This is a genomic window from Bacteroides sp. ET225, assembly GCF_024733745.1.
GTDB lineage: Bacteria > Bacteroidota > Bacteroidia > Bacteroidales > Bacteroidaceae > Phocaeicola > Phocaeicola excrementipullorum.
Genome location: NZ_JANRHN010000018.1, coordinates 1 through 57,671, shown reverse-complemented (window position 1 = coordinate 57,671; position 57,671 = coordinate 1). Strand labels below are relative to the sequence as shown.

At 48.8% G+C, this 57,671-nt stretch carries 56 protein-coding genes and 3 pseudogenes (1 of these 59 running past the window's edge); 31 read left to right on the top strand and 28 right to left on the bottom strand.

The window, feature by feature from the left end; genetic code table 11:
- From NW212_RS09215 to NW212_RS09150, 14 genes are all read left to right on the top strand, one after another.
- Positions 1-881, top strand: the 3' portion of a protein-coding gene (locus NW212_RS09215; RefSeq protein WP_258338355.1) for an ATP/GTP-binding protein. It extends 175 nt beyond the left edge of the window; the window shows 881 of its 1,056 coding nt (coding positions 176-1,056); the start codon falls outside the window, past its left edge; it ends in the stop codon at positions 879-881.
- On the top strand, positions 878-1,519 hold the full coding sequence (locus NW212_RS09210; RefSeq protein ID WP_258338354.1) for a DUF3226 domain-containing protein: 642 nt from the start codon (positions 878-880) through the stop codon (positions 1,517-1,519). The genes NW212_RS09215 and NW212_RS09210 overlap by 4 nt, the downstream gene beginning before the upstream one ends.
- A 6-nt stretch (positions 1,520-1,525) precedes the next feature.
- Positions 1,526-1,858: a cupin domain-containing protein gene (locus tag NW212_RS09205; RefSeq protein ID WP_258338353.1), complete on the top strand. Its 333-nt coding sequence runs from the start codon at positions 1,526-1,528 to the stop codon at positions 1,856-1,858.
- Positions 1,859-1,874: 16 nt separating this feature from the next.
- Entirely contained in the window at positions 1,875-2,606 is a 732-nt protein-coding gene (locus NW212_RS09200) for a WecB/TagA/CpsF family glycosyltransferase (RefSeq protein ID WP_258338352.1), read from the top strand.
- 99 nt (positions 2,607-2,705) lie between these two features.
- On the top strand, positions 2,706-3,797 hold the full coding sequence (gmd, locus tag NW212_RS09195) for a GDP-mannose 4,6-dehydratase (protein WP_258338351.1): 1,092 nt from the start codon (positions 2,706-2,708) through the stop codon (positions 3,795-3,797).
- 121 nt (positions 3,798-3,918) lie between these two features.
- Positions 3,919-5,016, top strand: coding sequence for a GDP-L-fucose synthase (locus tag NW212_RS09190; protein WP_258338350.1), 1,098 nt, complete (start codon positions 3,919-3,921; stop codon positions 5,014-5,016).
- A gap of 122 nt (positions 5,017-5,138) precedes the next feature.
- Positions 5,139-5,819 (top strand): dTMP kinase, encoded by a 681-nt coding sequence (gene tmk, locus NW212_RS09185; RefSeq protein WP_258338349.1) that lies wholly within the window; start codon positions 5,139-5,141, stop codon positions 5,817-5,819.
- Between the two features lie 170 nt (positions 5,820-5,989).
- Positions 5,990-7,405 (top strand): undecaprenyl-phosphate glucose phosphotransferase, encoded by a 1,416-nt coding sequence (locus NW212_RS09180; protein ID WP_258338348.1) that lies wholly within the window; start codon positions 5,990-5,992, stop codon positions 7,403-7,405.
- A 21-nt stretch (positions 7,406-7,426) separates the two neighbouring features.
- Complete coding sequence (locus NW212_RS09175; protein WP_258338347.1) at positions 7,427-8,044, top strand: hypothetical protein; 618 nt, start codon at positions 7,427-7,429, stop codon at positions 8,042-8,044.
- A gap of 36 nt (positions 8,045-8,080) precedes the next feature.
- Positions 8,081-8,788, top strand: a complete 708-nt coding sequence (locus NW212_RS09170; RefSeq protein ID WP_258338346.1) for a DUF3575 domain-containing protein — start codon at positions 8,081-8,083, stop codon at positions 8,786-8,788.
- A gap of 5 nt (positions 8,789-8,793) precedes the next feature.
- Positions 8,794-9,351 (top strand): DUF3575 domain-containing protein, encoded by a 558-nt coding sequence (locus NW212_RS09165; protein ID WP_258338345.1) that lies wholly within the window; start codon positions 8,794-8,796, stop codon positions 9,349-9,351.
- An 8-nt stretch (positions 9,352-9,359) separates the two neighbouring features.
- Positions 9,360-11,609 carry a hypothetical protein gene (locus tag NW212_RS09160; RefSeq protein ID WP_258338344.1) on the top strand — a complete coding sequence of 750 codons (2,250 nt, stop codon included), beginning with the start codon at positions 9,360-9,362 and terminating at the stop codon, positions 11,607-11,609.
- 20 nt (positions 11,610-11,629) lie between these two features.
- Entirely contained in the window at positions 11,630-13,399 is a 1,770-nt protein-coding gene (locus NW212_RS09155; protein ID WP_258338343.1) for a hypothetical protein, read from the top strand.
- 39 nt (positions 13,400-13,438) lie between these two features.
- Positions 13,439-13,888 (top strand): BT0820 family HAD-type phosphatase, encoded by a 450-nt coding sequence (locus NW212_RS09150; protein ID WP_258338373.1) that lies wholly within the window; start codon positions 13,439-13,441, stop codon positions 13,886-13,888.
- 334 nt (positions 13,889-14,222) lie between these two features.
- On the opposite strand, the gene NW212_RS09145 is transcribed toward NW212_RS09150, so the two are convergent.
- The 6 genes from NW212_RS09145 to NW212_RS09120 all read right to left on the bottom strand — a co-directional run bounded on the left by NW212_RS09145 (position 14,223) and on the right by NW212_RS09120 (position 18,037).
- Entirely contained in the window at positions 14,223-15,215 is a 993-nt protein-coding gene (locus NW212_RS09145; protein ID WP_258338342.1) for a transposase, read from the bottom strand.
- Positions 15,181-15,567 carry a hypothetical protein gene (locus NW212_RS09140; protein ID WP_258338341.1) on the bottom strand — a complete coding sequence of 129 codons (387 nt, stop codon included), beginning with the start codon at positions 15,565-15,567 and terminating at the stop codon, positions 15,181-15,183. Before NW212_RS09140 ends, NW212_RS09145 begins: the two co-directional genes overlap by 35 nt.
- Before the next feature lie 121 nt (positions 15,568-15,688).
- Positions 15,689-16,285, bottom strand: coding sequence for a leucine-rich repeat domain-containing protein (locus tag NW212_RS09135; protein ID WP_258338340.1), 597 nt, complete (start codon positions 16,283-16,285; stop codon positions 15,689-15,691).
- 25 nt (positions 16,286-16,310) lie between these two features.
- Complete coding sequence (locus tag NW212_RS09130) at positions 16,311-16,670, bottom strand: hypothetical protein (RefSeq protein ID WP_258338339.1); 360 nt, start codon at positions 16,668-16,670, stop codon at positions 16,311-16,313.
- 3 nt (positions 16,671-16,673) lie between these two features.
- Positions 16,674-17,381: a DUF3307 domain-containing protein gene (locus NW212_RS09125; protein WP_258338338.1), complete on the bottom strand. Its 708-nt coding sequence runs from the start codon at positions 17,379-17,381 to the stop codon at positions 16,674-16,676.
- Positions 17,378-18,037: an RNA polymerase subunit sigma-70 gene (locus NW212_RS09120; RefSeq protein ID WP_258338337.1), complete on the bottom strand. Its 660-nt coding sequence runs from the start codon at positions 18,035-18,037 to the stop codon at positions 17,378-17,380. The genes NW212_RS09125 and NW212_RS09120 overlap by 4 nt, the downstream gene beginning before the upstream one ends.
- A 313-nt stretch (positions 18,038-18,350) precedes the next feature.
- Here NW212_RS09120 and NW212_RS09115 point away from each other — a divergent pair.
- A pseudogene (locus NW212_RS09115) lies at positions 18,351-18,602 on the top strand (cysteine peptidase family C39 domain-containing protein); the annotation flags it as partial.
- 67 nt (positions 18,603-18,669) lie between these two features.
- Complete coding sequence (locus NW212_RS09110; RefSeq protein ID WP_258338336.1) at positions 18,670-19,140, top strand: hypothetical protein; 471 nt, start codon at positions 18,670-18,672, stop codon at positions 19,138-19,140.
- Positions 19,141-19,259: 119 nt separating this feature from the next.
- Here NW212_RS09110 and NW212_RS09105 read toward each other — a convergent pair.
- The 4 genes and pseudogenes from NW212_RS09105 to NW212_RS09090 all read right to left on the bottom strand — a co-directional run.
- Positions 19,260-19,426: pseudogene (locus NW212_RS09105) on the bottom strand (transposase); the annotation flags it as partial.
- A 389-nt stretch (positions 19,427-19,815) separates the two neighbouring features.
- Positions 19,816-21,000, bottom strand: coding sequence for a class I SAM-dependent rRNA methyltransferase (locus tag NW212_RS09100; protein ID WP_258338335.1), 1,185 nt, complete (start codon positions 20,998-21,000; stop codon positions 19,816-19,818).
- A 13-nt stretch (positions 21,001-21,013) separates the two neighbouring features.
- Positions 21,014-21,613, bottom strand: a complete 600-nt coding sequence (locus NW212_RS09095) for a 3'-5' exonuclease (RefSeq protein ID WP_258338334.1) — start codon at positions 21,611-21,613, stop codon at positions 21,014-21,016.
- Between the two features lie 15 nt (positions 21,614-21,628).
- Entirely contained in the window at positions 21,629-22,246 is a 618-nt protein-coding gene (locus NW212_RS09090) for a DUF5063 domain-containing protein (protein ID WP_258338333.1), read from the bottom strand.
- 101 nt (positions 22,247-22,347) lie between these two features.
- Here NW212_RS09090 and NW212_RS09085 point away from each other — a divergent pair, with 101 nt between their 5' ends.
- The gene (locus NW212_RS09085; protein WP_375337977.1) at positions 22,348-24,867 is read left to right on the top strand and encodes a DNA translocase FtsK 4TM domain-containing protein; all 2,520 of its coding nucleotides are present in this window, start codon (positions 22,348-22,350) and stop codon (positions 24,865-24,867) included.
- A gap of 45 nt (positions 24,868-24,912) precedes the next feature.
- Complete coding sequence (locus NW212_RS09080; RefSeq protein WP_258338332.1) at positions 24,913-25,518, top strand: LolA-like putative outer membrane lipoprotein chaperone; 606 nt, start codon at positions 24,913-24,915, stop codon at positions 25,516-25,518.
- 26 nt (positions 25,519-25,544) lie between these two features.
- Here the strand turns inward: NW212_RS09080 and NW212_RS09075 are convergent, their stop codons facing one another.
- Positions 25,545-26,324, bottom strand: a complete 780-nt coding sequence (locus NW212_RS09075) for a murein L,D-transpeptidase catalytic domain family protein (RefSeq protein ID WP_258338331.1) — start codon at positions 26,322-26,324, stop codon at positions 25,545-25,547.
- Positions 26,325-26,436: 112 nt separating this feature from the next.
- Positions 26,437-27,330 carry an AraC family transcriptional regulator gene (locus NW212_RS09070; protein WP_258338330.1) on the bottom strand — a complete coding sequence of 298 codons (894 nt, stop codon included), beginning with the start codon at positions 27,328-27,330 and terminating at the stop codon, positions 26,437-26,439.
- A 253-nt stretch (positions 27,331-27,583) separates the two neighbouring features.
- Between NW212_RS09070 and NW212_RS09065 the strand changes: the two are divergent.
- From NW212_RS09065 to NW212_RS09040, 6 genes and pseudogenes are all read left to right on the top strand, one after another.
- Positions 27,584-28,225 (top strand): annotated as a pseudogene (locus NW212_RS09065) (alpha/beta hydrolase); the annotation flags it as partial.
- Positions 28,226-28,308: 83 nt separating this feature from the next.
- Positions 28,309-28,860: a cyclophilin-like fold protein gene (locus NW212_RS09060; protein WP_258338329.1), complete on the top strand. Its 552-nt coding sequence runs from the start codon at positions 28,309-28,311 to the stop codon at positions 28,858-28,860.
- A 19-nt stretch (positions 28,861-28,879) separates the two neighbouring features.
- A complete protein-coding gene (locus tag NW212_RS09055; protein ID WP_258338328.1) occupies positions 28,880-29,224 on the top strand; it encodes a hypothetical protein in 345 nt (114 codons plus the stop codon).
- Positions 29,225-29,269: 45 nt separating this feature from the next.
- The gene (locus tag NW212_RS09050; protein WP_258338327.1) at positions 29,270-30,118 is read left to right on the top strand and encodes a DUF3737 family protein; all 849 of its coding nucleotides are present in this window, start codon (positions 29,270-29,272) and stop codon (positions 30,116-30,118) included.
- A 1-nt stretch (position 30,119) separates the two neighbouring features.
- The gene (locus tag NW212_RS09045) at positions 30,120-31,025 is read left to right on the top strand and encodes an EamA family transporter (protein ID WP_258338326.1); all 906 of its coding nucleotides are present in this window, start codon (positions 30,120-30,122) and stop codon (positions 31,023-31,025) included.
- Complete coding sequence (locus NW212_RS09040) at positions 31,026-32,255, top strand: DUF418 domain-containing protein (RefSeq protein ID WP_258338325.1); 1,230 nt, start codon at positions 31,026-31,028, stop codon at positions 32,253-32,255. It begins immediately after the preceding gene.
- A gap of 69 nt (positions 32,256-32,324) precedes the next feature.
- Here NW212_RS09040 and NW212_RS09035 read toward each other — a convergent pair whose 3' ends face one another.
- From NW212_RS09035 to NW212_RS08995, 9 genes are all read right to left on the bottom strand, one after another.
- Positions 32,325-33,347 carry a L,D-transpeptidase gene (locus NW212_RS09035; RefSeq protein ID WP_258338324.1) on the bottom strand — a complete coding sequence of 341 codons (1,023 nt, stop codon included), beginning with the start codon at positions 33,345-33,347 and terminating at the stop codon, positions 32,325-32,327.
- Positions 33,348-33,436: 89 nt separating this feature from the next.
- Positions 33,437-34,048 carry a YigZ family protein gene (locus NW212_RS09030; protein WP_258338323.1) on the bottom strand — a complete coding sequence of 204 codons (612 nt, stop codon included), beginning with the start codon at positions 34,046-34,048 and terminating at the stop codon, positions 33,437-33,439.
- 12 nt (positions 34,049-34,060) lie between these two features.
- The gene (locus NW212_RS09025) at positions 34,061-34,969 is read right to left on the bottom strand and encodes a DMT family transporter (protein ID WP_258338322.1); all 909 of its coding nucleotides are present in this window, start codon (positions 34,967-34,969) and stop codon (positions 34,061-34,063) included.
- Between the two features lie 384 nt (positions 34,970-35,353).
- Positions 35,354-36,601, bottom strand: a complete 1,248-nt coding sequence (locus tag NW212_RS09020; RefSeq protein ID WP_258338321.1) for a DUF1015 domain-containing protein — start codon at positions 36,599-36,601, stop codon at positions 35,354-35,356.
- A gap of 98 nt (positions 36,602-36,699) precedes the next feature.
- The gene (locus NW212_RS09015) at positions 36,700-37,620 is read right to left on the bottom strand and encodes an NAD(P)-dependent oxidoreductase (RefSeq protein WP_258338320.1); all 921 of its coding nucleotides are present in this window, start codon (positions 37,618-37,620) and stop codon (positions 36,700-36,702) included.
- Between the two features lie 104 nt (positions 37,621-37,724).
- The gene (gene serC, locus NW212_RS09010; RefSeq protein WP_258338319.1) at positions 37,725-38,801 is read right to left on the bottom strand and encodes a 3-phosphoserine/phosphohydroxythreonine transaminase; all 1,077 of its coding nucleotides are present in this window, start codon (positions 38,799-38,801) and stop codon (positions 37,725-37,727) included.
- 258 nt (positions 38,802-39,059) lie between these two features.
- Positions 39,060-40,382, bottom strand: coding sequence for a DEAD/DEAH box helicase (locus NW212_RS09005; protein WP_258338318.1), 1,323 nt, complete (start codon positions 40,380-40,382; stop codon positions 39,060-39,062).
- A 135-nt stretch (positions 40,383-40,517) separates the two neighbouring features.
- Positions 40,518-41,870: an MATE family efflux transporter gene (locus NW212_RS09000; protein ID WP_258338317.1), complete on the bottom strand. Its 1,353-nt coding sequence runs from the start codon at positions 41,868-41,870 to the stop codon at positions 40,518-40,520.
- Between the two features lie 306 nt (positions 41,871-42,176).
- Positions 42,177-43,775: a DUF4595 domain-containing protein gene (locus tag NW212_RS08995; protein WP_258338316.1), complete on the bottom strand. Its 1,599-nt coding sequence runs from the start codon at positions 43,773-43,775 to the stop codon at positions 42,177-42,179.
- A 631-nt stretch (positions 43,776-44,406) separates the two neighbouring features.
- Between NW212_RS08995 and NW212_RS08990 the strand changes: the two genes are divergently transcribed.
- Positions 44,407-45,231, top strand: coding sequence for a pyridoxamine kinase (locus NW212_RS08990; RefSeq protein ID WP_375337979.1), 825 nt, complete (start codon positions 44,407-44,409; stop codon positions 45,229-45,231).
- Between the two features lie 139 nt (positions 45,232-45,370).
- Here NW212_RS08990 and NW212_RS08985 read toward each other — a convergent pair whose 3' ends face one another.
- Positions 45,371-45,742, bottom strand: coding sequence for a DUF2023 family protein (locus NW212_RS08985; RefSeq protein WP_258338315.1), 372 nt, complete (start codon positions 45,740-45,742; stop codon positions 45,371-45,373).
- Between the two features lie 15 nt (positions 45,743-45,757).
- Positions 45,758-46,267 (bottom strand): flavodoxin FldA, encoded by a 510-nt coding sequence (gene fldA, locus NW212_RS08980; protein WP_258338314.1) that lies wholly within the window; start codon positions 46,265-46,267, stop codon positions 45,758-45,760.
- A 346-nt stretch (positions 46,268-46,613) separates the two neighbouring features.
- Between fldA and NW212_RS08975 the strand changes: the two genes are divergently transcribed.
- Positions 46,614-47,435 carry a metallophosphoesterase family protein gene (locus tag NW212_RS08975; protein ID WP_375337976.1) on the top strand — a complete coding sequence of 274 codons (822 nt, stop codon included), beginning with the start codon at positions 46,614-46,616 and terminating at the stop codon, positions 47,433-47,435.
- Complete coding sequence (locus NW212_RS08970; protein ID WP_258338313.1) at positions 47,416-48,084, top strand: hypothetical protein; 669 nt, start codon at positions 47,416-47,418, stop codon at positions 48,082-48,084. Before NW212_RS08975 ends, NW212_RS08970 begins: the two co-directional genes overlap by 20 nt.
- Before the next feature lie 34 nt (positions 48,085-48,118).
- Here the strand turns inward: NW212_RS08970 and NW212_RS08965 are convergent, their stop codons facing one another.
- Entirely contained in the window at positions 48,119-49,777 is a 1,659-nt protein-coding gene (locus NW212_RS08965; protein WP_258338312.1) for a S41 family peptidase, read from the bottom strand.
- 303 nt (positions 49,778-50,080) lie between these two features.
- Between NW212_RS08965 and NW212_RS08960 the strand changes: the two genes are divergently transcribed.
- From NW212_RS08960 to NW212_RS08945, 4 genes are all read left to right on the top strand, one after another.
- A complete protein-coding gene (locus tag NW212_RS08960; RefSeq protein ID WP_258338311.1) occupies positions 50,081-50,281 on the top strand; it encodes a helix-turn-helix domain-containing protein in 201 nt (66 codons plus the stop codon).
- Positions 50,282-50,307: 26 nt separating this feature from the next.
- On the top strand, positions 50,308-51,501 hold the full coding sequence (locus NW212_RS08955) for an adenine-specific methyltransferase EcoRI family protein (protein WP_258338310.1): 1,194 nt from the start codon (positions 50,308-50,310) through the stop codon (positions 51,499-51,501).
- 352 nt (positions 51,502-51,853) lie between these two features.
- Positions 51,854-53,026 (top strand): DUF262 domain-containing protein, encoded by a 1,173-nt coding sequence (locus tag NW212_RS08950; protein WP_258338309.1) that lies wholly within the window; start codon positions 51,854-51,856, stop codon positions 53,024-53,026.
- A 37-nt stretch (positions 53,027-53,063) separates the two neighbouring features.
- Positions 53,064-54,017, top strand: coding sequence for a site-specific integrase (locus NW212_RS08945; RefSeq protein WP_258338308.1), 954 nt, complete (start codon positions 53,064-53,066; stop codon positions 54,015-54,017).
- Positions 54,018-54,259: 242 nt separating this feature from the next.
- Here NW212_RS08945 and NW212_RS08940 read toward each other — a convergent pair whose 3' ends face one another.
- From NW212_RS08940 to NW212_RS08925, 4 genes are all read right to left on the bottom strand, one after another.
- The gene (locus NW212_RS08940; RefSeq protein ID WP_258338307.1) at positions 54,260-54,610 is read right to left on the bottom strand and encodes a hypothetical protein; all 351 of its coding nucleotides are present in this window, start codon (positions 54,608-54,610) and stop codon (positions 54,260-54,262) included.
- A gap of 90 nt (positions 54,611-54,700) precedes the next feature.
- Positions 54,701-55,888 carry a primase-helicase family protein gene (locus NW212_RS08935; RefSeq protein WP_258338306.1) on the bottom strand — a complete coding sequence of 396 codons (1,188 nt, stop codon included), beginning with the start codon at positions 55,886-55,888 and terminating at the stop codon, positions 54,701-54,703.
- A 338-nt stretch (positions 55,889-56,226) separates the two neighbouring features.
- Positions 56,227-56,598, bottom strand: coding sequence for a hypothetical protein (locus NW212_RS08930; protein ID WP_258338305.1), 372 nt, complete (start codon positions 56,596-56,598; stop codon positions 56,227-56,229).
- Between the two features lie 10 nt (positions 56,599-56,608).
- Positions 56,609-57,671 (bottom strand): site-specific integrase (locus tag NW212_RS08925; RefSeq protein ID WP_258338304.1); only part of this gene is annotated, 1,063 nt, incomplete at its 5' end.

Sequence of the window (57,671 nt, the reverse complement as noted above, 5' to 3'; positions counted from 1 at the left end):
GCATAAATTATCTCAGAACGGCATTGCTTAATAACAGCATAGACAGTTCCAGGTATCTGTTTCATAATGTGGACTTCAGCAACAAACCTCTCTTAAAAGGATTCATGACAGACGGGAAAACAAGAAAAATAACATTTGCTCCCGTTACATCACGCAATGAAACGGACATGTCATCCAGCAATTCAGCGAACCAGGCCATAATCAGCCAACTGAATTTTGAATTCGGTCAAGAGGAAAATGGAAAAGGTTTTACATATCATTCAAAAATAGTTGTCGCAAACGACGGAAATACCCGGCAGGAAACGGACAATGGATATAGAGAGCTTTTAAATGCGCTGTTCATTCCTGTCGACAAAAACGACGCTAATGCCACGGCCAATTTTTCCACATTGGTAAAACACAACCGAAAGCATTTTGTAACCAATGCTCTGCATGATTTTGACCCTTCAATCGAATCAATAGAGGCATTGCCTGATGGATTATACTTGAAAATCAAAGATGTGAAAGAGCTGCTGCCGATAAGTATGGGAGGAGATGGAGTAAGACGGATGATAAACATCATATCAACTATTGCCTGCGAAGACTATGATATCGTATTCATTGACGAAATAGACAATGGAATGCATTACAGCGCCCACAAATTGATGTGGAGAACTATATTGAAGTTCATTTTGACGCACGACATACAACTGTTCGTTACAACACATAATCTGGATTGCCTGATGGGGCTCAAAAATGCCATGCAGGAAGAAGATAGTTTGCGGAAACTGACACATGTATACAATGTAGCGAAAACAAAAAACAAAGGATTTCAGGTCTATAGCTATGGATATGACGAACTGAAAGAAGCCATTGACAACGAAATTGAAATCAGAAGATGAAAGATACATACCGGATTTTCGTGGAAGGGATTGCAGACAAGCGGTTCATCGAACAACTTTTAGAATCCGTTTTCTCTCAAAATATACCTTCTGACAATATAATAAAGACTGACGGCTATACAAACTTGACCGCCACCAACAAGGAACAAACGTTCATCAATGAAATGCTGCGGACAACGGATGACGGAGGAATCAATCTCGTAATATTCGATGCTGACAGCAATTGTGAAAGACGCAGGACCGAACTGCTGGACTGGAAAAGACGAAGCAAAGTAGATTTTGAGCTTTTTCTGCTTCCGGACAATGCCAACAGCGGAGAATTGGAAGATTTGCTGATGCAAACCATCAATCCCGTAAACCAGCCTGTCATGGAATGTTGGAATAAATACGAGGAGTCATTAAAAGGCGTCAGCCTGCCATGGAAAGGCACTTTGACGCTTCCTGCCAAGAAGACTCGAATCTATGCCTATCTGGAAGCACTGTTGGGTCCATCCAGATCGGAGAAAGAAATGATAAAAGAGGCAAAAAGAGATTACAAGAACGAAAATCACTGGAATTTAAAAGCTCAAGCATTATCTAATCTTATTGATTTCTTAAAGAAGAATCTTTCTTCTATAAATCAAGATATACAAGTTTAGCGGATTATGCTCAAACATCTGAAAGACATACTTCCCCGGCTCACTTCGCACGGGGTAGGCGAAAAGCGGGTGCTGCTGTCGGCCGGCGAAACGGAAACGGCTGTAACGCAGATTGCAGTGACAACACTGCACGCGGGGGAAACGGCAAACGGACACAGCCATGCGACAATGGAGGAGTATTTTTTCTTCCTGCACGGGGAAGCGGCACTGACAATCGACGGGGAACGGACAGCCTGTCACGAGGGGGATTTCGTGCAGATCAGAAAAGGAACGTTCCATACGCTGGAGGCTGTATCGGAAGTGGAAGTGATGACTATAGGAATCGCAACGGAAATGTAATCTAACATCATAAAACATGGACATCAAACTGAATGAGTTACGACTTATCGAATCGAAAAGAGAGCTGGAGGCTATCCCGGAAGGGAAGAAGCTGATAAACACGATCAACGCGCATTCGTATAACACAGCTCTGAAGGACAAGCTTTTCGCGGAAGCGCTGCAACGGGGAGATGCACTGATTCCGGACGGGGCAAGCATCGTGATGGCATGCAGGTGGCTGAAAGCGAAAAGCCAGCCGAAAGAACGCATCGCCGGATGGGACTTGTTTGTCATGGAGATGGAGCGGCTGAACAGGAAGGGGGGAAAATGTTTCTTCATGGGCAGCAGCGAAAAGGTGCTGGGACTGATAAAGGAACGGACAAAAGCGGTGTATCCGAACATTACGGTGGAAACCTATTCCCCACCCTACAAGCCGGAATTCAGCGAAGAGGACAACCGCGCCATCATCGAGGCCATAAACAGGGCGGATCCGGACCTGCTGTGGATAGGCATGACGGCACCGAAGCAGGAGAAATGGACCTACACGCACTGGGACGAGCTGAAAATCCGCTGCCATACGGGAACCATCGGAGCCGTGTTCGACTTCTTCGCCGGCACGGTGGAAAGGGCGCCGGAATGGTGGCAGAAACACAGCCTGGAATGGCTGTACCGGCTGCTGAAAGAGCCGAAACGGATGTGGAAACGATACATCATCGGAAACACGCTGTTTCTGTGGAATGTGGGGAAGCTGATGATGAAAAGGCTATAAACGGCCTAAAAAAACATTGATTATATACATTGATTGGGCTAAAATCAATATATTTGCACAAAATTTGGATTTCAAGTTTTTTACATAACTAATTTACACATGAGAAAAGTTGCATTGATCACCGGAATCACCGGACAGGACGGTTCGTTCCTGGCTGAATTTTTGTTGGGGAAAGGATATGAAGTGCACGGTACAATCCGCCGTTCTTCGGTAGACTATCGTGAACGCATCGCTCATCTGGAAGGCACTCCGCATTTTCATCTGCACTATGCGGACCTGGGGGATTCGATGAGCATTATCCAGGTAGTAAACAAAGTGAAACCGACGGAAATCTACAACCTGGCAGCACAAAGCCACGTGCAGGTGAGCTTCGACTCGCCGGAATTTACAGCCGACGTAGACGCTACAGGCGTGCTGCGTGTGCTGGAGGCTGTGCGCCAGTGCGGACTGACAGATTCATGCCGCATCTACCAGGCTTCCACATCGGAGCTTTACGGCAAGGTGGAAGAAGTTCCGCAGAACGAAAACACACCGTTCCATCCGTACAGCCCGTATGCTGTGGCTAAACTGTACGGCTACTGGATTGTGAAAGAATACCGCGAGGCGTACAACATGTTCTGCTGCTCGGGTATCCTGTTCAACCACGAGTCGGAACGCCGCGGGGAAACCTTCGTGACAAGAAAGATCACGCTGGCTGCCGCACGCATCGCGCAGGGAAAGCAGGACAAGCTTTATCTGGGCAACCTCTCGTCGCTGCGTGACTGGGGATACGCAAAGGATTACGTGGAATGCATGTGGCTGATTCTGCAGCATGACACTCCGGAAGATTTCGTAATCGCTACGGGCGTGCAGCATTCGGTACGCGAGTTCTGCTACCTGGCATTCAAACATGCAGGCATCGAACTGGAGTTCAAGGGCGAAGGACTGGAAGAAAAGGGATACGACAAGGCTACGGGCAAGGTGCTTGTGGAAGTGTCGGAAGACTTCTACCGCCCGACAGACGTGGTGAACCTCTGGGGTGACCCGACCAAGGCGAAAGCCGAACTGGGATGGGATCCGGGAAAGACAAGCTTTGAAGAACTGGTGAAGATCATGGTGGACGCCGACATGGCAAAAGTGGCCATAGAACGTGCAAGCGAGAAAGTGCGCACCAACCTGGCCGAATACCTGGAGAAGGGAATCGTGAAGTAAGTTTTTTTTAAAGGAGTTAGAGAAGTTAGAGAAGTTAAAGGAGTTGGAGAAGGTAAAGAAGCTAACCAAAACCTCGTCAACTTGTCAACTCACAAACTCAAAAACTTAAAAACTTAAATCAATGGATAAATCTACAAAAATATTTGTGGCGGGACACCACGGACTGGTGGGATCTGCCATCTGGAACAACCTGCAGCAACGGGGATATACGAATCTGGTAGGACGGTCGCACAAGGAACTGGACCTGCTGGACCCGGTTGCCGTGAAGAAATTCTTCGATGAAGAACAGCCGGAAGCGGTGGTGCTGGCCGCAGCGCATGTGGGAGGCATCATGGCAAACCTGCAATACCGGGCAGACTTCATCTATCAGAACCTGCAGATCCAGCAGAACGTGATAGGAGAAAGCTTCCGCCACGGAGTGAAGAAGCTGCTCTTTCTGGGAAGCACGTGCATCTATCCGCGCGAGGCTCCGCAGCCGATGAAGGAGGAAGTGCTGCTCACTTCGCCGCTGGAATATACGAACGAGCCGTACGCAATCGCAAAAATAGCGGGACTGAAGATGTGCGAAAGCTTCAACCTGCAGTACGGCACAAACTACATCGCCGTAATGCCGACAAACCTGTACGGGCCGAACGACAATTTCCATCTGGAAAACAGCCACGTGCTGCCGGCAATGATACGCAAGATCCACCTGGCCAAGTGCCTGAACGAAGGCGACTGGGAGGCTGTGCGCAAGGACATCAACCTGCGTCCGGTGGAAGGCGTAAACGGAAGCAACTCGGAACAGGAAATTCTGGACAAGCTGGCCAAATACGGAATCACGCCGGAAGCCGTGACCCTGTGGGGAACCGGAAAGCCGCTGCGCGAGTTCCTGTGGAGCGAAGAAATGGCTGACGCAAGCGTACACGTGCTGCTGAACGTGGACTTCAAGGATACCTACAAGGAAGGCGACAAGGAAATCCGCAACTGCCACATCAACGTGGGCACGGGCAAGGAGCTGTCGATCAAGGAAGTGGCAGAGAAGATCATGAAGGAAATCAACTTCAAGGGCGAACTGCGCTGGGACGCTTCGAAACCGGACGGAACCATGCGGAAGCTGACCGACGTGACGAAGCTGCACAACCTGGGATGGCACCACAAGATTGAAATCGACGAGGGTATCCACCGCCTGTACGAATGGTACCTGAAGGGGATTTGCATCAACCACCAGACCGCGTGACGGCAGGCCGCTGCGTGAAGCGAACAAACGGAGAGGCGGTGCCAAAAAAAGAATGACCTTGCTTTTTGACGGCCATCCGCTGCTTTGACACCCTCTCTTCATCTGCTAACATATCCGAAAGAATGAAAGGTAAATTTATTGTCATAGAAGGACTGGACGGATGCGGAAAGTCCACACAGGTGCGTCTGCTTCAGCAAAAGCTGGAGGCGGACGGAACGGCGCACCGCTTCATCCACTTTCCGATGCTCAACCAGGGCGTATACGGAAATCTGACGGCTGAATTTCTCAGAGGGGAGTTCGGCTCGCTGGAAGAGGTGCACCCCAAACTGGTGGCGCTGCTTTTCGCCAACGACCGCCTGGAACATATAGGCATCATCCGGGAATGGCTGGACAAAGGATACTGCGTGCTGGCCGACCGGTATGTATATTCGAATGTGGCTTTCCAGTGCGCCAAACTGAAGGCGGAGGAGAAGAAAAGGGAACTGAAGGACTGGATTCTGGCATATGAATTCGGACACAACGCCCTGCCTCGCCCCGACCGCACACTTCTTCTTGACATGCCTTTCAGCTTTATCGAACGCTCGCTGACATCGGAACGTGAGGGGAGTGACCGGGACTATCTGAACGGCCGGAAGGACATACACGAAAGTTCGCTGGCTTTTCAAAGAAATGTACTGGAGATGTACCGCAAGCTGCTGGCTGAAGAAAAGGACTTCAGCGCAGTGAGCTGTACGGATGAGGAAGGCAACCTGTCTTCCATTGATGAAATACAACTCCGAATCCGCGAGATTCTGAACCTGTAATTTTAAAAAACGTATTTACCACAGGCTTCCCTGTACAAGCTTTTTGTCACAGGGTTGAAACCTCATGTGGTAAATATTATTAAAAATACGTTTTCGGACTCCGATTTTTAAACATTTTCATTAAAAAAAGCGTTTATTTGCGCCGGTAAACAAAAGAGAGTTTTTTAGATATGCTGGAAAGAAAAAACTATGATTCTTACAACCAGTGGGTAAACCTGTTTGTTGTATGCTGCGAAACTGTTGTTGCAGGAGCGGTTTATTATCTCTACTGCTGTCTGACGGAAAACAATCCCTGGAACAAGACAATGAATGCACCGATGCTGCAGAGCCTGCTGATAATCGTGCTCTGCTATTTCATCGCCGCAATCCAGGTGGGAGTTGTGCTCTACAAGCGAAAAGTTTATGCTTACCAAATCATTACGAAGGTATTCAAGAACATTGTCGGATTCGGAATCCTTGCGGGACTGATTCTGCACATGGGGAAGTTCCTGGATGCATGGTCGCTTTTCTACTTCACTTATCTGATCATCCTTTTCATAATCATGGCGCTGTTCCGGCTCTCGCTCCGCAGGTTCGTCAAGAGCTACAGGCAGCGGGGAGGAAACCTGAGGTATGTGGTGCTCGTGGGAAGCACACAGAACATGCAGGACCTCTACCACGAACTGACGGACCAGGACTATACGGGATACAGGGTGCAGGGTTATTTCGACTTCGAACCGAACGAGGATTTCCCGCGGGACTGCAAATACCTGGGAACTCCGGAAAATGTGATCGACTACCTGAAAGAGAATGAAAACACGCACTACCTGTACTGCAGCCTCCCGTCGAAGAACGGACAGCTGATAAAATCAATCATCGACTACTGCGAAAACCACGTGGTTCACTTCTACAGCGTGCCGAACGTATACAACTACCTGCACCACCGCATGTACTTCAACATGGTAGGCAACGTGCCCTACCTCAGCCTGCGGAGAGATCCGCTGAGCCGCTTCGGAAACAAGGTGCTGAAACGGACGTTCGACATCGTGTTCTCGCTGCTGTTCCTCTGCACGCTCTTCCCCATCATCTTCATCGTCGTGGCAATCGTAACGAAAATAACCATGCCGGGACCGATTTTCTTCAAGCAGAAACGGAACGGGCTCAACGATGAGGAATTCTACTGCTACAAGTTCAGAAGCATGAAGGTGAACGCGCAGGCCGACACGCTGCAGGCCACAAAGAACGACCCGAGAAAGACAAAATGGGGAAACATCATGCGGAAAACGAACATCGACGAGCTGCCGCAGTTCATCAATGTGCTGAAAGGCGACATGAGCGTGGTGGGACCGCGCCCGCACATGCTGAAACACACGGAAGAATATTCGAAACTGATCAACAAATACATGGTGCGCCACTTCGTGAAGCCGGGAATCACGGGATGGAGCCAGGTGACGGGCTACAGGGGCGAAACCAAGGATCTGAAAGACATGGAAGGACGCATACTCGGCGATATCTGGTATATCGAACACTGGAGTTTCGGCCTTGACCTGTTCATCATCTACAGAACGATTGCGAACGCAATCCATGGGGAAAAGAACGCTTACTAATCAAAACTTATACATAAAAAAATGAAAACGACAAGAACTTTCAAGCCAATATGTTTGATACTGCTGCTGCTTTTTGCCGGCTCTGCGGCATTTGCACAGGGAAAATGGGACGCTTTCCCCAAAAATGAGAAATGGTTTCTCATGGGAGGCGTGGGAATACACGGCTATGTGGGCGACTACGACAGCCAGATCAGCTTCGGGGAACGCTTCGGAGCCGGCGGCGAAATTGCCGTAGGAAAATGGATAGCCCCCGCCATCGCAGTGCGGCTGCAGCTCAATGCGCTGCACGCAGTGGGAGGCACAAAGTCCGGAAAGAAAGAATCGTGGAACTACGGCCACGCACATGTTGACGCCATGCTGAACCTCTCGGAGCTGGCTGTCGGGGCGGACGAAGAACGCCTGTACAGCGCCATCCCGTTCATGGGTATAGGTGTGGCCAGAAGAGCGGCACGCCACAATGCGGACGCCGTTCCGACACTGACCATCGGACTGCTCAACAGCTTCCGCATGAACGAGCATCTCTGCCTGAACATTGAAGGCAAAGGGAGCATCGTGGGCGACAAGCTGGACGGACTGGCCGGCGGCAGAAGCGGAGAAGGAACGCTCACGCTGACAGTTGGCATGACATACAATTTCTAATATGCAACATAGACCATAAAATAAAAAGACAAGTTAATGTTTTTTAGGAGAGTTTTTACAGGATTACTGATATTAGTTTGCTGTTTTCAGGTAGCCACAGCACAAGCCGCAAGAGAAAAAAGTCAGAAACAGACGATTCCGTTCAAAGAAAGGTGGGCATTCAGATCAAATGCCGTAAACTGGGTGGGGCTAATGCCGAACATTGGAGTGGAATATGACCTATCCAGTTCTGTATACAACAAGTGGACACTGGGCATATCCGCCACATGGAACGGAAATACAGACGTCAATTTCGACCAGAAAATCCAGCAGAGAATCAACGATTACCGCATTGAGGCGCGGAAGCACATAAAGCCGTCGCTCCAGATCCGCCCCGGACAGAAACGTATGCCGAAATTCTGGCGGACATACTACTGGGGAATCTATGCCGGATACACGAAGTTCAACCTGATGTGGAACAAGGGAGTGGCCGGCGACCTGTTTCAGGCGGGAGTCACCGGCGGATGGGAAGTGCCGCTATACCAATGCAAGCAGGGAGGGCTCGACCTTGATCTGGGACTGAGCATCGGAATGCTTTACGCCGAATACGGCAAATACAGGTTCGCGGACGGAAAGACGGTGCTCACGGAGGAAAAAGGAAGGCACATCCTTCCCTATCCCCTTCCCACGGAAATCAGGGTAGGCATCGTTTACCGCTTCAATTCGATCAAATATAAATATACTAAAACGAAAACTAAATATTAACGGATATGCTAAAGCTATTTAACCAGAGGACAATTCAAAAAGCCGCAATGACAATGCTGCTGGCATGCGCTGTATCTCACATGCACGCACAGCTGATTGCGGCAAAGACAAATGCACTCCTGTGGGGAAACCTGACCCCCAACCTTTCGTTCGAACTGGTCACTTCCGAAAAGACCAGCGTAATGGCGGGTGCATTCTATTCGGTCGACCAGAATCCGCTCGACTGCAGCATCAAGGGTGTTGACATACAGGCGAGGTACTGGATAAGCGGACGGCCGCTTGCACAGAGTTTCATCGCCCTGGGACTGCAGGGCATGAGATACAACGCCACATTCTCCGGGAAACGCCACTTCGGCGACGCCGCAGGACCGGGGCTTGTATACGGATATGCACTGCCGCTCACCAAACGGTTCAACCTGGAATTCAGCGCAGGCATCTCGCTGATGTGGTTCAGAGAACAGAAATACGAGGAAGGGACTCCTGCCCCGGACAACTACAATTCCACCGGCATGAAAGTGATGCCGATGGGACTGGGAATCACATGTACGTACATATTTAAATGAAATGAAGCATGAAAACTTACTTTAAAACAGGAATTCTCCTCATAACGTGCCTGCTGGGGTGCGCGCTTCCGGCTGCAGCCCAGAAGATGACCAAAGTGACAGGTATCGTCTACAACATCGCCGGAAGAAAGAAAATACCGTTTTCCGACATCGCAGTCCAGGTGTATGCGGCCAAGACCGTGGCTGAAGGAAAAGACATAAAGAAGGCGCTCGACTCGGATCCGAACGACCCCGACAGGCTGATCATGTTCCATCTCGACAAGAACGCAAAGACTACGACCGACAACAACGGATACTACGAAATCATGGTACCCGACAACGGCGCCCTGATCTTCAAGGCCGGACTGAGCACGGCTGTATTCAAGGAAGTGGACCACCGCATGAAAATAGACGTGGAAATCAACGACGGACTTCACCTCAGTGAAGTGACCGTGACGGGCATACGCACGGAAATGGCACCCGAACCGCAGGCTCCGATCATGTTCGGCAACCAGTATATACCTTACACCACGTTCAACATTCCGTCGCACACGGGAAACCGCTATTCGAGGCTCATCATCCAGCCGTATGTGGTGGACTGTATGCTGAACGACACGGTGGTGCTCCCGCGTCCGCTGGTGTACGACGGAAAAGAATATGCCGTGACACAGCTCCGCAAAAAGGGATACGACATGAGCCGTGACCCGCTGAACCCGTACATCATCAAGGACCAGTATCTCTCGAGCGACCCGATGACCATCCACTGGCGCGACACCGTTGTGGTGCCGGATGCAACCCACAGCTACAACTGCTACGCGACAATCAGCATCGAGGACTATTCGGCCATCACTTACCGCACATACGAGGTGAACACCTGCAAGGCAAAACGGCCGCTAAAGTTCCTCCAGTACAACATGCTGTACCAGACAATGGACCCGATGGACTACAAGGAGCGTCCGCAAATACAGAAGCGCAACACGTCGGACAAGATCCTGCTGACGTTTGAAATCAATTCGGACAAGCTTGTGCAGAACGAGGAGAACAAAAGAAGCCTTGACATGCTGAGAAACAGGCTGAAGGAAATCGCAGAGTCGCCGGGCGCAATCCTGAAAGAGTTCCACGTTACTGGTACTTCATCGCCGGACGGAAACTACTACTCGAACCTGACTCTGGCGGAAAGACGTATGAAACGCATCGAAAACGAAATAACTTCCATCCTGCCCCGCCAGATTCTGGAACGCGTATACCGCAATCCGCAGGCAACCGTCGCTCCGTGGTCGGACATCGTAACACTGCTTGAACGTGACGGAAAAACGGGCGAAGCGGCTCAGGTGAAGGAAGTGCTCGCCAGATACAAAGACGCGAACCAGCAGGGTATCGCCTTGAAAAAGCTGCCGTTCTACAAATCCGTAATCACAACATATCTCGAAGAACTGCGCAAGGTAAACTACAACTGCATATACGAAATCTACCGCGAGCCGAACGACGAGGAAATCATGGCTCTCTACAAAAAGGAAGGGGCAGACGGAACGTATACGCGCTATGAGTACTGGCGGCTGTTCATGCTGCTGAAAGACAGGGAGCAGCTGAAAGCAATCTACCGCAAGGCTTACGAAACGTCGCTTGCCGAAAGAGGAAAGCCGTGGGCATTGGCGGCAAACAATCTGGCTGTCATGTGCCTGGAAGACGGAATTTCAGACACGGAGATTCTGGATCCGCTGATTGACCGCGCAATCTACACCACCGACTACAAGCGCACAAGCGATGACAACCAGCGCGTTGAAATCATCAACCCGTCGCCGATTGTGAACAACCAGCTGTGCATGTATGTCAACAAGGGCGACTTCACCAACGCAAGCATATTGGCCAAGATGCTTCCGGAGGACGAGAAGTATGACATGCTGAAGGCTTACGCATGGGCCATCGGAGGATATTTCCGCGGAGGAGCTACTCCCGAAGAAAAGGCACGCGCAGAAAAGACATTCAACACCATAAAGAACTCTTCGCCGCAGAATGCCGTAGTGATGTATCTGGCGCTCGAATCGCCGGAAGGAGATGCAGAGGCTCTGAAACAGATTGAACTGCTGCCGCAGGAAGATGCGCTGACCTGGTACTTCAAGGCCGTCATCTCTGCGAGAAAGGGCGACTTGAGCATCAATGACACTGCGTTTATGCTCTCGGAATGCTTCAAGCGTGACAAAAAGTTCATATCCATCGCACAGAACGACGGTGAATTTGACGACGATACCGTAGAGATCGCATTGGATTTGTATAACTAACAAACAAATAAGATTAAACTATGAAACCTAAATATATTATACCCGTCCTATGCGCCTGCATATGTGCCTTACAGCCTGAAGACTCGCACGCACAGGCAGTGAAACTGCGCAAGGACAGTACGGAAAGATATTTCAACGCACTTGACTATACCCTGCAGAAGCGCTATATCCCGCAAGGGAAAAAGGTAGGGAACGACATGCCCGGGAAAAACTTCTCGCTTTCGGCAGGTGCCGGAATCCAGAAGCTGAGAGGAGCCGGAGCAGGACTTCCGCTCTACTACAACGGAAGCATCAGCCTGTCGAAAGACTTCACTCCGTTCAATACTTACCGGGTGACCCTGCTGGGGGGATTCAACGATGAATTCAAACAGGGGGGCATCGAAATCGACCACCTGTTCAACCTGTCTGACTACATCGGAGGATACCGGAGCGGAGCGCACATGAACCTGTATACCGTGCTGGGTATCGGCGGCTATGCCAGCAAACGCGACGGAAAGGACGCAAAGATCTCGGGGTCGCTTCATGCCGGACTTCAAGCCACTTACCACCTGTCGAAGAACTGGGACTGGTTCGTGGAGCCGAAGATGTATCTTTATACCGACGGAATTGACGGATATACCTGCAACAAGCGTTACGACCTGGCCTACGGAGTGGTTACCGGCATCACCTACCGGTTTACGGATCTGCCTGTCAAGCCCAAGTCGGAAGATGCCGGGGATAACCTGTTCATCGAAGCTGGCATAGGCACACAGGCGGACTTCGTCAAGAACGTGCGCGACAACCTGCCCGGACTGCAGATGCTGGGACCGGCCGCCTCGCTCTCTCTGGGAAAATGGTTCATGCCGCTAGGTATCCGCGGAACAATATTCGGAGGATTCCACTATACGTTCAACCCCGAACAGAACAAGAGTGAAGAAGTTTACATGGGCGGACGCATAGAAGCGATGGTCAACCTGAACACGCTGTTCAAGCCCACGCTGACCGATCCGAAACTGGAAGTGAACCTCTCGGCAGGTTACGAACTGGGGGCACTGGGACACCGCAGCGCAATGTACTCGAAGAAGATCCGCATGTTCCACAGCCCGACGGCCGCAGCACAGCTTGTCTATTTCGTCAACGAGCAGATCGGCGTGTTCGGAGAAGCACGCTACAGCCGGAGCCAGTATACGCAGCCGTACAAGAGCGGAATAACCCAGGACCGCCACATGCAGAATTTAGGCGTCATGTTCGGTGTGCAGTACCGCAGAAGAAAGGCGGACTTCGATTCAAGAAGGGGCGTGTTCAAGCCTTATAACTTTGTGTATGCAAGCGTAGGGGGCAATTTCCCGATGCGCACCACCAACATCAAGGGACAAAGCTTCTTCTCGCTGGTGGGCCAGCAGGCTACAATCGGATACGGACGCAAATATACGCCCATATCGGCTGTAAGGGCATATATGGAAGTGGGACGCTATCCGTATACCGGAGGAGGAACGTATCCGTTTTCCATCGCCGCAGACTATATGCTTGACGTGACCAACCTGATAGGCAATTACAACGAAAGCCGGATATTCACGCTGAATGCATTTGCCGGTATCGCCTACACGCACCACGAACTGCTGAAGAACAACTATTTCGGATTTGAGGCCGGACTGCAGGAAAGCTTCCGGATTTCTGACGAATGGAGTATCTTCCTCGAAGAGTGCGCCAGAGGGTATAAGGGAAAAATCACTCCCTCGGCACGTGTGTACACTTCAAAGAAGCTGTCGGGTGTGCTGAGCGGAAGCGTCGGAGTCAGCTACCGCTTCTGAAAACAGAGAGAATACAGTTAAACCGAAATGACAAAAACCATGCTGATAGCTGTTGATTTTGACGGAACTCTCGTGGAACACCGCTACCCGGAAATCGGCCGGGAACTTCCTTTTGCCTTCGAAACACTGAGAATGCTGCAGAAGGAAGGGCACCGGCTGGTGCTGTGGAGCGTCAGGGAAGGCAAACTGCTGGACGAGGCTGTGGCTTTCTGCAGGGAACGCGGGGTGGAATTCTATGCCGTGAATGCAAATTATGAAGAAGAACGGGAGAACCACCAGCACTTCTCAAGGAAACTGAAGGCGGACATTTTTATCGACGACAGAAACCTGGGGGGAATGCTCGACTGGGGCAGCATCTACCGGATCATACACCACAAGATCAAGATCGCTGACCTTATTGCGGACGCTCTTGAAGAAAAGCTGGGAGAAAAGGATTACGAACGTGAAGCGAAAGGAAAGAAAGGTTTCTTCAAGAAGCTGTTCGGCTGACCCTGGCCGACTTTGATGAAAGCCCCGGAACAGGAAACAGATACCATAAGAGGGTGTGTCGGAACACAAATCAACCAGATTCTGTTTTGTAAGCATCCGATAAAGTACACATTGTAGATTTGTAAAAAACAACAAACTCTTCTTATCAACGAATATAAAGTTGACAGGAAGAGTTTGCTGTTCTATTGTATCTCTATTAGACTTCAATTGGATTTTCGTTGGACTTCTTCAACTTCCAGACATCCGGAAGCAGTTCCCGGATGTTTTTACCGGAGTCCTTTTCCTGAGTAAGCATTCGGTAAACCACGTTGCAAATTTTGGGGTCAGTAGCTTTTTAGTGGGGATATGCATATAAGTTCGCAATGCGGAATAAGAAAAACTTCTTGTCAACAACTCCCCTGAGATTCGCTCTAAAGAGTTTGATTTTAGCATTGAATGATTCAGCAAGTGCATTTGAGGAACGGTTGTTGTAGAAGTTGAGTATCTCATCATAATGCTCATAGAAGGTGGCTGCGATGACATTAAAGGAGCGGAATCCCGCTTCTTCGACTTTGTTGTACCAGCGTGCCATGGACAGGCGTGCGGCATCCTTGATTGTGTTTTTGGCAAAGGTCATCCGCAGGGAATGGCACAGTCCGTATGCCGTCTTGATGTCCGGGTATTCCTCAAACAGTATCGCGGCCCTCTGCTTCTGCCTGTCGGTCCATTTGTCGGCGGACTTGAACAGGAGGTAACGCGAGCGTATAAGCAGTTCCTTACGGGTGTCACCATTGGGAAATCTGTACGGGATATACTCCTTGCCCTTTTGTCTGGCTTCCTCCATTTCATCATTAGCCAGCTGTATGGCATCCCAGCGGTGCTTGACGCGCAACTCCTGCACGGCTTCGCAGGCCAGTTTCTGGATATGGAAGCGGTCGATGACGCGGCTGGCTTTGGGGAATGCCGTCCGGACAATCTTGCGCATGGAATCCGACAAGTCAAGCGTGACCTCCCCGACAGCATTGCGACGCTCCTCGTCTATACGCTTTAGGACGGCGATCACATCCTCCGCTTTTGTACCCGCTACGACGGCTATCAAGGATTGCTCACGTGTACGGGCCTCACGGTTGGTCACGAACGTGTACAGCTCACCGCCAGAGAGCGAGGACTCGTCAATAGCCAGACGCGGACCGATATTCTCCGGGAACAGCAGCCACTCGTCCGCATGTTCCAATTGGTCCCACTGACGGAATCCGCTCAGCGTTTCCTTGTACTGCTTCTCGAACGTGTGACCGTCTATGTGATAGAAATCCTCAAGCGTACGGCAGGTCACCGGGGATGTCTCCATACGTCTCTTTTAAAAAAGCCCCGAACTCCTTGGAGTAACGGGTGCCCTTGGCCACGATGTCAAGGTCTATTGGAATGCTGAAACTCTTGCCCGTGCGGGTATCCGTCCAACGCCTGCGACGTACCTTCAAAATTACTTTATGGTCGCGTATCGGGAAGTCCGTCACGCTTACCGCTTCCATAAAGCCTTTGGACTCAAAGTGCACGTCCTTGCTTAGTTCCGGATTCATCCTCTCGTCCAGACTAATATGTATCTCCGTTGAAGTCTGGGATATCCCTACTATGGAGAAGTAATCCAATATCTGTGTAGGCAGTACTATACTGGCCAACATGTTCAAATAATCGTTTTCCATGCCGCAAAGTAAAAGAATTAATCTTTAATCTGAAATATCCCCACTAAAAATCTACTGACCCAAATTTTGTGAATTAGTTCCGAATCGGTGCTATTCGTAGTCGATTCGGAACTAATAGTATCTATTCGGAACAAGTTTGATTGGATTTTGCCCAATTACGTGGTAGAAGTTCTTCCATATTCTTCTCAGTAAGCATTCGAAGAAATGCACCTTTTACACTTTGAGGTTTGGTTGTAAAATAAACTATCTTTAAATATAAAGAATCATCTTGTCTTTTAGCATAGTAAAATCTAAAATCAGTAAAACACCAAATGTATGAAAAATTCTCATCACTATATATAATGATACCACAACGGCTTAAAAAATAGTCTTCTGAAGAAGAATTGCCATTGATAGCTCTGTGGACTGATTCATATTTTATATTTTCATTGAATTTTAGGAATGACAAATTAGGACATTCGGCAAAAGCCTTCCATTCTACTTTTTTTATGCCTTCGCCGACAATTTCTTTTAGATTTCGGCATCCACAAAAAACATATTCAGGTAGAATCTCAACCCCATACAGTAGTATAATCTTCTCAAATTTACCATTTTGAAATGCATGTTCATTTAGCCGTTTTAGTTTCGTTTGTGACAAATCTAAGACAGATATATTTGCATTAGTTAATGAAAACGAATTAATTACAGTCAACTTTTCTCCCAAAATCAATCTATTCATGTGTGGCCATCCCTCAAATGAATGACTATCTATAGATTGTATTTTTTTCCGAAACAAAAGTAACACGAGATAACCGAGGGCAATCTTTAAATATCGGTAATGCAATCTTTTCCCCTATACGCACTTCTTCAAGGAAAGGAAATTTGCAAAAATATGATGGTATTCCATCACTATCCGTAAAATCAAGAATATTGATTTCTTTACATTTACTTATAGCCTCATAAATGTCATTATATGGTTTAGAAATAACCCACATGGAAGTTGCGCAAGGGATAACAGCTTTATTCTTTTCTTTTAGATGTAATATATTCCTTTCAAGATAGTATTCATATCCATTATTTTGTAATAATACTTCTAATTCATTCTTTTCTATAAATTGTTTCATAATTCATATCGTATTAAAAAAGTTTTTCACCATTAATCCACATATAGTTGCAATGCCAAAACTCAACAAAGTCCCAGCTAATACATATTCAGTCTTGGCTGTATCTGTTTCTTTAAAACGAAGTAAAGATTTTGCGGCTATTATGAATCCCACTGCTTCATATTGACCGATTAAAACAAATACCAATGTTAGGATTCTTTCTAAATTTCCGATAAGTGCCCCCGCATTTTTCATGCTTTTGCAAGATTCATCTTCTCCTATTTTATATCGTTCCAATATCAGTTTTATAAGAATGTTGGTAGGTTTCAGGCAACATAATATGGCAAACATAAATGCAGGAATGGATATTTGGTCAAGGAAGTCTATGTCTTGAATTGGCAAATAACATTGTGATGCGTATTGATGCGCAATAAAACACAGAATTATGATGTGGGCAATCTGGTCTATTAAAAATACCCACAGTCCTTTGTGCATAAATGATTTTACCGCATCAATCATCAAATGTGTTACAAATATGAGCAACGCATAAACCCCAAAATCAACTGTTGGAACAAATGCCCATGAAAGCAGTCCTATGATTATGGAATGAACATACAAAAAAAGGCTTTTAAGTCTTGATTCTTCTTTCCTCTTGCAGTATTTATCGCTTTGCAGATAGAAATCTCCAATCACATGAGCCATCAACAGGCTTAATAATAACCAGCTATTCATGCGTTTTCAAAATCTAGTTGTTCAAAGTAATTTAATGCCTCCTCTATACAATACCATTTAGCAGAAGTCGAGTGCTGGTTTATTCCAGACTGCTTTACACCTAATATATCTGCTATTTCTTGCTCGCTTTTAGACAAAAGTTTATAATAAATGACTTCACTCTGCCGCTTTGTAGCATTATTGAGCAAGGCATCGGTCAGCATACCAACAGTCTGTAATGCCGGTTTTAGCTGCATATCAGCAGGTTCAATAAGGAATGTACCATTTTTGTTTGGAGTCCCCATTCCGCTTAATGTCCGTCCCGATAAATAGATCGCCTCTCCATCCATTATGCCGTGTTCCTTATCAACAATACGCATATTACCTATTCCCATAGCTATACGGATTCCGTATGCTTGGAACAGTTTTTTCTTTTTCGGTTCTGCAATAGGAAAAGACTTAATGCAACTCTTAATAATAAGAGCAACTCTGAAGCCGTCCTTAGCTGAAGGCAACAGGCACTCTATGTAATCTCCCTTTATTAACCTGCCCCAAAATCCGGGAAATCTCTTTTCGAGGACAGAAAATAAATCTTCTATCCTTTGCTTCAAAGCAATGGTTTCTTCAATACACAAAGATGTGGACGAAACTATATCGGCAGAAATGGTTGCATACATAGATTGAATCCGTTTAATTACTGTTCAATGCAAAGGTATAAATAATATCTCTACCGACCAAAATATTATAAGTTAATTGACTTATAAAATGGAGAAATAAGTGATTTAGCTTATTACAATACATTATAAGTTCTAAGTCTTATCTTGCCTGACTTATATTTCTGACTTTCCTATTTTGAAAAACATGCCACTTATGTGATAGGACATGTGATAAGAGTAAGATGAAATAGCGATACTAAAATGGTACTAAATCATACATCACTCGTTATAATACAATGATATAATACAAAATATCAATGCTTTATAAAATTACATATATTGTGGCCCAGCATGTTTACAAATGATAGCTGCTTTTTATGGGAAATATTATTCCCTCAATATTTTACGAGAGAAATGTTACATTTCCAAAAATGGAGTTTCTTTATTAGGTATCAGTGAAGCAGCTGAAAAAATAGGATTTCATACCCAAGGTATTAAATTCAATGTGAAACAGTTAATAAATGAATTCTCTTCTCCATGTATTTTACACTGGAATCAGAAACATTTTGTCGTACTCTATAAGATAACCTAAAACTAAAAGGTGAATATTATGATTTGGTAAAAAATCAATTAGAAATCTAAAGAAGAAAAACATGGCTGATAATGTATTAATAACTCCCCCTAGTTGGCTGGTAAGATGGGGTACTAGCATCGTTGCTCTGATTATGATTATTTTGACAATTGGAAGTTTTTATCTACCTTGCTATAAAATAGAAAAAGGAGAAAAAGGAGAAATAGTATTAATTAAGCCTCTTAAAAGTCACACCACAAACCAATTCATATGTGGAATTAGAATCCTTTCAGATACTCACCCTCCGATACAGATAGGACAGAGAATCGAAATTAGAGTAGAAAAAGTACAGACAAGAAGAATAGAACTGACTGGCCGCGTTTGTTCATTAAACAAAACCAACGGTTCACCTTTAATATTCACAGAAATTATTTTAAACCAAAATCAAGCGAATTTACTATATATGGAAATAAAAAAATCTAAAGTTACGATAATAACAGAAAACATTTTTCTTGGAAATATAATCTTAAATTCTTTTAAGAGTTTATTTTAGGAAACATATGAAACCTAAGAAAAATTACTGAGACCGATGCCCACACAAATATGCCAAAAGTAAATCAACGTGAATTCGATATAATTCAAAACATAGTAAGTTGTCCGTCCTTGACAAAAGTCTATGGCGAGTTTCTTCTCAAAGAAACAGTACGCTGCTATGGCGGAAAGCGAATTGCAATGAAGTTGTTGAAGGAGCGGTGCCTGGAGTGTTCAATTTGGGCAATATTCTTCAGCTCGTCATTGACCGTTTCAATTAAAGCGCGTTTTCTCAGCAGGATTTTGTCCGCATCGCCCATCCGATTCGGCTTGTTCCGATGCTTATGGCTCCTGTCTTCAACCATGCATTTTTCCTATACTTTGGCAAATTCCTTGCAAAAGTCATCCGCCATACAATGAAATTCCGTAACTTTAGGCTCTGAGAACATAGTGGTAATCGCTTAAAAGCTACAATTGATCACTATAAATTTAATACACTTATCGCTATGTTCTTGATTTTCTAATGAATAATTTTATTCCTTATATCGAACTCACGTTAAATTCATAAAATAAAATCATCTGAGCAAACCAGAAGAAAAGTCCGGAAAACCCGAATCTGAAAAGCAGAGAGAGGCTGTCTCAAATCTTATTTTGAGTTCAGCCTCTCTCTTTTTTATGTTTCAGTTCAGCGCCTGCCCTACTCTACATACAGCACAAGTCCCTTGAGGTATTCCCCTTCGGGATGATAGATATTTACCGGATGGTCGGGAGCCTGGGTCAGCTGATGAAGAATCCGCACGCTGCGGCCTGTCTGCGCGGCAGCCGTAAACACAGCACTCCGGAAATCCTGCTTGCTCACTACCTGCGAACAGGAGAAAGTGAAAAGAATGCCGCCGGAACGGATCTTCTCGAGTGCCTTGGCATTCAGTTTGGTGTAGCCCCGGAGCGCATTGCGCAGCGCGTCGCGGTGTTTGGCAAACGCAGGGGGATCGAGAATAATGAGATCATACTGATCGCCCATGCGGTCGAGAAACTTGAAGGCATCTTCTGCAAAAGCCTGGTGGCGGCTGTCGCCCGGGAAATTCAGTTCAACGTTCTGGCGGGTAAGGTCGATCGCCTTGGCAGAACTGTCGACCGAATGAACCAGCTTCGCCCCTCCGCGCATGGCATAAAACGAGAAGCCTCCGGTGTAGCAGAACATGTTGAGCACCGAGCGTCCGCGGGAATAGCGTTCAAGCAGGGCGCGGTTGTCCCTCTGGTCGACAAAGAATCCGGTCTTCTGCCCTTTCAGCCAGTCGACATGAAACTTCATTCCGTTTTCCATCGCCACATTCTCCTGGCATCCGCCTTTCAGGAAACCGTTTTCAGTTCCTACCAGATCGGCCTTGTAAGGCAATGTGGTTTCCGACTTATAATAAATGTTCTGTATGACATCTCCCATCACCCGGTCGATGGCCTCTGCCACTTTCATGCGGTCGAGGTGCATGCCTGCCGAATGCGCCTGCATGACAGCCGTATGGCCATAGACATCGACAATGAGTCCGGGAAGGTTGTCGCCTTCACCGTGCACCAGGCGGTAAGTGTCGTTCAGCGGATCGCCTGCCAGTCCCAACGCACGCCGCAAATCATAAGCCGCCTGCAGCCTGCGCACCCAGAACGCCTGGTCGACCGGTTCTTCCTGCCTGAATGTAAGCACGCGGACAGCGATGCTTCCCACCTGGTAATGGCCGCGGGCCACAAACTCTTTCCGTGAAGTATAGACATCTACCACTTCACCTTCTTCCGGCTCCCCCTCTATGCGGGCTATGGCGCCGGAAAACACCCACGGATGGAAACGCTTGAGCGATTCCTCCTTGCCGGGTTTCAAATAAACGATATACATAAACTTGATTTTTCTAGATTTCTTTCTTTCCTTTCAATTCTTCCAGAAACTGAAAGATACGCACACACGCCCAGGCATCGGTAGCCGCATAAGCCTTCTGCCCTTCGGAAAGCACATCCGCCTCCCAGTTTGACAAACGCTGGTTCTTTGAAATCTTTTCGCCGAAAAGCAGGGCGTAAATCTTCTGCAGGCTCTTTTCCTGAATGCCGAAATGAGATACATAATCCTGAAGCTCCACCCAGTTCCCCACGCGCGGGTCCTTCTTGTTACGCCTGCGCAGCATCAGAAAATCATCCTTGAGCGAAAGCCCCACCTTCAGCACGTCATTCTGCAGGAAATCCTCCAGAAAATCCGGCAGTCCGATCACGTTAAGACGGAAAAGGAAGCACACGTCGGCAGTAGAAAGCTGCAGAAGCGCAACCTTGAAGCTTTGGCCCTTGCGGAAAGAAGGGCGCGTTTCGGTATCAACCCCCACCAGCACATGTGTATTCAGGTAATCGACCGCACGTCGGGCGGCATCCTCTGTATCTATTACGAAAATCCTGCCGGGAAAGGTCACCTTAGGCAGTGCGGATATTGTCTGTTTGTCAATTGTTTTCGGAAAATCTGTCATTTTCAAAGCAACTTTTTATTCATCGTCCCCCATCTCAAGCCCCTCATACAACTCTTCTTCTGTAATTTTCTCACCCAAAATATCATTCTCATCCTCTTCTGCCTCTCCGGCTGCCAACTGGCGGTATCTGACATCGTGAAGGGCACGCATGACATTGAGCAGCCTTTGCCCCCAGAATTCGGCAAACTGCTCGCGGCAGACTGCCAGCGCGTCATTCATCGTCCGGTCAAGTCCCAGCTGAAAAACGCAGATGAAATCCTTGAGCGACTGGTAAATGTCGGCCATTCCCTCTGAAACGGTCTGGCGGATAGGCGTGTCGCTGTATACCATATCATCCAGAAAGACATCCAGATAGTCGTCATACTCGGCCAAAAGAGCGCTGACCGACGAACGGACCAGCTCATAATCTCCTTCCGTAACAAATGTTTCAGGATCTGCTTCGTCAAGACGGACACACTCGGGCAGCAAAGAAGCCTTCAGATACAGCAACGGCAACAGTTTGAGCGACGTATCGACAAACGCCTTTCGTTTCTTTTCGGAAACTCGTTCCAGAAATCCGCAGAACTCTGCGGATACAGTCACAAACTCCACCGTATTTCTGTCAAATATAGCTCGCGCATCATTATCTTTCATACTCTCTTTCCAATTGAACTGCAAAGGTACAAAAAAAATTTCTCAGTTCTACTTTTATTCGTACATTTGCACTGCACAAATGAAATAAAGCATATTCAATCATGAAAAAGGCAGATAACAAAACGTCAAAAAATACGGAAAAGACGGGACAGAAGAAAGTGATAATGGCAAAAACAGTCACCGCGCTGAAAAGTGAAACGGCCCATTTCATCATCGGGCTGTTCTGCGTGATATTCGGCGTATACCTCGTGCTGGCCTTCTGCTCGTTCTTCTTTACCGGAGGAAACGACCAGAGCATCCTTGACCACCCGAACCACGGAGAGCTGCTGAGCACGAACAACCACATACAGAACTATGCAGGAGCGAAAGGAGCGCAGGCGGCAGAGTTTCTGATAAACGACTGTTTCGGGATTCCGGCTTTCCTGATCATCGTGTTTCTCGTCATAGCGGGCATGAAACTGATGAAAGCCTACAACTTTAACCTGACGCGCTGGTTTCTGGGATGTATGGTAACCATGATCTGGTGTTCGGTGACGCTGGCATTCATCTTCGGAAAGACGTTCAGCGATTCGTTCATCTATCCGGGCGGGCTCCACGGGTATAACTCCTGCCTCTGGATCCAGTCGCAGATCGGAGCGCCGGGACTGATTCTCCTGCTCATCACCACAGCCGTGCTTTTCAGCATCGCACTGAGCAAGAAGACGATTTTCGTGGTGCGGAAGGCACTGCATCCGTCACTGAAGAAAAACAAGGAGGAAGTGACGCAGAAGGAGGAACGGGCTTTCACGCCATACAATGCACAGCCTGAAATGACCGCGCAGGCGGAAGCGGCAGACGAAAGCGAAGAGGACAGCGATCCGACCCCTGCCATCGAACTGCCTGTCAGCGCAAGTCCTGAAGAGAAGGAACAGCCGCTTGAAATAGAGCCTGCCGCAGAGGAAGACTTCGCGGAAACAGACTATGCAACGGAGGGAAACGCTGAAGGGGACGAAGAGAACGGCGGCGAAGAGGAAGAAGATGCAGACAAAGGCGAAGAAAAGGAACCGGCCTTTGAAGTGAGCAGCGAAACGAAGGAGGAGGACAAGGAGTACCGGGGGAAAATAGACCAGCCCTACAACCCGCGTCTGGATCTGGAATACTACCAGTTCCCTACAATCGACCTGCTGCACAACGATTTCGACGACAATATGCCGACAATCGACATGGAGGAGCAGACGGCCAACAAAGACCGCATCATCAAAGTGCTGAGAAGTTTCGGTATCGAAATCAGCTCGATCAAAGCCAGCGTGGGACCGACCGTAACGCTGTATGAGATCACGCCTGCCGAAGGGGTGAGGATATCCAAGATACGCAACCTGGAGGATGACATCGCACTGAGCCTGTCGGCCTTGGGAATCCGCATCATCGCGCCGATTCCGGGAAAAGGAACCATCGGCATCGAAGTGCCGAACGCCAACCCGCGCATCGTGCACATGCGGTCGATCCTGATGAGCAAGAAATTCCAGGAAACGACTTTCGACCTTCCGGTAGCTTTCGGAAAAACCATCACGAACGAAGTGTTTATGGTGGACCTGGCAAAAGCTCCCCACATGCTGGTGGCAGGTGCTACGGGCCAGGGTAAATCAGTCGGCCTGAACACAATCGTAACCTCGCTGCTCTACAAGAAGCACCCGAGCGAACTGAAATTCGTGATAATCGACCCGAAAAAGGTGGAATTTGCCGTGTACGCGCCTATCGAACGGCACTACCTGGCCAAACTGCCCGACGCGGAAGACGCCATCATCACTGACACATCGAAAGTGGTGCAGACGCTCAACTCGCTGTGTGTGGAAATGGACACGCGATACGGACTGCTGCGCGACGCCGGATGCCGGAATATCAAGGAATACAACAAGAAATTCATCAACAGGCAACTGAATCCGGAAAACGGACATCACTTCCTGCCCTACATCGTGGTCATCATCGATGAGTTCGGCGACCTGATCATGACGGCGGGAAAAGAGGTGGAACTGCCGATCTGCCGTATCGCTCAGCTGGCACGTGCGGTGGGCATCCACGCCATCATCGCTACCCAGCGTCCGACCACAAACATCATCACAGGTACGATCAAGGCGAACTTCCCGGCACGCGTGGCTTTCCGCGTGGCTTCGATGATGGACTCGCGTACCATTCTGGACCGCCCGGGAGCACAGCAGCTGATCGGTAAGGGCGACATGCTGTACCTGCAGGGAAATGACCCGGTGCGCGTGCAGTGTGCGTTCGTCGACACGCCGGAAGTGGAAGACATTGTAGCCTACATCAGCCGGCAGCAGGGCTACCCGACCGCTTTCATGCTTCCTGAAGTGGACGAAAACAGCGGCTCTTCTTCATCCTCCGAGGTAGACATGAACAAGCTTGACCCGCTGTTTGAAGAAGCGGCGCGGCTGCTCATTTACCACCAGCAAGGCTCTACGTCGCTCATCCAACGGAAGTTTTCCATCGGCTACAACCGTGCAGGGCGCATCATGGACCAGCTGGAACATGCGGGCATCGTAGGTCCGACAAACGGAAGCAAAGCGCGCGACGTGCTGTGCGTAGACGAAAACGACCTGCAAATGCGCATGAGCAATCTGAAGAACTGATTGCCGGCCTCCGAAAACAAGAAACAAATTCAATCAGACAAGAACATGCGGAAAAACATTTTACTGGCCGGATTTTTGCTGACATGCCTGGGAGGGTTCGCCCAACATGACGCAAAGGCACGTGCCATACTCGACAAGATGGCAGCGTCCTACCAGCAGGCAGGAGCTGTCAGCATCCGCTTCGGCGGCACCCAGGACGGAACGCTGAAAGTGAAGGGAAACAAGTTTTACCTGAACTGCGGAGGGATAGAAACATGGTTTGACGGAACTACCCAATGGAGCTACGTGAAGCAGAACGACGAAGTGAACGTTTCCGAACCTTCTCCCGAAGAAGTGCAGAGCGTAAACCCTTACGCGCTGGTCAACTCATACAAGCAGGGATTCAACTACCGGTATGCCGGAACAAAATCCCATAAAGGGAAACAGGGAGAGGAAGTGATACTGACGCCCGAAACGGAACAGGACGTAAAGAGCATCACTATCAACGTGTCGTCCGCCTCGCAGCCGCAATACATCTGCATCACGCTGCAGAACGGAGAAAAGCAGGAATTTTATGTGCAGTCGTACCAGACGAAGCAGAATCTGAACGACTCGGCTTTCCGGTTTGACAGGTCAAAGTATCCGGACGCGGAAATCATCGACCTGAGATAAACCCTGGCCGGACGGAAACGCCCCGGTCAGAGCAGGTCAGAAGGACGCAGGATGGAGCTGTTGGCAAGATAGTCGGGATTCTCGGCATAGATATACATCACGCTCCCGCCCTTGATGGCATCGATGACAGGACGGGCAAGTGCGGTTGGAAGCGCAGGACAGCCGAAGCTTCTGCCCAGACGGCCTCCCTTGGCTACGGAAGGATTGGCATAGGAGGCTCCGTGAACCACAATGGCACGCTCGCGCGCACGGTCGTTGATGCCTTTCTCAAGTCCGTCAAGAAGCAGTGAATAGCCGTTTTTTCCCTGATAGGTTGAAGAGGTAAGATAAAATCCGAGGGAACTTTTATAAGAGCCCACCTTGTTCGAGAATGAACGCGCATAGTTTTCCCCGCTGTTCTTTCCGTGCGAAACGACAGAAGAATAAAGCATCCTGCGGTGTTTCATGTCAAACACATACAGACGCTCTTCGGTGGAAGGTTTCGAGAAGTCGATCAGTGTAAGAACCTCGCGTTTCTTCCCCGCGATCTTGTTGTATCCGGCCACCGCCTGACGGAAGGCCTTCCAATTGACTACCCCTTCAAGCTGCATGGAACGGTAAAGACGGACAATCTCATTTTTTTCGGCTTTCGCGTCCGTAACGGAAACCTCTGAGCGCAACACACCCGTACCGACATAGGCACATGGAAGAACAAGCAGCAAAGCGGAAAACAAAATCCTCCGCGCAGCACAGCCCCAACCGGAGCGGCGCTGAAAACAGTTCATCAGATAAGACATGAAACGAAAAATCCGGTAATTCGGGTGCAAAGTTACAAGTTTTTTTTTACATACCGCACTAATTTTCAGAAAGAAATCAATATTTCTCCGCTCCGGATCCGCCGGAATCAGGAACGCCGACAAACGTCTGCAGCCCCAACACTCAATTCATTGCCCGGTATTCTTTCGGCGTATACCCGACTTGCTTCTTAAAGAAGCGCAGAAAATGCTGCGGATGCTGAAAGCCCAGCATATCCGCAATCTGCTTCGTATTCAGGTCCGGATCAAGCAAGGCGTTCTTTGCTATTTCCGTTATCTTGACCTGGATCAGTTCATACGGAGTCTTGCCGGTTTCCGACTTCACCAGATCGCCAAAATAGTTGGGAGAAAGGCAAACTTTTTCGGCAAAATATTTCACGGTGGGCAGTCCCTGCGAACGTGCCGTGCCGGAATCCCAATACTCGTCCAGCAACTGCTCGAAACGGACAAGGATATCGTTGTTCAGCACTTCGCGAGTGACAAACTGGCGTTCATAGAAGCGCATGCAGTAGTTGAGCAGCACCTCAATATTGGAGATTATCAGCGGTTTGGAAAACTTGTCGATGGGATGCTCCAGTTCATGGGCTATCTTGCTCATATAATCCTGCACGATGGAGCGTTCATCTGCTGACAGGTGAAGCGCCTCATTGGACGGATACGAAAAAAAGCTATACTGTTTCATCTTCTGCGCCAATGGGGTGCGGAGCAGGAAATCGGGATGAAACAGCAGCGCGTCAGCTTCAGGCACGGGGCCGTCTTCGATACGGTGAATGCCGACCGTCTGCCCCGGAGCGAAACAGACCACGGTTTCATCGTCGAAGTCGTATTTTGTTTTTCCGTAATTGATGGTACATCCCACCGTCTTTTTCAGAAACAGCGCATAGAATCCGAACGTCATCTTATGCGTCGGCTGGTTTTCCGAACGGTCGAAATGTACAATACTCACCAGCGGATGCCTGGTCTGAAAACCGAAGAAACGATTGTACTGTTCAATGGTATCTGCTTCTATTATTTCCATACAGCTTTTCTATTGTTTGCCGCAAAGGTAGTCTTTTCCATATAAAGTAAAAAATGTGTCCGCCGGATAAACGTAAATGGGGTACTTTTTCCCGTAACAGGGGTACGTTGTTGATACTCAGCAGACGGAATCTGAAACAAATCCGTAAAAGAGGTACTTTTATCCACCATACAGGTATTCGCCGTATGCATGCAAACAACTACTTTTGCAACATGAAACAATACAGGAGCAACCATCAAAAAAGCATAAGCATATGAAGTTAATGACAATCCTCACCGCTGGTCTGCTGGCTTTCAACATGACAGGCTTTGCACAAAACGACCGCACGATGAAGTTTCAGGAAGAGCATTTGAACCTGACAGCCGGATGGGATAAGGTTTTCCCCCAAAGCAACAAAGTAACCCACAGCAAGATTACTTTCCACAACCGATACGGCATCACGCTTGCCGCCGACTTATATATTCCGAAGAATGCGGAAGGCAAGCTCCCGGCGATAGCTGTCAGCGGCCCGTTCGGAGCGGTGAAGGAGCAGGCATCGGGACTTTATGCGCAGACATTGGCCGAACACGGATTCCTGACCATCGCTTTCGACCCTTCATTTACCGGAGAAAGCGGCGGACAGCTACGCAGTGTGGCATCTCCGGACATCAACACGGAAGATTTCAGTGCAGCAGTGGATTATCTGGCCACCCGTGACGATGTGGACGCTGAACGCATCGGCATACTCGGCATCTGCGATTTCGGCGATTTCGCCATCAATGCGGCGGCTATGGACACGCGCGTCAAGGCAACGGTGGCATCCACCATGTATGACATCTGCCGGGGAACTGCCAACGGTTATTTCGATGCCAACAACAACGCCGATGCCCGTTACGAAATGCGCAGGCAGCTGAGCCAACCATACCGACCTGTACGACAATCTGGGAAAGATACCGTTCGGCAAGATTGCGGCATTTTATAACCAATACCTGAAGTGATATGAAACGGCTGATCAACTGCTGGGGACTGGCAACTCTCCTCCTTCTCACGGCAAACGCCCTTACTGCCTGTTCGGACGATGACCCGACGGAAGAAAAGACGGAAACTCCGGCACTGCCATCGGATGAAGGCGAAGGCGGCAATGAAGAAAACACTGATGACAACAACGGTAACAACAACGAACTTATGGAAAGAAACATTACGATCTCAGCAAACGGAACGTCATTTTCCGCCACGCTTGAAGACAACGACGCGGCACGGGCCTTTGCAGCCATGCTTCCCCTTACGCTGGACATGAACGAGATGAACGGCAACGAAAAATACCATTATCTGGACAGCAGTCTGCCTACGGAAAGTTCCCGGCCGGGAACTATCCGGACGGGCGACCTGATGCTCTATGGCTCGTCCTGCGTTGTTCTCTTTTATGAAACCTTTCCGTCCGGTTACAGCTACACACGTCTGGGACAGACAGACAGTCCCGAAGGGCTTGCCGCAGCCTTGGGCAGCGGAAACGTGAGCGTAAGGTTTGCAATAGCTGAAAATCAGAAATGAAAATTAAACAAAAACGAATGTGATTCCTTTTCTCAGGAAGAAACTGGCCACACCTATTCTATTTTTCTCTTTCTTCATCAGCATATCATGCAAAGGCAATGAAGAAACGGAATACGTTAAAACCGGAGCGGAAGGGGATTCTTCTGCCGTGGAATATGCAATCAATATAGCCGGGAGTTCCGGCAACTTGTCTGCAATGGTCTATCATCCGGATTTACGTTCCGGCGAAACCTATCCTATGGTTATCCTGATGCACGGCTTTATGTCTGACAAACAAGACCGGGTAATCAATGCAGTGGCAGCCAGGCTCAGGCAGGCAAATATCGCTTATGTGCGCTTTGATTTCAACGGAAGATGTACGTGACATGAAAACTTGAATTATAAACAACAAACTTGAACGATAAATGATATGCAACTGATTAAAGACAAAGAATTTGGAGGCGAACGTCCGCTGTTCGCCTCGCATGATGTGCACCTGGACAACGTAACCATCCTTGCTGGCGAATCTGCCATCAAGGAATGCAGCAACATCGTAGCGACCAACTGCCGCTTCGAGGGAAACTACCCCTTTTGGCACGTGCACGGGTTTACCATACAGGACTGCTACTTCGCCGTTGGCGGACGCTCCGCACTGTGGTATTCCGACCATCTGACGATGAAGAATACAGTCATAGACGCACCTAAGATGTTTCGGGAAATGAACGACATCGAGATTGAAAATGTCGAAATGAACGATGCGGACGAGGTGTTCTGGAGGTGCGACCGCATCCGTATCAGGAATCTCAGGCTGCATGGGGGCACGTATCCCTTCATGTTCAGCAGCAACATCCGCGTGGACGGCCTGGAAAGCGACAGCAAATACGTCTTTCAATATGCAAAGAACGTGGAAATACACCATGCGAAGATAACGACCAAGGACGCTTTCTGGGAAGTGGAAAACGTGACAATCTATGATTCCGAACTGAACGGAGAATATCTGGGATGGCACTCGAAGAACCTGCGTCTGGTGAACTGCCACATCACAGGAGAACAGCCGCTCTGCTATGCGCACGACCTGATACTGGAGAACTGCACGTTTGATGCCGCCTGCGACCGCGCTTTCGAGTATTCCACACTGGAAGCCGACATATGCGGGACGATTACAAACGTCAAGAATCCCATGTCCGGACATATCGTGGCAGATTCCATCGGTTCCGTCACGATAGACGAAAACATCAAGGCTCCTGCCGATTGTATCATAGAAGAACGGAAGAAATGACATGAAAGCCACAGCCAACTGGTACGCCGTCATCACCGCCTACTTCCTGATTTATGTGGTATGGGGTTCCACCTACTATTTCATAGGCGTGGCGCTGGACGGACTGCCCGCGTTCCTGCTCGGCGCATTGCGGTTCAGCGCGGCAGGAGCAATTCTGCTTGCGCTTTGCCGGATGCGGGGCGAGAATGTCTGGCAGCCTGCACTGATCCGCCGTTCGGCAGTCAGCGGCATCGTCCTGCTCTTTGCCGATATGGCGGTCATCATGCTGGCGCAGCGGTATGTCAGCAGCAGCGTGGTGGCGATTGTAGCCTCTTCCACCGCGATATGGATTATGCTGCTGGATGTGCCGATGTGGAAGCGGAACTTCCGCCGGACGGCAACCGTCGCCGGAGTCCTTCTGGGATTTGCCGGTGTCGGAATGCTTTACATCGAGCAACTGGATACAGAGCGTTCCGCCATTCCCCATAGCGAATACGGCATCCTGATTCTGATGGCCGGCTGCATTTCGTGGTCGCTCGGTTCGCTTTATGCCAAATACCGCTCCTCGGCGGTAGAGGAGGTGAACGGCTTTGCCGGATCGGCATGGCAAATGCTTTTCGCAAGTCTGATGTTCTGGATATGTGCCGTACCTTCGGGTGAATGGCAGGAAGTATCTTTCCGGTCTGTTCCTCTCCCGGCATGGTGGTCGCTGCTCTATCTGATCACATTCGGCTCGCTGCTGGCTTATTCCGCTTATGTATGGCTGCTGAAAGTACGTCCAGCAACAGAAGTGGCTACCCACGCATATGTCAATCCGGTTGTGGCAGTCATCATCGGCGGTCTGGGCGGAGAAGAGATTACGGCAGTCCAACTGTCCGGACTGGCAGTCATATTAGGCAGTGTTTTATTGGTAAACAGAAAACAATAAATGATGAATACAACAAAAGACATTTCCCCTGTAAAAGCGTCAGAACGGTTTGCCATTCTGGATATCCTGCGCGGTTTCGCCCTGCTGGGCATCTGCATGGCCAATTTCCCGGAGTTTTCCCTCTATAATTTTCTTCCGCAGGAAGTGAAATCATCAATGAGTACAGCCGCGGCAGACAACATAACCCGCTGGCTGCTGTATATCTTCGTCGACGGGAAATTCTATACGCTCTTTTCCCTCCTGTTCGGCATAGGCTTTTCCATTATCATCCGCAATGCGGAACGGAAAGGAGCAAACGGCTTCCGCATCTTCTACCGGCGGATGGGTCTGCTGCTTGTCATCGGATTCATGCACCTGATGTTTATCTGGAGCGGCGACATACTGATGCTCTATGCGCTGCTTGGGATGCTGCTGCCTCTTTTCCGCCGCATGTCTGACAAGGGATTGCTCCGATGGGCAGCCTTTTTCCTGCTCCTGCCCGTTCTTATAGATTTTGTTTGCGAGATAACCCACACCAGTCTGGCACTTCCCTTTGTCCGCTTGCAGGAAATGTATTGCGCAAGATATGGCATCAACGCTGACAACTTCGCATATTGGCTGCGCGACGCGGAAGACTATGGCACGGTGTTCCAGTTTCTGGTACAGGGAGCTTTCGTGCGGATGCAGGAGTTTATAGAGGGCAACCGTTACTTCAAGGTGCTGGGCTTATTCCTGACAGGCTTCTTCATCGGACGGAACCGGATATATGCCGATATGGAAGAGAAAAAGGCACTGCTGTCGAAAGTGTTCCGCTACGGTCTGGCAATAGGCCTTCCCTGCTCCTTCCTTTACGTATGGAGCGCAATGGGCCGGCATCCGCTTGGCATCGCCATGCACAGCGTGTTTTATCTTGCCAGCGTCTACCCGCTCGGCTTCGCATACGCTGCCGGATCAGGTCTTTTCTATCTGAGGACAAAGAACGGAACGGCATGGAAGTGGCTCGCACCGACAGGACGGATGGCCTTGACCAATTACATCGGACAGTCCGTTATCGGTATGTTTCTGTTCTATGGCATTGGCATGGGCTTAGGGACTACTTTTGGATTGTTACAGACCGAAATTGTTGTGCTGGCCGTATTTCTTTTTCAAATGGCATTCAGTGCAGGATGGATGTCCGCCTTCAAGTTCGGACCATTGGAATGGGTCTGGCGGATGCTGACCTACGGCAAATGGCTCGGAATCAGAAATTGACATAAGAACAGACCGCAAAAGCAAAGGAAAGCTGACAATATAAATTCAAACAGACGCTTACCGCTCCGGTCATTCAATGACCACCACAAGCGAATTGAATGTCGGAGCCCAGTCATATATAAACTTGGCATGTGAGGTGGCGTTCCGCACGCACATGTGCGAACGGGGAGTCGTTCCGAGCGACCAGCTGTATTCTATCATTGCCGTGCGCGGCACATTTACCGGTACCCCATGAATGTAGGCTCCGTTCGTAAAGCGGCTTGCATAGGGCGCATACCCTCCCGTAGCCTGTGAACCGTCTTTAAGGAAAACCATCTTCGGCTTCTTCTGCTGGATTACGAACATGCCGAGCGGCGTGTCGTGCCCGTAAGGAGGGTTATGCCGTCCCGTTGTGGCAGGATTCATGCTCCGGACAAGCCACTCCCCTTTTGCCTTGCGTTCGAGCGTGGCTATATTCTGATCTCCCCGGTCAACAAAAATGACATGTGAAAAATACGTCGTGTCCGGTAGTTCCCTGACATACCTCTCCGGAGCCAGCCACTCGCTTTCCACCGTCACCGGAACCAGACGGCAATAGCTGCCTGTCTTTCCCTGAAGATAGACGAGCGAGCCGTCGCGCCCATAGCGCACGGGCGTCACCGTATCAGCCGGAAGATAAAGGGGAACCGACTGATAGCGCTCGACGCCCAGCGTATCCGAAACGCGGTCAAATTCATTGCGCACATAGTTCGCAACTACCGGCGCTTCGCCATACATGTTCTTGTAATTCTGCAGAACGGCCCAGTGACGCGGCTCGAGCTGGATATTCTCGACAAAGGCAAGACACTGGCGGATGATATCCCACTTGAACGAACGCACCGTATCCTGATAAGGATAAGTGTCTTCAAGCGTATACTTGTCATAAAGGAACTCTTTGGCAAGGATAATGTCGGAAGCGGAAAGTGTCCTCCGCTCAAAAGGAAGCACAACCTCTATCGTGTCTGAGGCTGCCGGCTCAGCAATGTCCGCAGGAACGACTTCCACCTCCCGATTGTCACAAGCGGTGAAAGAAAGGGCAATCGCCACTACTGTCTGCCAAGCAAAACGCCTCATAACTCGCTAATTAAGGTCTTTTTACAAAGATAGCGTTTCTTTCGGTAAAAGCAAAAGTTTCAGTGAAAAAACATTTAAGAGCCTGTCGTTTAAATTGTCCGGTCAAGTATCCTCGCCGTTTCCACCTTCTCCAGACGGGCACGCAGCTTCTCCATCATCGAGCGGCGGATGCGTAGCGTCATCAGGCAGTCCATGTCGTATGACTGCTCCAGAATCTCAGGCGACTCCTCCTTTACGATGCGCATCACATCGTTCATGAAAGGATATTCAAAAGCCACCGTTACCGTATCGTCAACTGTCTTTTCGATGATTTCCGCCTCGTCCAGAGCCATGGCAGCCGCCGTGCGGTATGCCACTATCAGTCCGCTTGTTCCCAGCTTGATGCCTCCGAAATAGCGCACAACGACAACCAGCACGTCTGTCAGCTCACGCGAATTGATCTGTCCAAGGATGGGTTTTCCTGCCGTTCCGGACGGTTCTCCATTGTCGTTTGCACGAAAGTCTTTCCGCTCGGCACCAAGCATATAGGCATAGCACACGTGGCGCGCATCGTAATATTTCTTCTGCCAGGCTTCAAGATGCGACTTTACCTCTTCAAGGGTACGCACAGGAATGGCAGCCGCGATGAACTTGCTCCGCTTTTCAGTGAACACCGCTTCCGACATGCCGGTGATGGTTTTGTAGGTATCATCCTGCATCATGAACCTGCCGTATTATTTGTGCAACAGGCGGACACGGATTGCCCGCATCAGCGACTTCCCCACGATAATCAGCATCACCGCCGACAGTATCAGAATGATGCCCAGAATAATCCGGGGAGTCAACGCCTCGCCGAATATCGTAACGCCGATCACCAAAGCCGTAATAGGCTCGAGCGCCCCCAAGATAGCGGCAGGGGTTGAGCCGATGTAATGAATGGACTTCGTCATGAATATCAGCGAAATAATCGTAGGGAACAACGCCATCCCGACGGGATTCAGCCAAAGTTCGGCCGAAGGTATGGGCTGGAGTATGAGGCCAAATTTCAGTCTGACGATATAAACGCTCATTCCAAACAGTACGGAATAGAAAGTAAGCTTCAGCGTAGACATCTCGCGCAGCACAGAGCGGTTCACGCCCACAATATAGATGGCATAAGTCAGCGAAGAAATGAACACCAGCAATACGCCCAGCAGACTCAGGGTCTTGCCGCCTTCGCCGCGATAGAGCAGCATGATGCCCGTAAAGGCCAGGGCGATGGAGAACATGGTGACAAACGACACCTTTTCCTTGAAAAAGACCGCCATAATAATGGCCACCAGAACCGGATAGGCGAAAAGGATGGTGGAGGCGATGCCCGCATCCATGTAATTATAGCTCATGAAAAGTGTAAGCGAAGAAAAAGAGAAAAGGATGCCCATGAGGACAAGCGGAGCTACCTCCGCCTTCTTCAGCGCAAACGACTGTTTCTGGACGAGCATCAGCACGAAAAGCATCACCACGGCAATCCCATAGCGGTAGAACAGCACCGAATCAGGGTTCATCCCTGCACTGTAGAGCGGCAGGGCGAAAAGGGGATTCAAGCCGTAGCTGGCTGCGGCTATCGCTCCATAAGCAAAACCTTTGAATGTAGTGTTAGGCATATATTTCCGGCATTTCTTGAAATTCGCCGCAAAAGTAGTGAATATTTCGGTTGGTTGTGCCGGAAATGTCATACATTTTTACAATTTCCGCCAACATAAAAGTTCGTTTTATTTTGCTCAGGCCTATCTGCGAATTGTCTTCAAGGATGCTTCGCTGATTTTATGGAGCGTCTGACGAATAGAGCCGGGAAAACAGGCCGGAAACAAACGCAAAAGAACCTGATAGAATACTGCCCTATCGGGAAATTTAAACGACAGTTTCTAGATCAGCATCGGCGCACTGCCAGGGGGCTGACAATACACGCAGCCCTCCCTTCCCAAAAACATAAAAGCGGAGTCTTTGGGGCAGCACAAGCCTTTCCTGATACCGACTCTCCAGATTCCCTATTCCAGCTTATGAATCACAAGCCCCGAACGCAGCTTCGGCTCAAACCAAGTGGTCTTCGGGGGCATGATGTTGCCCGAATCCGCAATATCCATCAGCTGCTTCATCGAAACTGGATAGAGAGCCAGCGCAAGTTTCATCTCACCGCTGTCGACCCGCCTCTTCAACTCCTCCAGTCCGCGGATGCCGCCAACAAAATCAATCCGCTTGTCGGTGCGCAGGTCCTTGATTCCCAAAATCTCATCCAAGATCAGGCCGGAAGAGATGGTTACGTCGAGCACGCCAATCGGATCGTTGTCATCGTAAGTGTCGGGATGAGCAGTCAGACTATACCATTTGCCGTCCAGATAGAGCGAAAAGTTGTGCAGAGCAGCCGGACGATAAATCTCCGTACCTTTCTCTTCTACCGTGAAATGCTTCTTCAGCGCTTCAAGGAACTGTGCAGGAGTCAGTCCGTTCAGATCTTTCACCACCCGGTTATAGTCGATGATGGTTAACTGGTCGGCCGGGAAACACACCGCCATGAAATAATTGTATTCCTCATCGCCCCGGTGGTTCGGGTTCTGCCTTGCCTTCTCCGCCCCCACCAGCGCGGCAGCCGCACTGCGGTGATGCCCGTCGGCAATGTACATGGCAGGCATTTCTGCAAAAATCTCCGTGATGGCCCTGATATCCTCGTCGTTGTCCACCACCCAGAACTTGTGTCCGAATCCATCGCCCGGAGCGATGAAATCATAGACAGGCTCCCCTGCCGTATATTTCGCTACAATGGCATCCACCGTCCTGTTCTCCGGGTAAGCGAAAAACACCGGTTCAATGTTCGCGTTGTTCACCCGCACATGCTTCATGCGGTCCTCCTCCTTGTCGCGCCGTGTCAGCTCGTGTTTTTTGATGGAGCCGTTCAGATAATCGTCTACATAAGCCCCCACTACCAAACCATACTGCGTTTTTCCGTTCATGGTTTGCGAATAGATGTAATAGCACTCCTTTTCGTCCTGCACCAGCCATCCCTTGTCTTGAAACATCCGGAAATTCTCTGCCGCCTTGCCGTAAACTCTCGGATCATGCTCGTCAGTACCTGCCGGAAAATCGATCTCCGGCTTGATGATATGGTACAACGACTTTTCGTTGCCCTCGGCTTCCGCACGTGCCTCTTCAGAGTTAAGTACATCGTAAGGACGCGAAGCCACTTCCTCCACCAGTTCTTTCGGAGGACGTATTCCTTTGAAAGGTTTTATCTTGACCATCGCTTTTTTATTTGCAACCGGCAGTCAATGACGGCCGGTGCAGAACGCACCCCCGTCATTAAAGCCTGTCGTTTTAAATTCAACCACTGATTCTTATCTCACTTGTTCACGCGGAACTTCTCGCATCCGTCTTTCAGGAAGCCCACAATCTGTCTGGCAGCAGCTATGCCCGCATTGATGTTTGCTTCGGCAGTCTGCGCGCCCATCTTTTTCGGAGTAGAGAAATAGCGGCCCGGGAACTGCTCGGCAAACTCCTCGTTGTGTACGGGCATGATGTCCGTCACATACTTCAAGTCCGGCCGGTCGTTCATGAGCCGTATCAGTTCTTCTTCGTTAATGACCTCCTTGCGTGCCGTATTGACCAGCAAGCCATTTTTCGGCATACGTCCCACCAGGTCGTAGTTGACAGAACCCTTCGTTTCCGGAGTGGCAGGTATATGCAGCGAAACGACGTTGCACGTAGCATACAGTTCTTCCGCACTCTCTACCGGCTTGATGCCGTCGGCCTCCATCGCCTCTTTCGGACAGTAAGCGTCATAAGCGTAGATGTCCATGCCTATACCTTTGGCAATTCGCGCCACATTGCGCCCCACGTTGCCGTAAGCATGAATGCCCAGTTTTTTTCCTTTCAGTTCGGTTCCCGACTTGCCGTCGTAGAAGTTGCGTACAGCCATGATCATCAGGCCGAAAGCAAGTTCAGCCACCGCATTTGAATTCTGTCCCGGCGTATTCATCACACAGACACCATGAGCCGTGGCCTCGTTGAGATCGACATTGTCATAACCTGCTCCCGCACGCACGACAATCTTCAGTTCTTTTGCCGCATCGAGCACTTCCTTGTCTACAATATCACTTCGGATAATAAGTGCATTGGCATCCTTCACCGCATCCAGCAATTGCTGCTTGTCTGTATATTTTTCAAGCAGAGCCAGTTCGTAGCCCGCATCTTCTATTTCCTTGCGAATGCCGTCGACCGCCACTTTGGCAAACGGCTTTTCAGTTGCAACCAGTACTTTCATAAATTAAGAATTAAGGGTGAATAAATAAATGAAGAAACACAAAGGGCAGCGCATACCCAAAAGCAGCCTCTGCCCTTTGTGTCCCTGTATCAGCAATAAAACGATCAATGCGCCTTTTCAAATTCCTTCATGCAGTCGATCAGCGCCTGCACACTTTCTGCCGGAAGCGCATTGTAGCAGGAAGCACGGAATCCGCCTACCGAGCGGTGACCCTTCACGCCCACCATGCCTCTGTCGGTAGCAAACTTCAGAAAGTCCGCTTCCAGTTCCTTGTATTCGTCCGCCATCACGAAGCAGATGTTCATATACGAGCGGTCTTCAGGATCCGTCACCGTACCGCGGAACAACCGGTTGCGGTCGATTTCGCCATACAGCATGTCCGAACGCATTTTCGCACGGCGCTGCATCTCCTCTACGCCGCCTTGAGCCTTCAGCCAGCGCAACGTCTGCAAAGCCGCATAAATAGGCACTACCGGAGGCGTATTGAACATAGAGCCTTTGTCAACATGCGTCTGATAGTTCAGCATGGTCGGTATGTGGCGGGACACCTTGCCCAGCGCATCGTTCTTAACGATAACGAAAGTCACACCTGCCGGAGCCAGATTCTTCTGCGCGCCGCCATAAATGCAGATGTACTTTGACACGTCGACCGGACGCGAGAAAATATCCGACGACATGTCGGCCACCATCGGCACCGGCACTGTCGGATCGGCATGCAGCTCCGTTCCGTAAATCGTATTGTTGGTAGTGATATGGAAATAGTCGGCGTCTGCCGGAACATTCGCTTCAAATCCTTTCGGGATATACGTATAAGTGTCTTTTTCAGAAGAAGCCACCTCAACGGTTTCACCGAAAGCCTTCGCTTCCTTCATGGCCTTCTTTGCCCATGCTCCCGTATTCAGATAAGCAGCCTTCTTTTCGAGGAAGTTATACGGCACCATGCAGAATTCCAGGCTGGCGCCTCCGCCAAGGAACAACACCGAATAACCGTCCGGAATATCCAAAAGTTCTTTGAACAAGGCAACCGCTTCGTCCACCACCGGCTGGAAATCTTTAGCGCGGTGACTGATTTCCATCAACGAAAGTCCTGAGCCATTGAAATCAAGGATGGCCTGAGCTGTTTTCTCAATTACTTCGCGAGGCAGAATAGAAGGTCCCGCATTAAAATTGTGTTTCTTCATTGGTAGTTTGTTTATTGGTTTGACAATCATTTTCATCTAACTCACATTTGCGAATTTAGCGATTTATTTTAGAAAACCAAAAGAAACGATAATAATTTTACATGGAGATGAAAGATTTTCTTTCAAAATACCAACCGAAACGTGTTTTTGCTTACTTATTGACACACTTCAATCTATACTATGCAGTCTGTGCCGAACAATACATAGCAAAATGAACGGGGGACGCTTCCCCCGATTCTCATATCTGACACAAAGATATCATTTTGCCAGTTCTATCAAAGCTTTTACCCCTTTAATCTTTTCATTCTGCACCAATTTTAACACTTGCTTGGCTTTTTCTCTCGCAACAGCCGCATAAGCGTAATGGTCCTTCACGTCCACCTGACCGATTTCGTCTTTTTTCAGGTTGCCTTTCTTCGACAGGAATCCGACAATATCGATCTTGTTTATCTTGTCTTTCTTGCCCTTTCCGAAGTAAAGAGTCACAAACCGTGAAAGCGAGGGAGCGGGTATCTTTTCCGGAAAAACGAAGCTTTCAGGCTCGGGCTTGACATACTCCGGAAGCGTTTCTTCCGGATGAAGAATGATAAAGGCGTTTCCATCGGCTTCCCAGCGGGCTGTACGTCCGTTGCGATGGATGAACCCTTCTTCATTGACGGGCAAATGGTAATGCACCACATTCCGGATAGTCGGAATGTCAAGTCCGCGCGCTGCCAGATCGGTCGATATGAACACGTGGCAGCTTCCGTTGCGGAACTTGTAAAGGGCGCGCTCGCGGGCTTCCTGCTCCATTCCACCGTGAAAAACTCCGCACTCGATCTTCTGCGAGCGAAGGAACTGCCCCACGCGGTCCACACTCTCACGGTAATTGCAGAACACAAGCGTAGGCTCTTGCCCCAGACAACACAGCAGTTTGCCAAGCGTTTCGAGCTTGTCTTTTATCGGCGACATTACCTTATATATATGGAGGCGGCCGGAAGCACCCGGCGTGTCACCGCCAAGGAAGTTCAGCCGCACCGCGCGGCGGATGCCGGTAAAAGAGGGAATCTCTTCCGAATCCGTAGCCGACAGAAGTATACGGCGGCGGAGCGATGGCAGCTTGCCTATCACTTCGGCCATCTCGTCCTGGAAGCCGAACTCCAGGCACTTGTCGAACTCATCGATAACCAAGGTACGCACGGCTGCGGCATCAAAGTTCTTTTTCGTCAGATGATCGTTCATCCGTCCGGGCGTACCCACAATCACCGACGGTTCCAGGCTCTGCATCGTCCGGTGCTCGTCCATCGCAGGACGTCCGCCGTAGCAGCTCATCACGGCCAGGCCGGTTCCCATCGACTTGAACACCTGCTCGATCTGCAAGGCAAGCTCGCGCGAAGGAACCATCACTACCGCCTGCACGCCTCTGACATCCTGGCGAAGCGACATGACCAGGGGAATGAGATAGGCCAGCGTCTTTCCCGACCCCGTAGGCGACAGCAGGATGAGGTCAGAGTCATTCTTCACATAAGCCTCAGCCATTGACTGCTGCATGGCATTAAGACTCTCTATCTTCAAATTCAACAAAATATTCTGTATGTCCATACGATAAAATTTCAAGTGATTCAATTCAAATCCGGGAGCAAAGATAGCGAAAAAAGCAGTCGCTTCCAATCGCAGCCCACTAACCGGAAGCGGGACTGGAGCAACCGCCAGCCCGAAAAGCCGGACAGCCTCCGATCACCCTGCCAGCATACCGGCCTTATATTGCCTGTTGCAACGCCGGATATACCACAGACAGATGACCAGCGAAACCGAGGTGGAAAGAGGAGGCGCAAACCCCATCCACACAAGAGAACCCGGGTCAATGTGGCTGAACGCCCACGACAACGGAATACGGAACAGGAAGGTAGCAATCAGACTGTGCACCATCGGGAACCAGGAATTGCCCTGGCCGCTGAAGTAGGAATTGATGCAGAATATGAAGCTCACCATCACACAGTCGATGCTGTAGCCGCGAAGATACCCGGATGCCATCGCAATGACTTCCGCATCACGGGTGAAAATGCCCGTAAGTGTATCCGGAAGGAACTGAGAATAGACGCATACCGACACTCCGAACACCAGCGACATCCCGATGCCCGACATCAGGCAGCGGTTCATGCGCTCTCTGAGTCCGGCACCGTAGTTCTGCGCTGTCATGGCAGCCACGGCAGAAGAAACAGCCATCGGAGGAAGCATGGCGAAAACAATGATCTTCTCTACCACTCCGAGAGCGGCCGAAGCTATTAGTCCCATCTGATTGACTATCACGGTTATGAGCAGGAACGACACGTTGATCAGCGCATCCTGCAAGGCAATGGGAGCGCCGAGCTTAAGCACGCGGCGGGAAAAATAGCCGTTCATCCGGATGTCACGGCGGGTAAACTCGAAATGAAATCCGCGGCGGTGAAGAAACCAGAGCGCGGCGGCAAAGCTGATGCCTTGCGAAGCGACAGTGGCGATGGCGGCACCCGCAGCACGCATCCCGCATCCGCCAACCAGCACAAAGTCGAGCACAATATTGATGACACAGGCCAAAGCCACAAAATAAAGCGGCGTACGCGAGTCGCCCAGCCCGCGCAAAATGCCGCACACCACATTGTAGCCGATGATAAAGGGAATGCCCAGCGAACAGATCAGCAAGTAATGCTCCGTATCGCGCATCGCCTCAGCCGGCGTGTGCATCAGCTCGGCTATCGGATTATGAAAAACAGCCATCGGCAAAGTCAACGCGGCACCCACAATGGCAAAAAGCCACACAGACGATCCGATAATGGCAGCCAGTTCCTTGCTGTTGCGCGCGCCCGTGGCAATCCCGATAAGCACCGTAATGCCGGTGGTCAGGCCGAGAATGATGCCCGTAACGGTCTGCATCACCTGGCTTCCCACAGCCACTCCCGCCACGCTGGCGGCATCGTCAAACTGTCCGACCACAAACAGGTCGGCTCCTCCATAAAGCGCCTGCAGCACATTGGCAAGCAGGTAAGGGACAGCAAACTGAAGCAGCACCTTCGGCACGCTTCCCCGAGTCAGATCAAGTTCTTTTGTCATATTCTTTTCATTTTGTGCAAGCGTTCTCCACACCGGACACACAAGAAATGCCGGACAAGCTGATTGGTTTTACCCAGTCATCTTATCCGGCATTTCCAGCCTCCGATGAGGATTACAAAACGCATCTCCGTTATGTCGGCGCAAAGTTGGGTCAAAGATTCGGCATTTGCAAATTTTCTTCCCTTTTTTGATATGACTTTTCCATTTAAGATCTCTCGGTCCGATATAGAGGGTGGACGATACGCACCCCTCCCTTTCCAACATCGGAAAAAGCCGTTTTCAAGAAAGCAAAACGATCACACCGTCTTAATCCGCAAACGTAAAATGTATTAAATCAGTCCAGGAATTCCCACCGTCAGACCTGTACAAGACTTTATCGGATTCCCATTCAAATTGATAATGTTCATCATCGCTATTTGACATCGTTACTAAATGTTTTGGAGATACGCCAAGCAGCCCTGCCCAATAAAGATATTTCAGTTCTTCTATATCCATATCATAAATGTCGTAAAAGAACATCAGGTTATTGTCATTAAGAGTTTCAGAATAACTAAAATCAGTAGATTGAGTATGGCTACCTTGTATGTCTATATGACTTATATCTCCATCAGTCCAAACGAGAGAGTATTCTCTTTCTTCCCGACCTTCGTTCATATAAACGAGATGCCCTTCCTCATCATACTCACAAGTGGACTGGAATTCAAAACCGCCATATTCATCATTATGTTTTGAATCAATGCGTCTGGCAAATCCCAATTCGTTCAGCCACACGTCATAAATATAGGACACACTTCCATCAGCACGTTCTCTTGTATATCTTACATCAGGGTCTGAAGTCTGCTTGTCTGGATCAAGATAGTAATATTCGAATGTTATCTTATATCCGTCACCGTCATCCACTTGAGTAAGGAAACCGCTCTCATAGACGAACTTGTCCAATCCGTGGTCATCCACTTCATCTACCAGTTTCCCCGTAAACACCCTTTCAACCGGATTCTTGTCTGTTGGAACAGTTACATCTCCTTCATCCCCGTCGCTTCCTGACGGATTCTTCTCGACCAGTTCCACCGTGGATTCGTACCATTCACCAGTTTCATAATCCCTATAATACTCATGAATGGTAAGTCTGTTGTCAGACGAAAAGTTTACAGTGAAATTGCCCTCTTCATCATCATTGTTCCATACGTTATCCCATGAATAGCGGATCTGGCGTTCGCCTTGGTTTTCCCATTTCCAGAAATGAGCTTCTATTTCATTGTCATTATAAAAACTGAGAAACGTACCCGACTTAGAAAACATAACTTCCGATATCGCACCGTAATATTCATCAGGAGTATAAGTATCGTCGTATTCCCCATCGTACGAATCATATCCTCTCTCATGTATATTCGTCACCTTCCACGTACGGCACAAAGCATTGGTCAAGTCATCATCGCCCATCGTTGCGGCCTTTTTTACGGCAAAAGCCATCTCGTTTCCACCATTAGGTTTGATTATTACATCTGTAATTCCCTGACCACCGTTTGATTTCAGTTGTATGACACCGAATCCCTCCAAATTGAAAGTTTCATCGTCGATTTGGATATAAGTGCCATAGACTACGTTGTCATACGTCACAGCCCTGCTTGCCGGGGCCTTCCGGGAAAAAAGATTTCCCTTTTGCAATGAAGAAACAGCATAACCGCCGCTGCGTTTGATGACGACATAGTCACCGCTTGCCCCAAGTTCAATGCTTGCATACGGAGAAGAACTGTCTGTGATTTCATATTTCCCGCTGACAGATTCGTACTGGGGAGGATTCATATTGACAACGACATCTTCAGTGTCGTCACTACAAGAAAAGAAACACGGAACTGTCAACACGGCCAACAGTACCAGAAACGGAATTTTACAATACTTTTTCATAATTATTACTGTTTAATGTTGAATTTGATTGTCGGTAATCAAAATTCTGCAGACGGGATACAGCAATAATTATGTTTTTAAGGGAAAGAGCCGTCCCATTACTTTCAATACATCGGATAAACTCATTTATCACATATCGAATTGCCAAGGTAATGTAATTCCCTTATCGGATGTCCGATTTTGCATTGCAAATTTACAAATCAACAACCAGAAATAAGACTAGCTATCTGTTAAATTGTCGAAATAGATACAGCATTTTTATCAATACTTTTCGCACAAAGCACAATCGGACACTGACCGGCAGGAACTGTATCAGTACCCTATAACCATACTTCTGCCGCTCTTGGTTTCAAGGAGGCATATTCCCCATACAGATTTACGACGAAAAGTTTGCCCAATTCGCCAAAAGTAACGTCCTTTGCAAAAACTGTTACAAATATATACCATCATGGCCGACAACTATATCGAAAAGCAATACGAGGCATACGAGGCGCGCAAGGCTGCCTGGGAAAAAGAGAACAAATACAAGCGGAAGAAGACTGCCGCACGCACGCAGCCGGACAGCACTCCCTGCGAACGGCTCTTCCACAACCACGGAAAAAGAGTGGTGGCCGTACACGACCTTTCCGGAATGGGACGGGTATCGCTGATGGCTGTGATACCCATTCTTTCGTCCATGGGACTGCAGGTGTGTCCCCTGCCCACCGCCATCCTTTCAAACCACACCCAGTATCCTGTCTACTCGTTCCTCGACCTTACCGACGAAATGAAGCGGATCATCGAAAAATGGGAGGAACTGGACATGCGCTTCGACGCTTTCTATTCGGGATACCTCGGATCGCCGAAACAGGCTCAGATTGTGGAGGACTTTATCAGAAGATTCCGGCGGCCTACCGACCTCGTTGTCGTAGACCCTGTCATGGGGGACAACGGAAGCCTTTACAAGGGGATCACCGAAGACATGGTTACCGAAATGAAGAAGCTGATCTGCCTGGCAGACATCATCACGCCGAACATGACGGAGCTGTTCCGCCTGCTCGACATGCCTTATCAGGAGTGCATGACCGACGCGGAACTGAAGGCTGCGCTCAAGGCTCTGTCTGACAAGGGACCGAGCATCGTCATCGTAACCAGCGTGCCGGTCAAGGACGACCCCCACTCCACCTCGGTCTATGCATACAACCGGTTCGGGAACCGCTACTGGAAGGTTACCTGCCCTTACCTGCCCGCACACTATCCCGGCACGGGCGACACGTTTACCAGCGTCATCACCGGATCGCTGATGCAGGGCGACAGTCTGCCCATCGCGCTCGACCGCGCCACCCAGTTCATTCTGCAGGGCATACGCGCCACCTTCGGCTACGAATACAACAACCTGGAGGGAATCATGCTCGAAAAGGTGCTGCACAACCTTGACATGCCTATCCAGGTGAGCAGCTACGAACTGCTGGAATAGACAAGTGCAAAAGCGGGAGGCACAGCGGGAGGAAAGCCCGCCATGCCTCCGCAGAAAAAGAGAACCTGATTAAAAACGTTTGTCCGTTGTCCGAGAACAATGAACGAACAGAAAAAATGTAGAGATTCGAAACAGTTCCTCAGTTGTTTTTCATCACGCAGTTCTTGCGCGACTTGCGGTCGCAATACCGCTTGCACTGCGCGCAGATATCGTATCCGAGCATCGCTCCCAGAATAAAATCCTCCTCAGGCGTCAGCTCGTTGAGCGGACGTTTCACCATCACACGGATTGCCTCAATGCACTCCGCCTTCCCGAAAAACAGGTTGATGCGTTCGCTGTCCACCTCCTGAATCACAAAACGGATGCGCTGGCTCTTCAGCCGCTTCACGGCAAAGGCTTCGTATTTCTTGTTCGTGGTATAAAGCACCATCTGGCGCACACCTTTCTTCAGCTCATAAATATGGTTCAAGAACACCTTGAGTTCTATCGGATTGATATCGGGAGCAATCATAAGCAGGCTATGTCTTTATACGGTTAAATCAGCTTTCAGCATCTCGGTCCACGACTCCACACGGGCTTCCGTCTTGTCGCTTTCGTTCATCTCGTCGATGGCCAGCCCCACAAACTTCCCGTCGGCCACGGCGACAGACGCGCTGTAGGTATAGTCCGACTCGGGCACCGCGCCGATAAAGACGCATCCGCTGTCCTTCAGATCCTCGTAGAGCACGCCCATGCCGTCGCAGAACGTATCGGCATACGACTCAGAGTCGCCGCACCCGAAGAGGGCAATTGTCTTTCCCTTCAGATCGGCACCCTTCAGCACCTTGATGCCGTCGTACCAGTCATCCTGAAGCTCGCCGTCGCCCCAAGTCGAAGTGCCCAGTATCAGCGCATCGTACGAAGCCACCTTGTCAGCGGTCATTTTGCTCACATCATGCAGATCAGCCGGCGAGATACCCAGCTTTCCGGCAATCAACCGGGCCACCGACTCTGTCGTTCCGGTTGTGGAACCATAAAAAATACCAGTCTTTTTCATTTTTCTCGTTTTTGATTTGACACGACAAAATAAGCGCATGGCGGCGAGATATGAAATACCTAAAAATTGGGATTTTTTTCTCCGTTCTGCGCCAAACAATCATACGGAACACTTTTAGCGTCTTTCTGATGTTTTGAATTTTGTTTTTTATCTTCAAATTTGCAACACAAATAAACATTTGCGGGTGTATGCAGCCTGACGGACTCCAAAAAGCAAGAAGAAAACAGCCGGAATCGGGGGAAAATCTTTATCTCCAACTTAAAGATGGTTGGCTCCAGGCTGAAGACAGACTATTTCAAGGCTTCGGAAAACAATGTGCGGCAGACATTCGCCCAAACCTTTATTTATGAACAATTGCAGAACTCACATCTTGCCTGCGCTTTTGTGCTGCTGCCTGACGTTTCCGTCGGGAGGATGCGACATGATCGAATACCATCCCTACGACCTCGACATTGACGGAGAAACGGGCATCAACGCAAAGAACATGCAGCGCATCGAAGCGGAGCTGGAAGGCCGGAAGCGCATCACGTTTGCCGTCATCAGCGACACGCAGAGATGGTATGACGAAACGGAAGAGGCGGTAGAGTCGCTCAACGGACAGAAAGACCTTGATTTTGTGGTGCATACCGGCGACTTGTCCGACTTCGGACTCAAACTGGAGTTTGAGAAGCAGCGCGACATACTCAACCGGCTCAGCGTGCCTTATGTATGCATTCTGGGAAACCACGACTGCCTTGCCACGGGCGAAGAGGTGTTCAACCGGATTTTCGGAGAAAACAACTTCTCGTTCAACGCCGGGAATGTACACTTCCTATGCCTCAACACCAATGCCCTTGAGTTCGGCTACGACACGGCCATACCCGATTTCCAGTATATCAGCAACGACAAACAGAACCTTCCGGAAGGAATAGAAAAGACGGTAGTCGCCATGCACGCCGGCCCTTTCTCCGAGCAGTTCAACAACAACGTGGCCTATTTCTTTGAGCAGACGATAACATCCTTCCCCTCACTGCAGTTCTGTATTTACGGACACGGGCACAATGTCAGTGCCGAGGAACTGTTTGAAGACGGCGTGATGTATTACGAATGCGCCTCCGCAAACAAACGCTCATACCTGCTGTTTACCATCAACGAAAACGATTATACCTATGAAGTGGTTTCCTATTAAAATATTGTGCATCCTGCCGGCTTTCCTTTCTCCTGCGGTACATGTATGTGCCGGAGATACCATTCCCGCCCCGGCCGTTCAGACCCGGCGGTGGGACAAGCGCGTCCATCTGAAATACAAACGCTGGGAACGCCTGAAGCCCACCCAGGCTTCGCTCCAGTATGCCGGAGGAATGGGCATGTTCGCCATCGGAGCCGGATGGGACTACGGCAAGCGATGCCAGTGGGAAACCGACTTTCTCTGGGGATTCCTTCCGAAGAAATATGCGGGCGAAAAAACAAGGCTCACTTTTACGGTAAAGCAGAACTACATCCCGTGGAGCATCAGTTTCGATCCCCGCTGGACGCTCGAACCGTTTTATTGCGGGCTGTACGTGACCACCATCACGGGCGACGAGTTCTGGAAAAGAGAGCCGGGAAAATATCCCAACAAATACTACAACTTCAGCACCAAGCTGCGCCCGTACATCTTTATCGGGCAGCGGTTCGGGTTCAACCCTTCGCACAACCTGCTGCGGAACATCTCCGCCTATTACGAAGTGAGCACCTGCGAACTGTATCTGGTCAGCAAGGCAACCAACCGCACGCTCCGCATGAAAGACATCCTCCGCTTCTCGTTCGGCATAAAGGTGCATCTGTTCAGGGACTGAAAAAAAATCTTGCCGGAAAAAGTTCCGCCGCCCGTCATTCATCGGCAATCAGCTCAAATGCTTTGCCGAGAGCTTTCTCCTGCGGAACAGCATAGTCGGGCAATGTGCCGTGGATGTCGTTTTCGTCCGCCCCGTACAGCCAGAAGCGTTTCCAGGAAATGGTGCATGCCAGCCGGGAAACAGGCAGCCTGTACAGGAGGACATCTCCGAAAGACACGCTCATTCCACCCGTTTCCTCACCGATCACGGTTCCCATTCCGAAATGCTTGAACGCCCATGCGAACGAGCTGGCCGAAGAGAACGTCATGTGACTGGTGAGCAGATACACCTTGCCCTTATAGCGTTTCTCCGCAAGCGGAAGAATAAGACCGCTCCCGTCCTCTCCTTCTCCATCGAAGAAAGTCCATCCCGGTTTCAGCCCCGGATAATCCGTCAGGCGCAAGGTTGTGGGAGTGATCCGTGCCAATCCTTTTCCCATCTGCCGGAAAGGCTTGTGCGAGATATAGCGCAGCAGCACGTCACCGACCGCGGAGTCTCCCCCTCCGTTGCCGCGTATGTCAATAATAAGATTGCCTATATGTTCCTTGCCGAGCACGGAAAACATGGAGTCGGCGAAAGCCGCCATCCGCCGGGGATTATTGAACGAGCGGAAATCCATGATAGCCACGTCCTTATCTTTCAGTATCCGGAAAGAATAGTCGGACGCCTTACGTTCCTCTTTCTTCTTGTCCGGCATCCGTGCCTTCATTTCTGCAAAGACGGCCGGACGCAATGTGGAGCGAAGCGTGTCTGTTCCTTCCTCCAAACGGTAAGCCACATCGTATTGCCCGGCAGCATAGAGCATTTCGAACAAGGCTGCGAAATCATAACCCAGACGCGAAAGGCGGAAAAACTCACGCTCGCCGCTCGCATAAGGCATCATGGCCTCCAGCATCTCCGCCGCACTCCGACCGTTTATTGAAAGCACTTCCGCCCCCGCCGGTATCAGTCCGTCGATGCAGCGGTCCACAAAAATGCGGGGTTCTGAAGTGGACACCTTGACAAAAAGCGGCAGGCGGAGATAAGTTTCAGTGAATATGTCATTGTAGGGAAAACGGAGCATCGTATGCCCGTCGCCTACCAGCGTAACCAGCGGAGCTGCACGGCGGAAAAGTTCCAGTGCAGTGACCGAGTCAGGCATCTCATACTTCACCTTGTTCACAGCACGGAAGAAATCTTCCTGACGACATGCGGAAAACAGGTCAGGATGGATTTCACCCAACGTATAGACCAGCGCATCCACATCGAACCTTGCCTGCGCCTTCGAGAGTTTCCCGTCAGCCCCTCTCCTCAACATCTCGGCAGAAGGCTCCTCCAAAGGGTTCGCCGACTCCCACTGAACGCGCGTGAACGCGGAGTCCCCCTCAGCGGTCAGCACAACAAAGTCATATGCTCCGTCCTTTTCTACATCAAAAACAACAGAGTCACGCTCGTTGGCGAACTTCACCCTCCTCCCCGATGTCGGATAGACATCCGGACGCGTACGGGGATCCGCCAGCCACGCTCCGGGCTGAAGCCGACCGTCCACCCATATATGAATATCTTCCTTTCCCTCACGAAGCACCGGCAATGTCTTTGCCTCGTCCTGTGCAAAAACCCCTACAGCCACAGAAAGCAATCCGCAGACCAACAATGTTTTTTTCAAGTTTTTCATAAGTATATTAAATATTACGGAAAGCAAATCTATTAAAAAAATCCGTATGGCAACAATTTCGCACGGAATTTTGCATAGAAAATTTGATGTTAAAGCAGGAACTAATTAAAAATAAGCTACTTATGAGCATTCCTCAAAAGGTGAGGTAATGACTTGGCAACGGTCACATTTTCTGCGATATGCAGTGTATTTCTGTCAAACAACTCTTGTTCTATTTGCAAAATTAGCACTTTCTTTTGAGAAACAAGCAAAATACCAAATAAAATTTTGTACCTTTGTAACCGTCAGACAAAAGAATGTGATATGAACCGAATAAAAGAGGTATTGGAGACTAAGGGCATTAGCCAAACAGAATTGGCGAATAGGCTTGGAAAGACTTTTAATATGGTCAATCTATATGCTACGAACAAGGTGCAGCCTCCCATTCCTGTTTTATATCAGATTGCGGACATACTGAATGTAGATGTCAGAGACTTGTTAATACCTAACAAGATTAGTAGATAGCATGGTAACAACGAAAAGAAGATACGATGGCAAACAGTAATTTGAAAGAAGCAAAAGCGGCCAAGAACGATGAGTTCTATACTCAATTCCACGACATAGAAATTGAGATGAACGCATACCTTGAATATGACCCAAACGTATTCAAGGGAAAGACGATTTTATTGCCTTGCGACGACCCCGAATGGAGCAACTTTACACGCTTCTTTGCCGCCAAATTTGATGAGCTTGGGTTGAAAAAATTGATTTCTACGAGCTATGCGCCGGATAGCAAAAAATATAAAACACCTTACCAACCGTCTTTGTTCGAGCAGGAAGCCCCACAATTCGACAGTGCCAAGACTTCCGTCAAAGGTAAGATATTCGTATTGGAACAAGACAAAAGCGGTGACGGGCGTATCAATATAGACGACCTTGAATGGGAATACTTGAACGGCGATGGCGATTTCCGCAGCAAAGAAGTTACTAAGTTGCGAGATGAAGCAGATTTCATAATCACCAACCCGCCATTTTCCCTTTTCAGGGAGTTCTTGGCATGGATAATGGAGGGAGGAAAAAGGTTTGCAGTTATAGGTAACATGAATGCCATTACTTATAAGGAAGTTTTCCCTTTGATAAAAAGTAATCAGATATGGCTTGGGGCAACAGGGAATGGCAATGATATGGTATTTGGAGTTCCTGAAGGAGCCAAAGTTGATGATAAGGATAGACAAAAAGCAGCCAGATTAGGGTATGTCGGGAATTATACTCGATTAGGAAACTCTTGCTGGTTTACAAGCATAGAACATGGACGCCGCCATCAGCCTCTTTCATTGATGACAATGGCTGATAATTTACGGTATTCCAAACATAAGGAAATACGTGGTAAAACCACTTATGCCCATTATGATAATTACGATGCAATAGAAGTTCCTTTTACGGATGCGATACCGTCAGATTATGATGGAGTAATGGGTGTACCTATTTCGTTTCTGATAAAATATTGCCCGGAGCAATTTGAAATCTTAGGGATAACAAAGACATGGTTTGGAAGTGCCTCCAAAACTTATCCCGAACAAATCCAAGTTGACCGTCATGGGGAAGAATCCAGAGTGACGAAACTCAATGACGGGGCAGTCTTGCTTCATTCCGAAGTACCTCAGAATGAAACTTATTATATGGTTGACGGGAAATATTATACACAAGTTTATGCAAGAGTTCTTATTAGACATATCAAATCATAATTTACGTATGAGTAATCGGGCATATGTTGAAACCAAAGAGCCATTGCTCCAAATAGCTCCCCTACGGTTCAAATCCGCAAAGTTAGGTGTGTCGGAAATGGTGTATTCCTTGGTTTTCAAGCCCCATTCATTTCCTCTATCGGTTATCCCTAAGATTTCAAAAAACTTCAATTCCTTTATCAACATTATACTATGAGTCATGAACATTGTTTTTGATAAATATTCGCTTGAACTTTCGCTCTCCATTAACGAGTGGTTGGGCGACATTACTGTTTATTTTCCACAAGTTATTGGAAAATCCTTTTCCTTCACTTTCTGTTGCACCTAAGATTTCAACTTAAAAACAAAATATATGAAAACAATATTACATACAGAATGGACTGTTGCAGACATCTGCAAAGGTTTTACATACAATGAATTGGAAGGTAAAGGGCTGTTCGGACTTGACGGGCGGCTTACCATCCAGCCCGAATACCAACGCAACTATATTTACAATGACGGGAAAAAGGACGTAGCTGTCATTGAATCGTTGTTGAAAGGATACCCCATCGGACTGATATACTTTAACTGCACAGCCGATAGAAGGTATGAAGTACTCGATGGGCAGCAACGCATTACCTCATTCGGACGGTATGTTACAGGAAAATTTACCATAGAAGACACTGATGGTAAACGAAAAAGTTTCTTGGGATTGAACGAGGAACAGCAGCAAAAAATCCTGCAATCTCCTTTACTTATCTACGAATGTGAAGGCGAAGAAAAAGAAATCAAAGAATGGTTTCAGACCATCAATATTAAGGGAGTGCCACTCAATGACCAAGAATTGTTGAACGCCATCTATTCAGGTCCGTTCGTCACCGCAGCAAAGCGTGTATTTAGCAACTCACAAAATGCAGAAACGCAGAAGTGGAGTTGTTATGTAAAGGGAGATGTAAAACGACAAAAATATTTAGAAAAGGCTCTTGAATGGGTATGCGCCAGCAAAGGAATGACCATAGATGCCTATATGAGCCAGCACCGCCGCGACAGTTCTATAAGTGAACTTGAAAACTATTTCCGCTCCGTGATAGATTGGGTTTCCACTACATTCACTATGGTGGAACGGGATATGTGCGGTCTGGAATGGGGGAGGCTTTACGAAACTTACCATAAGACACCTTACAGCATTGACCATGTGACGGAGCGTGTGCTTGCCCTGCAGGCGGACGAAAGTATCAAATGCCCACGTAATATCTATGAGTACGTATTAGGTGGCGAACAAGACAAAAGCCTCCTTCAAATCCGTTTGTTCGAAGAGTCTACGAAACGTGCGGCATACGCTCGCCAAACTGAGGCTGCCAAAGAAAAAGGCATTTCCAACTGTCCTCTGTGTGCCATAGGTGACAATGCCAATAAGACACGGATTTACAAGTTCAATGAAATGGATGCCGACCATGTGACCGCATGGAGCAAAGGAGGTGCTACTTCCATTGAAAATTGCGAGATGCTGTGTAAGACACATAATCGTTCAAAAGGCAACAAATAATGTATATATCGCAGAATATGCGTATTTTGAGGGAGTTATGAAAGTATTAACTTCCTCAAAATTGTATATGCAGAAAACATTTCAAGAAATTTCAAAAAGCTGGTGCGAAACAAAACGCCCAATCGTAAAGCACTCTACCATGTGTGCTTATTTGCTGACGCTGCAAACCCATTTGCTGCCTTATTTTGGTACTAAGACTGCCATCACAGAGGATGACGTCCAGCAGTTTGTCATTCATAAACTTTCGTGCGGTCTTGCGCGTAAAACCGTGAGAGACATGGTAGCTGTATTAAAATCTGTAGCCAAATACGGAAGAAAACATAAGATTTTTCCATTCGAGGATTGGGAAATAGAATATCCTACAGATACAGAAATAAGCCGATTGCCAACTTTGGCAATAGAGCATCAACGCATACTAATGCGACATCTGATTGAAAAGCCGACAGCACAGAACATAGGTGTACTGTTGTCTCTCTGTACAGGTATGAGAATAGGAGAAGTATGCGCACTGCAATGGCAAGATGTGGACTTCTGCCAACGGATTATCACAGTAAGGCATACCGTTGGACGGGTTTACAATTGTGAGTTGAAATCCACAGAGAAAATACAGTCATCGCCCAAAACAAGAAATTCATATCGCGAGATACCTATCTCCAAGCAATTGTTCCAATGTCTGAAAACAGTCAAGAAAGCCTCTACCTCTCCGTTTGTGGTCGGCACATCAGAACATTCCAAAGAGCCACGCTCTTATCGTGACTATTTTTCCCGATTATTAAAGCGTCTCGGCATACCTCAAATCGTATTTCATGGGCTTAGGCACACCTTTGCGACCCGTTGCATAGAAAGCCAGTGCGATTACAAAACGGTAAGCGTGATACTCGGTCATTCCAACGTGGCGACCACGCTCAACCTGTATGTGCATCCAAACCTCAATCAGAAAAAGAAGTGCGTTGAACGCATGAGCAAATTTCTTGGAATAGCAGAACCGTAATTTAGAGTATGGCTTTTGACCAATTGGGAGATAGCAAGTCTGTTTTGGGCATACCAAAACACAAACTTGCTACCAGTGAAAAACAGAGTTCCGACTGTGGAGTAACTTATTTGCCTTTGGGTAACCCAAAGGACAACTTGCTGCTTCTGCCGGAAGCAAACGGGGTGTCCAGAGGGGTGCAACCCCGCTGGCTCATTGGGGCGTTTTTAGCATTAGCGTCAGCGGTGCGTGAAGAAAACGCCCTAATGAGCTATGGCTTTTTGTTCCCAAAAGCCTGCGGAGGTGTCGGCGGTAATGTCGGCTGCTGTCGGTCGCCTTTTTCTTTTCGCCAGCAACATTGGTTTTCCCTTGTTGGTCGGCAGGACGGAAGTCCGTCCGACCAGCCTGCTGATGGCTATACTCACCTTTGTTGCTTCCCCGGCGGACTTGTTGAGGGGTGAAAAAGCGTTGAATTGTTGATATGGATAGATAACAGTCTGATATGTTGCAAGATACGTTCTAAACAATCTCTCAACAAAGGCGTATCGCCCAACAAACGGATGTGAAAAGAAAAGGCAGGTCCGAAGCGGTGTGCCGATGCTTCTTCTTTTCATCAGCCGTTGTGTATTGTTGGTAGTTTGTTGAGGTTGTATGTTATTATATACCAATAGTTTTCTATCCTTATTCAACAATTCAACAGAATATCAAAGCCTTTCCAGCAGTTCTTTCGTGACGGTGTAGTACCTGCCCACACATCTTCGGGTCTGGTAACGGTCTGTGCCGCCGTATTGGTAGGCGGTATAGGTAAGACCGTTGGGCGCGGGTGTCAGCTTCCAGCATTCCTGCACCACTTTCCGAACCTGCGACTTCTCCACCTTGACTTGCGAGCAGACGAGCAACGGGATGATGTCGTTAAGGCAGAAGGACACCGTTTCCACTTCCATCTTCGCCATTATGTCAAGCAGCAGTTCCGCCATCTCTATCTCCAAACGGTTGCGGTTGCTTCGGATAATTTTCCGCAGGGCATCCGTCTCCAAGCGCTTCGGGTTAAACCACATGCGGCTCTCTTTCTCGGTGGATAGCTTGCGACCAGCAAGGAAGTGCAGGAAAGCGGGGATTTCCGCTTTCAGCTTTTGCAGGAAGTCGGTATCATCGCTTTGGAGCGGCATAATCTTCCGCACCCAATAGCGTGTCTCCCCGGCGTCAATGATGACGGGCAGGTGCTCGTTGTTGGAGCAAAGCACGAACTTGGCGAAGAAGCCTATCTCGTCACGGTCTTTCCCTTTCGCCTCCACCTTGTAGGATAGCGTGGTGCTGAGGTTCTTCAAACGCTCGCTGTCCTCACGGCGGTTGAGCAATACCTCGTCCACCATGATGAGCAGCTTGCCAGCCCAGTCGGAATTGAACTGGCTGCGGAAGTCCTCGTTGGTGTTGAAAGTCGCGTTGTTTTGGAATACGGCTTTCAGGAAGTTCAGGAACGTACTTTTGCCCGTATTCCTCTCTTCGGACACGAGCAGGAGGATGGGCAGTTTCTGAACGGGGTAAAGGTAGAGCAGTTGCAGGTAGTCCATGCCCAACTCGTACTGTTCGCCGAAGATGTGTTCCACCAGCGAGCGGATGCAGGGGAAGTCGCCTTGTCGGGGAACATGGCTTATCGGCTCGTAGAGGTTGAGGAATTTGCCGACTACGGGTTGGTAGCCCACATGGTCGGGCACGGTGCAGAAGCCGTCATACTTCGGAATGCCCGCCATGTAGTCCTTGCCGTAGTCCTGCCGCAAGGTCTCGGAGTTCCATGCGATGCGCTTCCTCACATAGTCGCCGTCAATGCGGGGCTGGTTCACAATCTTGTAGAGCGTTGTGCCTACACGGATGAATTCTTCTTTTTCTGTCATTGGCTTTACTTGGTTTTAGTGCCGCCGACACCTTGTCGGCAAGCGGGTTGAACATGGGTGCAAAGCTACGGCAGGACGGCTAAAACCTTGATTAGTAAAACCATGCAGAACGGCGCAAAAGAACCCGACAAACAAGAAAATGCGGCGGAATAGGTAATGCCAGCCATCAAAAGACGAAAAGAAAAGCCCAAAGAAGCGAAATGTCGCACTTCTTCGGGCTGATAGGATGTCATAAATATTCGTAGGTAAATGGATATGCTGGTTTACAGGTTTACTGATGTCATCACGTCAGGTTAAACCGCTCATAAATAGGCTTAAAAGTTTCAAATATGTACAATCTAACATCTGCATAAGGGATTACTGCCCATAGAAACCACCAAAACTTGTCTGTCTTTTCGCAAGCACAGCCTTTCCAGCAGGGCGTTGCGCACTCTTGCAGCGTTGGATGTGTTGATGCGGAAAGCGAGTGCCACGACCATTGGCAGGGCATACACATCCGCATAATAGCCGTTAGGTAACTTGATGCGCCTTTCCACCTCACAAGGTTGCAGCACTTTGCTCTTGTACACGGTTCGGATGGCGGTACGGAGTGTTGGGGCTATTACACCGAACAACCTTACCAATTCCATTTCACTCATCCATACATTGGCGGCATCGGACGGTACGGCAACCTTGCCGCACCCGTCCATCGTGATTGTTGTCCGTTTCATAGGCTGCACATTATATGGTGAAACGCTTGCCCACTTTCTTTTCAAAGGCGGAAATGTCATTGTCAAGTTTTGTGTTCGTCACTTTCGCATAAATTTGTGTGGTGGCTATCTTCGTATGCCCTAAAATCTTGCTCACGCTTTCTATCGGCATACCGTAATTCAATGCCAAAACAGCGAAGGAGTGGCGGCTTACATGGAATGAAATCCGCTTTTCTATTCCGCATTTCTTCGCCACCTCCTTAATGCGCTTGTTTATAGACGAGTATGCACCCATATTGAACAGCCGTTTGTCAGTTCTGAACGGCTCATAACGCTTGATTATCTGCATTGGGATGTCCATTAGTTTGATACGGAACGGTACGCCTGTCTTTTGGCGTTTTGACACAATCCACTTGGCTCCGTTCATTTCCACAAGATTGTCTGTCGTAAGGTTCTTTATATCAATGAACGAGATACCCGTCCAACACCCGAAGATGAAAAGGTCACGGGCAAACTCATCGTTGAGAGTATCCAATTTTACAGTGCTAATAATCCGCAGCTCCTTTTCTGTCAGATACTCGCGTTCCTTATAGTCAGGGTCAACATGGTACAGCGCAAACGGATTTCTCGGTATCTTGCCGTGATAGTGTGCCGTTGTGACAATGTGCTTCAACGGTGTGGAGTATATCCACACGGACGATTGCGCCAGCCCGACCTCGTTTCGCAGGTACAGACAGAAGTCACGGATGAAGTCCTCCGTCAATTCGTTCATCGCCATGTCCGCACGTTTGTATTGTTTCTTTATGAACTCTGCAACATATTTGCGGACAATAAGATGTTTGTTGTAGGTGTTGATGGAGCGGTCTTTACCCACCCGTTTGGCAAAAGCCTCGTTCTCCTTGTCAAAGGCACGCAACAATGTTTCGTACTCCGTGCCGATGCCTTGGTAGGCGTTACGTACCATTTCTGCCGTGACAAACGCCTCACGGTCGGAAAGCCGCTGGTAATGCTTCGTTATCTGTGCCTTGATGTTGTCAAGGGCATAATTTACAGCCATTGCCTCGCGGCTCTTTCCCTTGGCCTTGTTGCCCTTG

Bases quoted from the DNA above. Each gene is read 5' to 3' on its own strand.
- NW212_RS09095 (WP_258338334.1), bottom strand. From the start codon at position 21,613: ATGACAGATTTTCCGAAAACAATTGACAAACAGACAATATCCGCACTG.
- NW212_RS08985 (WP_258338315.1), bottom strand. From the start codon at position 45,742: ATGATTGCTCCCGATATCAATCCGATAGAACTCAAGGTGTTCTTGAAC.
- NW212_RS09170 (WP_258338346.1), top strand. From the start codon at position 8,081: ATGTTTTTTAGGAGAGTTTTTACAGGATTACTGATATTAGTTTGCTGT.
- NW212_RS08930 (WP_258338305.1), bottom strand. From the start codon at position 56,598: ATGAAACGGACAACAATCACGATGGACGGGTGCGGCAAGGTTGCCGTA.
- NW212_RS09025 (WP_258338322.1), bottom strand. From the start codon at position 34,969: ATGCCTAACACTACATTCAAAGGTTTTGCTTATGGAGCGATAGCCGCA.
- NW212_RS09035 (WP_258338324.1), bottom strand. From the start codon at position 33,347: ATGAGGCGTTTTGCTTGGCAGACAGTAGTGGCGATTGCCCTTTCTTTC.
- NW212_RS09140 (WP_258338341.1), bottom strand. From the start codon at position 15,567: ATGGAAAACGATTATTTGAACATGTTGGCCAGTATAGTACTGCCTACA.
- NW212_RS09060 (WP_258338329.1), top strand. From the start codon at position 28,309: ATGAAACGGCTGATCAACTGCTGGGGACTGGCAACTCTCCTCCTTCTC.
- NW212_RS09155 (WP_258338343.1), top strand. From the start codon at position 11,630: ATGAAACCTAAATATATTATACCCGTCCTATGCGCCTGCATATGTGCC.
- NW212_RS08995 (WP_258338316.1), bottom strand. From the start codon at position 43,775: ATGAAAAAGTATTGTAAAATTCCGTTTCTGGTACTGTTGGCCGTGTTG.
- NW212_RS09090 (WP_258338333.1), bottom strand. From the start codon at position 22,246: ATGAAAGATAATGATGCGCGAGCTATATTTGACAGAAATACGGTGGAG.
- NW212_RS09160 (WP_258338344.1), top strand. From the start codon at position 9,360: ATGAAAACTTACTTTAAAACAGGAATTCTCCTCATAACGTGCCTGCTG.
- NW212_RS09085 (WP_375337977.1), top strand. From the start codon at position 22,348: ATGAAAAAGGCAGATAACAAAACGTCAAAAAATACGGAAAAGACGGGA.
- NW212_RS09030 (WP_258338323.1), bottom strand. From the start codon at position 34,048: ATGATGCAGGATGATACCTACAAAACCATCACCGGCATGTCGGAAGCG.
- tmk (WP_258338349.1), top strand. From the start codon at position 5,139: ATGAAAGGTAAATTTATTGTCATAGAAGGACTGGACGGATGCGGAAAG.
- NW212_RS09175 (WP_258338347.1), top strand. From the start codon at position 7,427: ATGAAAACGACAAGAACTTTCAAGCCAATATGTTTGATACTGCTGCTG.
- NW212_RS09045 (WP_258338326.1), top strand. From the start codon at position 30,120: ATGAAAGCCACAGCCAACTGGTACGCCGTCATCACCGCCTACTTCCTG.
- NW212_RS08955 (WP_258338310.1), top strand. From the start codon at position 50,308: ATGGCAAACAGTAATTTGAAAGAAGCAAAAGCGGCCAAGAACGATGAG.
- NW212_RS08935 (WP_258338306.1), bottom strand. From the start codon at position 55,888: ATGACAGAAAAAGAAGAATTCATCCGTGTAGGCACAACGCTCTACAAG.
- serC (WP_258338319.1), bottom strand. From the start codon at position 38,801: ATGAAGAAACACAATTTTAATGCGGGACCTTCTATTCTGCCTCGCGAA.
- NW212_RS09100 (WP_258338335.1), bottom strand. From the start codon at position 21,000: ATGTATATCGTTTATTTGAAACCCGGCAAGGAGGAATCGCTCAAGCGT.
- NW212_RS09190 (WP_258338350.1), top strand. From the start codon at position 3,919: ATGGATAAATCTACAAAAATATTTGTGGCGGGACACCACGGACTGGTG.
- NW212_RS08945 (WP_258338308.1), top strand. From the start codon at position 53,064: ATGAAAGTATTAACTTCCTCAAAATTGTATATGCAGAAAACATTTCAA.
- NW212_RS09110 (WP_258338336.1), top strand. From the start codon at position 18,670: ATGGCTGATAATGTATTAATAACTCCCCCTAGTTGGCTGGTAAGATGG.
- NW212_RS08970 (WP_258338313.1), top strand. From the start codon at position 47,416: ATGAAGTGGTTTCCTATTAAAATATTGTGCATCCTGCCGGCTTTCCTT.
- NW212_RS09130 (WP_258338339.1), bottom strand. From the start codon at position 16,670: ATGAAACAATTTATAGAAAAGAATGAATTAGAAGTATTATTACAAAAT.
- NW212_RS09080 (WP_258338332.1), top strand. From the start codon at position 24,913: ATGCGGAAAAACATTTTACTGGCCGGATTTTTGCTGACATGCCTGGGA.
- NW212_RS09020 (WP_258338321.1), bottom strand. From the start codon at position 36,601: ATGGTCAAGATAAAACCTTTCAAAGGAATACGTCCTCCGAAAGAACTG.
- NW212_RS09210 (WP_258338354.1), top strand. From the start codon at position 878: ATGAAAGATACATACCGGATTTTCGTGGAAGGGATTGCAGACAAGCGG.
- fldA (WP_258338314.1), bottom strand. From the start codon at position 46,267: ATGAAAAAGACTGGTATTTTTTATGGTTCCACAACCGGAACGACAGAG.
- NW212_RS08950 (WP_258338309.1), top strand. From the start codon at position 51,854: ATGAAAACAATATTACATACAGAATGGACTGTTGCAGACATCTGCAAA.
- NW212_RS09205 (WP_258338353.1), top strand. From the start codon at position 1,526: ATGCTCAAACATCTGAAAGACATACTTCCCCGGCTCACTTCGCACGGG.
- gmd (WP_258338351.1), top strand. From the start codon at position 2,706: ATGAGAAAAGTTGCATTGATCACCGGAATCACCGGACAGGACGGTTCG.
- NW212_RS08965 (WP_258338312.1), bottom strand. From the start codon at position 49,777: ATGAAAAACTTGAAAAAAACATTGTTGGTCTGCGGATTGCTTTCTGTG.
- NW212_RS09150 (WP_258338373.1), top strand. From the start codon at position 13,439: ATGCTGATAGCTGTTGATTTTGACGGAACTCTCGTGGAACACCGCTAC.
- NW212_RS09180 (WP_258338348.1), top strand. From the start codon at position 5,990: ATGCTGGAAAGAAAAAACTATGATTCTTACAACCAGTGGGTAAACCTG.
- NW212_RS09005 (WP_258338318.1), bottom strand. From the start codon at position 40,382: ATGGACATACAGAATATTTTGTTGAATTTGAAGATAGAGAGTCTTAAT.
- NW212_RS09200 (WP_258338352.1), top strand. From the start codon at position 1,875: ATGGACATCAAACTGAATGAGTTACGACTTATCGAATCGAAAAGAGAG.
- NW212_RS09040 (WP_258338325.1), top strand. From the start codon at position 31,026: ATGATGAATACAACAAAAGACATTTCCCCTGTAAAAGCGTCAGAACGG.
- NW212_RS09050 (WP_258338327.1), top strand. From the start codon at position 29,270: ATGCAACTGATTAAAGACAAAGAATTTGGAGGCGAACGTCCGCTGTTC.
- NW212_RS08960 (WP_258338311.1), top strand. From the start codon at position 50,081: ATGAACCGAATAAAAGAGGTATTGGAGACTAAGGGCATTAGCCAAACA.
- NW212_RS08940 (WP_258338307.1), bottom strand. From the start codon at position 54,610: ATGAAAAGAAGAAGCATCGGCACACCGCTTCGGACCTGCCTTTTCTTT.
- NW212_RS09120 (WP_258338337.1), bottom strand. From the start codon at position 18,037: ATGTATGCAACCATTTCTGCCGATATAGTTTCGTCCACATCTTTGTGT.
- NW212_RS08975 (WP_375337976.1), top strand. From the start codon at position 46,614: ATGAACAATTGCAGAACTCACATCTTGCCTGCGCTTTTGTGCTGCTGC.
- NW212_RS09125 (WP_258338338.1), bottom strand. From the start codon at position 17,381: ATGAATAGCTGGTTATTATTAAGCCTGTTGATGGCTCATGTGATTGGA.
- NW212_RS08990 (WP_375337979.1), top strand. From the start codon at position 44,407: ATGGGACGGGTATCGCTGATGGCTGTGATACCCATTCTTTCGTCCATG.
- NW212_RS09145 (WP_258338342.1), bottom strand. From the start codon at position 15,215: ATGGAGACATCCCCGGTGACCTGCCGTACGCTTGAGGATTTCTATCAC.
- NW212_RS09000 (WP_258338317.1), bottom strand. From the start codon at position 41,870: ATGACAAAAGAACTTGATCTGACTCGGGGAAGCGTGCCGAAGGTGCTG.
- NW212_RS09015 (WP_258338320.1), bottom strand. From the start codon at position 37,620: ATGAAAGTACTGGTTGCAACTGAAAAGCCGTTTGCCAAAGTGGCGGTC.
- NW212_RS09135 (WP_258338340.1), bottom strand. From the start codon at position 16,285: ATGAATAGATTGATTTTGGGAGAAAAGTTGACTGTAATTAATTCGTTT.
- NW212_RS09070 (WP_258338330.1), bottom strand. From the start codon at position 27,330: ATGGAAATAATAGAAGCAGATACCATTGAACAGTACAATCGTTTCTTC.
- NW212_RS09165 (WP_258338345.1), top strand. From the start codon at position 8,794: ATGCTAAAGCTATTTAACCAGAGGACAATTCAAAAAGCCGCAATGACA.